The sequence below is a fragment of the Pseudomonas aegrilactucae genome (assembly GCF_019168305.1).
GTDB lineage: Bacteria > Pseudomonadota > Gammaproteobacteria > Pseudomonadales > Pseudomonadaceae > Aquipseudomonas > Aquipseudomonas aegrilactucae.
In genome coordinates this window covers 1-45,795 of record NZ_JAHTBI010000086.1, presented here as the reverse complement: position 1 = coordinate 45,795, position 45,795 = coordinate 1, and the positions used below count along the sequence as shown (strand labels likewise).

General features: G+C 63.8%; 46 protein-coding genes and 1 pseudogene. 21 read left to right on the top strand and 26 right to left on the bottom strand.

Features of this window, described 5'->3' with window-relative positions:
• From ccmA to KUO17_RS21765, 14 genes are all read left to right on the top strand, one after another.
• A partial coding sequence (ccmA, locus tag KUO17_RS21830; protein ID WP_217977625.1) for a cytochrome c biogenesis heme-transporting ATPase CcmA occupies nucleotides 1-509 on the top strand: 509 nt, incomplete at its 5' end.
• A complete protein-coding gene (ccmB, locus tag KUO17_RS21825) occupies nucleotides 506-1,174 on the top strand; it encodes a heme exporter protein CcmB (RefSeq protein WP_217977624.1) in 669 nt (222 codons plus the stop codon). The genes ccmA and ccmB, both read left to right, overlap by 4 nt.
• A 44-nt stretch (nucleotides 1,175-1,218) precedes the next feature.
• Complete coding sequence (locus KUO17_RS21820; RefSeq protein WP_217977623.1) at nucleotides 1,219-1,992, top strand: heme ABC transporter permease; 774 nt, start codon at nucleotides 1,219-1,221, stop codon at nucleotides 1,990-1,992.
• Nucleotides 1,992-2,168: a heme exporter protein CcmD gene (ccmD, locus tag KUO17_RS21815; RefSeq protein ID WP_217977622.1), complete on the top strand. Its 177-nt coding sequence runs from the start codon at nucleotides 1,992-1,994 to the stop codon at nucleotides 2,166-2,168. Before KUO17_RS21820 ends, ccmD begins: the two co-directional genes overlap by 1 nt.
• On the top strand, nucleotides 2,165-2,620 hold the full coding sequence (gene ccmE / locus KUO17_RS21810; protein WP_217977621.1) for a cytochrome c maturation protein CcmE: 456 nt from the start codon (nucleotides 2,165-2,167) through the stop codon (nucleotides 2,618-2,620). Before ccmD ends, ccmE begins: the two co-directional genes overlap by 4 nt.
• A gap of 11 nt (nucleotides 2,621-2,631) precedes the next feature.
• Nucleotides 2,632-4,605, top strand: a complete 1,974-nt coding sequence (locus tag KUO17_RS21805) for a heme lyase CcmF/NrfE family subunit (protein WP_217977626.1) — start codon at nucleotides 2,632-2,634, stop codon at nucleotides 4,603-4,605.
• Entirely contained in the window at nucleotides 4,602-5,138 is a 537-nt protein-coding gene (locus tag KUO17_RS21800) for a DsbE family thiol:disulfide interchange protein (protein ID WP_217977620.1), read from the top strand. The genes KUO17_RS21805 and KUO17_RS21800 overlap by 4 nt, the downstream gene beginning before the upstream one ends.
• Complete coding sequence (locus KUO17_RS21795) at nucleotides 5,135-5,611, top strand: cytochrome c-type biogenesis protein (RefSeq protein WP_217977619.1); 477 nt, start codon at nucleotides 5,135-5,137, stop codon at nucleotides 5,609-5,611. Before KUO17_RS21800 ends, KUO17_RS21795 begins: the two co-directional genes overlap by 4 nt.
• Nucleotides 5,604-6,800, top strand: coding sequence for a c-type cytochrome biogenesis protein CcmI (gene ccmI / locus KUO17_RS21790; RefSeq protein ID WP_217977618.1), 1,197 nt, complete (start codon nucleotides 5,604-5,606; stop codon nucleotides 6,798-6,800). Before KUO17_RS21795 ends, ccmI begins: the two co-directional genes overlap by 8 nt.
• A gap of 11 nt (nucleotides 6,801-6,811) precedes the next feature.
• The gene (locus KUO17_RS21785) at nucleotides 6,812-7,222 is read left to right on the top strand and encodes a hypothetical protein (RefSeq protein ID WP_217977617.1); all 411 of its coding nucleotides are present in this window, start codon (nucleotides 6,812-6,814) and stop codon (nucleotides 7,220-7,222) included.
• Between the two features lie 50 nt (nucleotides 7,223-7,272).
• Nucleotides 7,273-8,211 (top strand): 2-hydroxyacid dehydrogenase, encoded by a 939-nt coding sequence (locus KUO17_RS21780; RefSeq protein ID WP_217977616.1) that lies wholly within the window; start codon nucleotides 7,273-7,275, stop codon nucleotides 8,209-8,211.
• Nucleotides 8,212-8,299: 88 nt separating this feature from the next.
• Entirely contained in the window at nucleotides 8,300-8,707 is a 408-nt protein-coding gene (locus KUO17_RS21775; RefSeq protein ID WP_217977615.1) for a GFA family protein, read from the top strand.
• Between the two features lie 291 nt (nucleotides 8,708-8,998).
• The gene (locus KUO17_RS21770; protein ID WP_217977614.1) at nucleotides 8,999-9,337 is read left to right on the top strand and encodes an FKBP-type peptidyl-prolyl cis-trans isomerase; all 339 of its coding nucleotides are present in this window, start codon (nucleotides 8,999-9,001) and stop codon (nucleotides 9,335-9,337) included.
• A gap of 17 nt (nucleotides 9,338-9,354) precedes the next feature.
• Nucleotides 9,355-9,780, top strand: coding sequence for a hypothetical protein (locus tag KUO17_RS21765; RefSeq protein ID WP_217977613.1), 426 nt, complete (start codon nucleotides 9,355-9,357; stop codon nucleotides 9,778-9,780).
• Here the strand turns inward: KUO17_RS21765 and KUO17_RS21760 are convergent.
• Nucleotides 9,746-11,050, bottom strand: a complete 1,305-nt coding sequence (locus tag KUO17_RS21760) for an MFS transporter (RefSeq protein ID WP_217977612.1) — start codon at nucleotides 11,048-11,050, stop codon at nucleotides 9,746-9,748. The genes KUO17_RS21765 and KUO17_RS21760 overlap by 35 nt on opposite strands.
• A 360-nt stretch (nucleotides 11,051-11,410) precedes the next feature.
• On the opposite strand from KUO17_RS21760, the gene KUO17_RS21755 reads away from it, so the two are divergent.
• Entirely contained in the window at nucleotides 11,411-12,073 is a 663-nt protein-coding gene (locus KUO17_RS21755) for a histidine phosphatase family protein (protein ID WP_217977611.1), read from the top strand.
• A 4-nt stretch (nucleotides 12,074-12,077) separates the two neighbouring features.
• Here the strand turns inward: KUO17_RS21755 and KUO17_RS21750 are convergent, their stop codons facing one another.
• The 3 genes from KUO17_RS21750 to KUO17_RS21740 all read right to left on the bottom strand — a co-directional run bounded on the left by KUO17_RS21750 (nucleotide 12,078) and on the right by KUO17_RS21740 (nucleotide 14,186).
• Complete coding sequence (locus tag KUO17_RS21750; RefSeq protein WP_217977610.1) at nucleotides 12,078-12,755, bottom strand: hypothetical protein; 678 nt, start codon at nucleotides 12,753-12,755, stop codon at nucleotides 12,078-12,080.
• The gene (locus tag KUO17_RS21745; RefSeq protein ID WP_217977609.1) at nucleotides 12,755-13,651 is read right to left on the bottom strand and encodes a hypothetical protein; all 897 of its coding nucleotides are present in this window, start codon (nucleotides 13,649-13,651) and stop codon (nucleotides 12,755-12,757) included. The genes KUO17_RS21750 and KUO17_RS21745 overlap by 1 nt, the downstream gene beginning before the upstream one ends.
• 97 nt (nucleotides 13,652-13,748) lie before the next feature.
• Entirely contained in the window at nucleotides 13,749-14,186 is a 438-nt protein-coding gene (locus KUO17_RS21740) for an Lrp/AsnC family transcriptional regulator (protein ID WP_217977608.1), read from the bottom strand.
• Between the two features lie 131 nt (nucleotides 14,187-14,317).
• Between KUO17_RS21740 and KUO17_RS21735 the strand changes: the two genes are divergently transcribed.
• Together KUO17_RS21735 and KUO17_RS21730 are read left to right on the top strand one after the other, a co-directional pair.
• The gene (locus KUO17_RS21735) at nucleotides 14,318-15,220 is read left to right on the top strand and encodes a DMT family transporter (RefSeq protein WP_217977607.1); all 903 of its coding nucleotides are present in this window, start codon (nucleotides 14,318-14,320) and stop codon (nucleotides 15,218-15,220) included.
• A 31-nt stretch (nucleotides 15,221-15,251) separates the two neighbouring features.
• Entirely contained in the window at nucleotides 15,252-16,178 is a 927-nt protein-coding gene (locus KUO17_RS21730) for a class I SAM-dependent methyltransferase (protein ID WP_217977606.1), read from the top strand.
• A gap of 43 nt (nucleotides 16,179-16,221) precedes the next feature.
• Here the strand turns inward: KUO17_RS21730 and KUO17_RS21725 are convergent, their stop codons facing one another.
• The 11 genes and pseudogenes from KUO17_RS21725 to gcl all read right to left on the bottom strand — a co-directional run bounded on the left by KUO17_RS21725 (nucleotide 16,222) and on the right by gcl (nucleotide 30,575).
• Entirely contained in the window at nucleotides 16,222-16,950 is a 729-nt protein-coding gene (locus KUO17_RS21725) for an aspartate/glutamate racemase family protein (protein ID WP_217977605.1), read from the bottom strand.
• A 20-nt stretch (nucleotides 16,951-16,970) separates the two neighbouring features.
• Nucleotides 16,971-18,422, bottom strand: a pseudogene (locus tag KUO17_RS21720) (NCS1 family nucleobase:cation symporter-1); the annotation flags it as partial.
• Between the two features lie 465 nt (nucleotides 18,423-18,887).
• A complete protein-coding gene (locus KUO17_RS21715) occupies nucleotides 18,888-20,918 on the bottom strand; it encodes a mechanosensitive ion channel family protein (protein WP_217977603.1) in 2,031 nt (676 codons plus the stop codon).
• A 197-nt stretch (nucleotides 20,919-21,115) separates the two neighbouring features.
• Entirely contained in the window at nucleotides 21,116-22,117 is a 1,002-nt protein-coding gene (locus tag KUO17_RS21710) for a sulfate ABC transporter substrate-binding protein (protein ID WP_217977602.1), read from the bottom strand.
• 93 nt (nucleotides 22,118-22,210) lie between these two features.
• Complete coding sequence (locus KUO17_RS21705) at nucleotides 22,211-23,035, bottom strand: ion transporter (RefSeq protein ID WP_217977601.1); 825 nt, start codon at nucleotides 23,033-23,035, stop codon at nucleotides 22,211-22,213.
• 31 nt (nucleotides 23,036-23,066) lie between these two features.
• Nucleotides 23,067-23,945: an urea transporter gene (locus KUO17_RS21700; protein ID WP_217977600.1), complete on the bottom strand. Its 879-nt coding sequence runs from the start codon at nucleotides 23,943-23,945 to the stop codon at nucleotides 23,067-23,069.
• A gap of 186 nt (nucleotides 23,946-24,131) precedes the next feature.
• Nucleotides 24,132-25,547: a pyruvate kinase gene (pyk, locus tag KUO17_RS21695; protein WP_217977599.1), complete on the bottom strand. Its 1,416-nt coding sequence runs from the start codon at nucleotides 25,545-25,547 to the stop codon at nucleotides 24,132-24,134.
• Nucleotides 25,537-26,817, bottom strand: a complete 1,281-nt coding sequence (locus tag KUO17_RS21690) for a glycerate kinase type-2 family protein (protein ID WP_217977598.1) — start codon at nucleotides 26,815-26,817, stop codon at nucleotides 25,537-25,539. The genes pyk and KUO17_RS21690 overlap by 11 nt, the downstream gene beginning before the upstream one ends.
• A 92-nt stretch (nucleotides 26,818-26,909) precedes the next feature.
• A complete protein-coding gene (locus tag KUO17_RS21685) occupies nucleotides 26,910-27,803 on the bottom strand; it encodes a 2-hydroxy-3-oxopropionate reductase (protein ID WP_217977597.1) in 894 nt (297 codons plus the stop codon).
• A gap of 156 nt (nucleotides 27,804-27,959) precedes the next feature.
• Nucleotides 27,960-28,742 (bottom strand): hydroxypyruvate isomerase, encoded by a 783-nt coding sequence (hyi, locus tag KUO17_RS21680; protein WP_217977596.1) that lies wholly within the window; start codon nucleotides 28,740-28,742, stop codon nucleotides 27,960-27,962.
• Nucleotides 28,743-28,799: 57 nt separating this feature from the next.
• On the bottom strand, nucleotides 28,800-30,575 hold the full coding sequence (gene gcl / locus KUO17_RS21675; RefSeq protein WP_217977595.1) for a glyoxylate carboligase: 1,776 nt from the start codon (nucleotides 30,573-30,575) through the stop codon (nucleotides 28,800-28,802).
• A 256-nt stretch (nucleotides 30,576-30,831) separates the two neighbouring features.
• Here gcl and KUO17_RS21670 point away from each other — a divergent pair, with 256 nt between their 5' ends.
• Nucleotides 30,832-31,272 carry a GlcG/HbpS family heme-binding protein gene (locus KUO17_RS21670; protein ID WP_217977594.1) on the top strand — a complete coding sequence of 147 codons (441 nt, stop codon included), beginning with the start codon at nucleotides 30,832-30,834 and terminating at the stop codon, nucleotides 31,270-31,272.
• A 103-nt stretch (nucleotides 31,273-31,375) separates the two neighbouring features.
• Here the strand turns inward: KUO17_RS21670 and KUO17_RS21665 are convergent, their stop codons facing one another.
• Nucleotides 31,376-31,981 (bottom strand): TetR/AcrR family transcriptional regulator, encoded by a 606-nt coding sequence (locus tag KUO17_RS21665; protein WP_217977593.1) that lies wholly within the window; start codon nucleotides 31,979-31,981, stop codon nucleotides 31,376-31,378.
• A 155-nt stretch (nucleotides 31,982-32,136) separates the two neighbouring features.
• Here KUO17_RS21665 and KUO17_RS21660 point away from each other — a divergent pair, with 155 nt between their 5' ends.
• Nucleotides 32,137-33,045 carry a DUF808 domain-containing protein gene (locus tag KUO17_RS21660; RefSeq protein WP_217977592.1) on the top strand — a complete coding sequence of 303 codons (909 nt, stop codon included), beginning with the start codon at nucleotides 32,137-32,139 and terminating at the stop codon, nucleotides 33,043-33,045.
• A 93-nt stretch (nucleotides 33,046-33,138) separates the two neighbouring features.
• On the opposite strand, the gene KUO17_RS21655 is transcribed toward KUO17_RS21660, so the two are convergent.
• The 7 genes from KUO17_RS21655 to puuE all read right to left on the bottom strand — a co-directional run bounded on the left by KUO17_RS21655 (nucleotide 33,139) and on the right by puuE (nucleotide 40,040).
• On the bottom strand, nucleotides 33,139-33,924 hold the full coding sequence (locus tag KUO17_RS21655; RefSeq protein ID WP_217977591.1) for an outer membrane protein OmpK: 786 nt from the start codon (nucleotides 33,922-33,924) through the stop codon (nucleotides 33,139-33,141).
• A gap of 359 nt (nucleotides 33,925-34,283) precedes the next feature.
• Nucleotides 34,284-35,069, bottom strand: a complete 786-nt coding sequence (locus KUO17_RS21650; RefSeq protein WP_217977590.1) for an outer membrane protein OmpK — start codon at nucleotides 35,067-35,069, stop codon at nucleotides 34,284-34,286.
• A 134-nt stretch (nucleotides 35,070-35,203) separates the two neighbouring features.
• Nucleotides 35,204-36,559 (bottom strand): nucleobase:cation symporter-2 family protein, encoded by a 1,356-nt coding sequence (locus tag KUO17_RS21645; RefSeq protein WP_217977587.1) that lies wholly within the window; start codon nucleotides 36,557-36,559, stop codon nucleotides 35,204-35,206.
• A 92-nt stretch (nucleotides 36,560-36,651) separates the two neighbouring features.
• Nucleotides 36,652-37,971 (bottom strand): urate hydroxylase PuuD, encoded by a 1,320-nt coding sequence (locus KUO17_RS21640; protein WP_217977585.1) that lies wholly within the window; start codon nucleotides 37,969-37,971, stop codon nucleotides 36,652-36,654.
• A gap of 47 nt (nucleotides 37,972-38,018) precedes the next feature.
• On the bottom strand, nucleotides 38,019-38,522 hold the full coding sequence (locus KUO17_RS21635; protein ID WP_217977583.1) for an ureidoglycolate lyase: 504 nt from the start codon (nucleotides 38,520-38,522) through the stop codon (nucleotides 38,019-38,021).
• A gap of 76 nt (nucleotides 38,523-38,598) precedes the next feature.
• On the bottom strand, nucleotides 38,599-39,114 hold the full coding sequence (gene uraD, locus KUO17_RS21630) for a 2-oxo-4-hydroxy-4-carboxy-5-ureidoimidazoline decarboxylase (protein ID WP_217977581.1): 516 nt from the start codon (nucleotides 39,112-39,114) through the stop codon (nucleotides 38,599-38,601).
• Nucleotides 39,111-40,040 carry an allantoinase PuuE gene (gene puuE, locus KUO17_RS21625; RefSeq protein ID WP_217977574.1) on the bottom strand — a complete coding sequence of 310 codons (930 nt, stop codon included), beginning with the start codon at nucleotides 40,038-40,040 and terminating at the stop codon, nucleotides 39,111-39,113. The genes uraD and puuE overlap by 4 nt, the downstream gene beginning before the upstream one ends.
• A gap of 384 nt (nucleotides 40,041-40,424) precedes the next feature.
• Here puuE and uraH point away from each other — a divergent pair, with 384 nt between their 5' ends.
• Nucleotides 40,425-40,778 (top strand): hydroxyisourate hydrolase, encoded by a 354-nt coding sequence (gene uraH, locus KUO17_RS21620; RefSeq protein WP_217977573.1) that lies wholly within the window; start codon nucleotides 40,425-40,427, stop codon nucleotides 40,776-40,778.
• A gap of 236 nt (nucleotides 40,779-41,014) precedes the next feature.
• On the opposite strand, the gene KUO17_RS21615 is transcribed toward uraH, so the two are convergent.
• Nucleotides 41,015-42,364, bottom strand: a complete 1,350-nt coding sequence (locus tag KUO17_RS21615; protein WP_217977572.1) for an NCS2 family permease — start codon at nucleotides 42,362-42,364, stop codon at nucleotides 41,015-41,017.
• Nucleotides 42,365-42,723: 359 nt separating this feature from the next.
• Between KUO17_RS21615 and KUO17_RS21610 the strand changes: the two genes are divergently transcribed.
• Nucleotides 42,724-43,491 (top strand): GntR family transcriptional regulator, encoded by a 768-nt coding sequence (locus KUO17_RS21610; protein WP_217977571.1) that lies wholly within the window; start codon nucleotides 42,724-42,726, stop codon nucleotides 43,489-43,491.
• A gap of 98 nt (nucleotides 43,492-43,589) precedes the next feature.
• Here KUO17_RS21610 and guaD read toward each other — a convergent pair whose 3' ends face one another.
• Both guaD and xdhC read right to left on the bottom strand, forming a co-directional pair.
• Nucleotides 43,590-44,894 (bottom strand): guanine deaminase, encoded by a 1,305-nt coding sequence (gene guaD / locus KUO17_RS21605; protein WP_217977570.1) that lies wholly within the window; start codon nucleotides 44,892-44,894, stop codon nucleotides 43,590-43,592.
• Nucleotides 44,895-44,904: 10 nt separating this feature from the next.
• Nucleotides 44,905-45,750: a xanthine dehydrogenase accessory protein XdhC gene (gene xdhC / locus KUO17_RS21600; RefSeq protein WP_217977562.1), complete on the bottom strand. Its 846-nt coding sequence runs from the start codon at nucleotides 45,748-45,750 to the stop codon at nucleotides 44,905-44,907.
• Nucleotides 45,751-45,795: the final 45 nt, after the last annotated feature.

The following is a 45,795-nucleotide window of genomic DNA, read 5'->3' as shown; positions in this document are numbered from 1 at the left end:
GCAAGACCAGCCTGCTGCGCCTGCTGAGCGGGTTGATGCGGCCCACCAGTGGCGAAATCCGCTTGAACGGCACACCGCTGGCCGAGCAAGGCAGCGAGCTGGCCAAGGTGCTGCTGTGGATCGGTCACGCCGCCGGCATCAAGGACGTGCTCACTGCCGAAGAGAACCTGGCCTGGCTGTGCGCCCTGCATGTGCCGGCCAGCCGCGAGGCGATCTGGCAGGCACTGGCGCAGGTCGGCCTGCGCGGCTTCGAGGATGTCGCCTGCCATACCCTGTCGGCCGGCCAGCAGCGCCGCGTGGCGCTGGCGCGCCTGTACCTGGACAGCCCGCCGCTGTGGATTCTCGACGAACCCTTCACCGCCCTCGACAAGCAAGGTGTGGCGCAGTTGGAAGCGCACCTGGCGGCGCATTGCGAACAGGGCGGCATGGTGGTGCTGACTACCCACCACACGCTGACGCACACGCCGTCCGGCTACCGAGAACTGGACCTGGGGCAGTGGGCGGCATGAGCGTATTCATTCATTTGCTGCGCCGTGAAGCGCAACTGCTGTGCCGCCGTCCGGCAGAGCTGGCCAACCCGCTGGTGTTCTTTGCGATCGTGATCGCGCTGTTCCCGCTGGCGGTCGGCCCGGAGACGCAATTGTTGCAAAACTTGTCCCCTGGGTTAGTCTGGGTGGCCGCGCTTTTGTCCGTGCTGCTCTCGCTGGACGGCCTGTTTCGCAGCGATTTCGAGGACGGATCCCTCGAGCAGTGGGTCCTTTCGCCGCACCCCCTGGCGCTGTTGGTGTTGGCCAAGGTGCTGGCACACTGGGCCTTTTCCGGCCTGGCACTGGTATTGTTGTCGCCGCTGCTGGCGCTGATGCTGGGGTTGCCGGTGCAGTGCCTGCCGGTGCTGCTGGCCTCATTGCTGCTCGGCACTCCGGTGTTGAGCCTGCTGGGGGCAGTGGGCGCGGCGCTGACGGTGGGCTTGAAGCGCGGTGGCCTGCTGTTGGCACTGCTGATTTTGCCGTTATATATCCCGGTATTGATCCTGGGCAGTGGCGCCTTGCAGGCGGCACTGCAAGCTATGCCGGCGACCGGTTACCTGCTCTGGCTTGGCAGCCTGACCGCCCTTGCAGTAACCCTGGCACCCTTTGCAATAGCGGCTGGCCTGAAGATCAGCGTCGGCGAATAATGAGGTCTGGGCTTTCGCCCAGCAAAGACCCTGGATGTACCGTGATGAAAAACAGCGCAATAAGCTGGACGTGGTTTCACAAGCTGGGTTCACCCAAATGGTTCTATGCCATCAGCGGGCGCATGCTGCCGTGGCTGAGCATTGCCGCCATCGTGCTGATCGCGGTGGGCGTGGTCTGGGGCCTGGCCTTCGCCCCGCAGGACTACCAGCAGGGCAATAGTTTCCGGATCATCTACATCCATGTGCCGGCCGCCATGCTGGCGCAATCGTGCTATGTGATGCTGGCGGTGGCCGGCGTGGTCGGGCTGGTGTGGAAGATGAAGATCGCCGATGTCGCGCTGCAGTGCGCAGCGCCCATCGGCGCCTGGATGACCGTGGTGGCGCTGAGCACCGGCGCGATCTGGGGCAAGCCGACCTGGGGCAGTTGGTGGGTATGGGATGCACGACTAACGTCGATGCTGATCCTGCTGTTTCTGTACTTCGGTCTGATTGCCCTGGGCCAGGCCATCAGCAATCGTGAGAGCGCGGCCAAGGCCTGCGCGGTACTGGCGATTGTCGGGGTGATCAATATCCCGATCATCAAGTATTCGGTGGAGTGGTGGAACACCCTGCACCAGGGCGCCACCTTCACCCTGACCGAGAAACCCGCGATGCCCGCCGAGATGTGGCTGCCGCTGCTGCTGACCGTGCTGGGCTTCTATTGCTTCTTCGGCGCGGTGCTGTTGCTGCGCATGCGCCTCGAAGTGCTCAAGCGCGAGGCGCGCGCCAGCTGGGTCAAGGAAGAAGTGTTGAGCCACCTGGGTCGGGGGACCGTTTGATGAGCTTTACCTCCTTCAACGACTTTTTCGCCATGGGCCATCACGGCCTCTACGTCTGGTCGGCCTACGGCATCTGCCTGCTGGTGCTGGCCCTCAACGTCGCCGCGCCCGTGATGAGCAAGCGTCGTTACCTGCAAGAAGAGGCGCGCCGCCTGCGCCGGGAGACTTCCAAGTGAATCCGCAACGCAAAAAGCGTCTGTTCATCATTCTCGGCCTGCTGGTGGGCGTCGGCGCCGCGGTGGGCCTGGCCCTGAGCGCGCTGCAACAGAACATCAACCTGTTCTATACCCCGACCCAGATCGCCAATGGCGAAGCACCGCTGGATACCCGTATCCGTGCCGGCGGCATGGTCGAGGCCGGGTCCCTGCAGCGCTCCGGCGATTCGCTGGACGTGCGCTTCGTGGTCACCGATTTCAACAGGTCGGTGCCTATCACCTACCGCGGCATCCTGCCCGACCTGTTCCGCGAAGGGCAGGGCATTGTCGCGCTTGGCAAGCTCAATGCCGACGGCGTGGTGGTGGCCGATGAAGTGCTGGCCAAGCACGATGAAAAATACATGCCGCCTGAAGTCACCAAGGCCTTGAAAGAGAGCGGCCAGGCCGCTGCCGACGGCGGAGCCAAGCCATGAACGCGGCATTGATCATTCCCGAACTCGGCCAGTTGGCGATGATTCTGGCCATCTGCTTTGCCTGCGTGCAGGCCAGCGTGCCGCTGCTCGGCGCCTGGCGCGGCGACAGCCTGTGGATGAGCCTGGCACGCCCCGCCGCCTGGGGCCAGTTCGCCTTCCTGGCGTTCGCCTTCGCCTGCCTGACCCACGCCTTCATGACCGACAACTTCTCGGTGGCGTACGTGGCCGGCAACTCCAACAGCGCCTTGCCCTGGTACTACAAGTTCAGCGCGGTGTGGGGTGCCCACGAAGGATCGCTGCTGCTGTGGGCGCTGATCCTGGGTGGCTGGACCTTCGCCGTGTCGATCTTCTCGCGCCAGTTGCCGCAGGTGATGCTGGCCCGCGTGCTGGCGGTGATGGGCATGATCAGCGTGGGCTTCCTGTCGTTCCTGATCGTCACCTCCAACCCGTTCCAGCGCCTGCTGCCGCAGGTGCCGACCGATGGCCGCGACCTCAACCCGCTGCTGCAGGACATCGGCCTGATCGTGCACCCGCCGATGCTGTACATGGGCTATGTGGGCTTCTCGGTGGCCTTCGCCTTCGCCATCGCCGCGTTGCTCGGCGGGCGCCTTGACGCTGCCTGGGCACGCTGGTCGCGACCATGGACCATCGTTGCCTGGGCGTTCCTGGGCATCGGCATCACGCTGGGCTCGTGGTGGGCCTACTACGAACTGGGCTGGGGCGGCTGGTGGTTCTGGGACCCGGTCGAGAACGCCTCGTTCATGCCGTGGCTGGTGGGTACCGCGCTGATTCACTCGCTGGCGGTGACCGAAAAACGCGGGGTGTTCAAGAGCTGGACCGTCCTGCTGGCGATCGCGGCGTTCTCGCTGAGCCTGCTGGGTACCTTCCTGGTGCGCTCCGGCGTGCTGACCTCGGTGCACGCCTTTGCCTCCGACCCCGAGCGCGGCGTGTTCATCCTGATCTTCCTGCTGTTCGTGGTCGGCGGCTCCCTGACCCTGTTCGCCCTGCGCGCCCCGGTGGTCAAGAGCCAGGTCGGGTTCGCCCTGTGGTCGCGTGAAACGCTGCTGCTGGCCAACAACCTGGTGCTGGTGGTGGCGGCGTCGATGATCCTGCTCGGCACCCTCTACCCGCTGGTGCTCGATGCACTGACCGGGGCCAAGCTGTCGGTGGGCCCGCCGTACTTCGACGCCTTGTTCATCCCGCTGATGGCGCTGTTGATGGCCGTAATGGCGGTGGGCGTGATCGTGCGCTGGAAAGACACCCCGACAAGATGGCTGGTGAGCATGCTCACCCCGGCGCTGATCGGCAGTGCGATCCTGGCACCGATCGGCGGCCTGCTGGTGGACGACTTCGACTGGCAGGTGCTCACCACCTTCGCGCTGGCGGCGTGGATTTTGCTGGCGGGCGTGCGCGACCTGCTCGACAAGACCCGCCACAAAGGCCTGTTCAAGGGCATGCGCAGCCTCACCCGCAGCTACTGGGGCATGCACCTGGCGCACCTGGGCATTGCGGTGTGCGCCCTGGGCGTGGTGCTGTCGAGCAACAACAGTGCCGAGCGCGACCTGCGCCTGGCGCCGGGCGAATCGATGGAATTGGGCGGCTACCAGTTCGTGTTCGAAGGCGCCAAACACTTCGAAGGGCCCAACTTCACCTCCGACAAGGGCACCGTGCGGGTGCTGCAGGACGGTCGCGAAATCAGCGTGCTGCACCCGGAAAAACGCCTGTACACCGTGCAGCAGTCGGTGATGACCGAGGCTGGCATCGATGCAGGCTTTACCCGCGACCTGTACGTCGCCCTTGGCGAGTCGCTGGACAACGGCGCCTGGGCCGTGCGCGTGCACGTCAAGCCGTTCGTGCGCTGGATCTGGCTGGGCGGGTTGCTGACCGGCCTGGGCGGGCTGCTCGCGGCGATGGATGCGCGGTATCGGGTCAAGGTCAAAAGCCGGGTGCGTGACGTACTGGGCATGTCGGGAGCAACTGCATGAAGCGTTGGATCATGGTGCTGCCGCTGGCGCTGTTTCTGCTGGTGGCGGTGTTTCTGTACCGGGGCCTGTACCTGGACCCCACCGAGCTGCCCTCGGCAATGATCGGCAAGCCGTTCCCGGCGTTCTCGCTGCCCACGGTCGAGGGCGACAGGACACTGACCCGCGCCGACCTGCTGGGCAAGCCGGCGCTGGTCAACGTGTGGGCCACCTGGTGCCCGTCGTGCAAGGTCGAGCACCCGGTGCTGAACACGCTGGCCGAGCAGGGCGTGGTGATCTACGGGGTCAACTACAAGGACGAGAACGCTGCGGCGATCAAATGGCTGACCGAGTTCCACAACCCTTACCAGATCGGCATCCGTGACGAACAGGGCACTCTTGGCCTTGACCTGGGCGTATACGGAGCGCCAGAGACGTTCATCATCGATGCCAAGGGCATCATCCGTCACAAGTTCGTCGGCGTGGTCGACCAGACCGTCTGGCGTGAACAGCTGGCGCCGTTGTACCAGGGCCTGCTCGACGAGGCCGCACAATGAAGCGCTGGCTGGCTGCGGCGTTGCTCGGCCTGAGCATCGCCGGCGTGGCGCACGCCGCGATCGACACCTACCAGTTCGCCGATGACGCCGAGCGTGAACGTTACAAGGTGCTGACCAAGGAACTGCGCTGCCCCAAGTGCCAGAACCAGGATATCGCCGACTCCAACGCACCGATTGCCGCCGACCTGCGCCGGGAGATCTTCCGCATGCTCGGCGAGGGCAAGGACAACCAGCAGATCATCGATTTCATGGTCGATCGCTACGGTGACTTCGTGCGCTACAAGCCGGCTCTCACCGCGCGTACCTGGTTGCTCTGGTTCGGCCCCGGCATCCTGTTGCTGGGCGGTTTTGGCATGCTTGTGCTGATCGTGCGCAAACGTCGCGTGCAAGCCGCTGCCGGTGCTGTCGACCTCTCTCCCGAGGAGCGTGAGCGCCTCGCCACATTGCTGGACAAAGAACGCCCCCATGACTGAATTCTGGCTTCCCGCAGGCCTGCTGTTACTGGTAGCCCTGAGCTTTTTGCTGGTCCCGGTGTTGCGCGGCCGTCGTGCGCAACAGGAAGAAGACCGTACCGCGTTGAACGTGGCCCTGTACCAGGAGCGCGTGGCCGAACTGCAGGTGCAGGGCGACGCCGGTGTACTCGGCGCCGAGCAGTTGCAGCGTGGGCGAGACGAGGCGGCCCGCGAGCTGCTGGCCGATACCGACAATACCGAGCCTGGCCGCAGCGCGCGCCTGGGCAAGACCTTGCCCCTGCTGGCCGCCGTGCTGGTGCCGGTGATGGGGGTGGGGCTGTACCTGCATTTCGGTGCCAGCGACAAGGTCGAGCTGACCCGTGAGTTCGCCCAGGCGCCGCAGTCGGTAGAGCAGATGACCACGCGCCTGGAGCGTGCCGTCCAGGCCCAGCCGGACTCGGCCGAGGGCCTGTACTTCCTGGGCCGTGCCTACATGGCCCAGGAACGTTCGGCAGACGCCGCCAAGGTGTTCGAACGCGCGGCCGCCCTGGCCGGGCGCCAGCCCGAACTGCTCGGGCAGTGGGCGCAGGCGCTGTACTTCTCCAATGGCAAGCAATGGACCGCGCAGTTGCAGGCGCTGACCGACGAGGCGCTCAAGGGCGACCCCAAGGAAGTCACCAGCCTGGGCCTGCTCGGCATTGCCGCGTTCGAGGACGAACGCTACCCGCAGGCGATCGACTACTGGAACCGTCTGCTTGCCCAACTGCCCGAAGGCGATGCGTCGCGCGACGCCTTGCAGGGCGGTATCGAGCGCGCTACCGAGCGGCTCAAGGCCGGTGCCGGCAAACCGGCAGAGGCTGAGCAGGCAGGCGCCAGGCTGACGGTACGGGTGGAATTGGCACCGGCATTGAAAGACAAGGTCAAGCCGGACGACAGCGTGTTCATCTTTGCCCGCGCCAGTTCCGGGCCGCCCATGCCGCTGGCGGCCCGGCGGGTGACCGTGGCCGACCTGCCGATCGAGGTACAGCTGAGCGACAGCGATGCGATGATGCCGAACATGAAACTGTCGAGTTTTCCTGAAGTCCAACTGGTTGCGCGCATTTCCCGCGCTGGCCAGCCGACCAAGGGCGAGTGGATCGGCCGTGGTAACCCGCTGGCCAGCAGCACGGTGGCGCCGCAGCACCTGACCATCGACAGCCCGGACCCGTAGAGAGCCTCACTATGAACAGCATCGCACGCCTCACCCTGATCGCCCTGGCCGTGGGATTGAGCGCGTGTACGGTGCATCGGCCGAGCGAGCCTACCGTGCCGCCGATCGAGACCCTGCCGCCCACCGGCCCGGTGATCAAGCCGGTGCCGGGGCCCAGGCCGAGCACCCCGGCAATCCCCCCGGCGCCCAAGCCGATGCCGCGTACCTCGGCCAGCTTCGCCCCGCCACCCGGTGGCGCCAGCCACTGGGACCCCAGGCTTGGGGTGTACGTGCTTGAGGGCAAGACCAACACCTTCTACCGCCAGCGCACCTACTACCGTTTCAACAACGGCTGGAGCTGGGCCACCAGCCCTGAGGGGCCATGGCAGGACACCGACAGCTCTGGCGTGCCAGGCGGACTGGGCCGGGCTTTCGCGCAGTAGGCGCAAGTCTGCATAATGCCCCTTTCGCGTAACGCCAAAGGGAGCAGGGCATGACACACCGGGTATTGGTGCTGGTAGAAACGGTCGACGATTACCTGCCGCTGCTGGAACACGCCGGCTTTGAGCTGATTCGGGCGCAGACCCCGTCGTTGCGTGCCGAGGCGATTGCCCGTCATGGCGGCACCATCGATGCCGTACTGACCCGGGGGCCATTGGGCCTGAGCGCCGATGAAATCGCTGCCTTGCCTGCCTTGAAGATCATCTGCGTGATTGGTGCCGGCTACGAGGAAGTCGATCTTGCGGCGGCTGCCGCGCGCGGCATCACTGTGACCAATGGCGCGGGCGCCAATGCGGCGGCAGTGGCCGACCATGCGATGGCCTTGCTGTTTGCCATCGTGCGTGATATTCCCCGTGCCGACGCCACTACTCGCCAGGGGCAATGGAACCGGGTGATCAGCCCGTCCATCAGCGGCAAGCGCCTGGGCATTCTGGGGCTGGGCGCGGCGGGGCTGGCGATTGCCCGGCGGGCTGCACAGGGTTTTGACATGCCGGTGTATTACCACAACCGTCAACCGCGCAACGATGTGCCCTACACCTATTGCGACAGCCCGTTGGCGCTGGCAGCGGCGGTCGATTTTCTGGTGGTGGCGACACCCGGCGGGGCCAGCACGCGGCACCTGGTCGACGCTGCGGTGCTGGACGCGCTGGGCCCGCAGGGTTTTGTGGTGAACATCGGGCGAGCCAGCGTGGTCTCGACGGCCGACCTTGTGCAGGCGCTGCAGGCGCGGCGCATTGCCGGTGCCGGGCTGGATGTGTTCGACGCCGAGCCTGCGGTACCCGAGGCGCTCAGGGCGCTGCCCAACGTGGTGCTGACCCCGCATGTGGCCGGGCAGTCGCCGGAGGCGGCGCGGGACACCGTGCAGTTGGTGGTGCGCAACCTGCAGGCGTTCTTTGCCGGGGAGCCGGTGCTGACGCCGGTTACTGCGTAGGCAGGCCCGGCCCCTTCGCCGGCGAGGGGCCGCAACTGACGGCTGCTAGACTTGCAGGCTACCTTCTCCAGCCAATGAGCCCGCCACCATGTCCCTGGAAAAACACGGCAGTTGCCTTTGTGGTGCCATCCACCTGACCCTCAGCCTGGAAAACGCCAGCGTCAGCGCCTGCCATTGCAGCATGTGCCGCAAATGGTCCGGTGGCCCGCTGATGGTCGTGCACAGCACCCAATCGCTGCGCCTGAGTGGCGATCAACCCAAGGTCTATGATTCGTCCGACTGGGCCCAGCGCGGCTTTTGCGGCACCTGCGGCACCCACCTGTTCTATCGCCTGAAGGCCGGCGGCTTCGACGCGGTGCCGGTCGGTGTGATCGACGGCGACAGCGACTGGACCCTGGACCTGCAGGTCTACATCGACGAAAAGCCGGCCTACTACTGCTTCGCCAACCAGACCCAGACCCTGACTGCTGCCCAGGTCATCGAACAGTTCAACTGAGTGCCAGCAACCAGTCCTTGAACACCTGCCGGCCGGCGAGCACACCCGCTGCGTTGCGCAACGGGCAGTTGATCGTGTTCGAGACCTTGTCTTCCTTGCTCTATGCGTTTATCTGACGGCAACGCGCCATCGCCTGCAGGATCGGCGTTGTCAGCCCTGTGTGATCGGCACCAGGTCGGGATGAGGGCAGCCGATTTTTGCGCCGCAAACACCCCGCCAGCCTTGCAAAAATCCCACATTCCTGCGAAAACGCAGCGGCCAGACACGTCCGCCCCCGCTAGAGGCCCCCACATGAGCAACGAACTTCAAATCATCGACATCCAGCCGGGCGACGGCAAGGCCGTCGTCAAGGGCGCGCTGATCACCACCCAGTACACCGGCTGGCTCGACGACGGCACGACGTTCGACTCCTCCCACGCGCGCGGCAAGCCCTTCCAGTGCGTGATCGGCACCGGCCGTGTGATCAAGGGCTGGGACCAGGGCCTGATGGGCATGCAGGTCGGCGGCAAGCGCAAGCTGATCGTGCCCGCCCACCTGGGCTACGACGCGCGCAGCATGGGCAAGATCCCGCCCAACTCGAACCTGACCTTCGAGATCGAACTGCTCGAAGTCCTGACTCGCGACGATTGAATCAGAAGGTGAAACGCATGGAAGCCGTTGTACAGGAACAGATTTCAGGCTGCGGCATCGCCGCCTGCGCCGCCTTGGCACAAGTCGACTACGCCACGGCGCGCCAAGTGGCCAACACGTTGGGCATTCACGCCGAAGACCCGCAATTGTGGTCGGACACCACCTATGTCCGGCGCCTGCTCGGCGCACTGGGCCTTCAGGCTGCGGCGCGGCAAGCCCCCTTCACCGACTGGCAGGCACTGCCCGACCGCGCGTTGCTGGCGATCAAATGGCGAATCGAAAAGGGCCGGCCCTTCTGGCATTGGGTGGTGTTCGTGCGTGAAGCCGACGGCTGTTACGTGTTGGACTCGAAAAAAGCCCTCAAGCACAACCGTCGGCTGGATTTTGGTCGCATCAAGCCCAAGTGGTCTATCGAGGTTCAAGCGCCGGCGGGTAAGCCTTAGCCACGCTGTCCTGGCGCGCATCGCTCACCAGCTCGCGCGCCACGTACCACACCAGCAGCGCCGCCACGATATCGAATACCGCCAGCACCACGAACAGCGGGCTGTAGCCGATCTGGGTCACCAGCACGCCGAACACCAGGGTGAACGCCGCTGCGCCCAGGTAGCCGCACATACCGCCCATGCCGGTGGCGGTGGCCACCTGGTCCTTGCCGAAGGAGTCGGAGGTGATCGAGTACAACGCACCCGACAGCGTCTGGTGCGCAAAGCCGCCAATGCACAACAGCAGGATCGCGGTGTAGGTGCTCTCGACCAGGCCGATGCAGGCCGGGCCGATCATGCAACTGGCACCGAACACCAGCACCATCTTGCGCGAGGTGAACAGCGAGACCTTGCAGTAACGGTGGAACCAGGGGCTCAGGTAGCCGCCCAGTACACAGCCGATGTCGGCGGCCAGGAACGGCAGCCAGGCGAACATCGCCACTTCCTTGATGTTCATGCCGCGCTCGGTCATCAGGTACAGCGGTATCCACGCGTTGAAGGTCTGCCAGGCCGGCTCCGAGAGGATCCGCGCCGAGGCGATGGCGTAGAAGTTGCGGCTCTTGAAGATCTTCCGCCAGGCCTTGGGGTCCTTGCCTTGCTGCTTGAAGTGCGCCTCCTGCCCGCCAAGGATGTAGTCGCGCTCGGCGTCGCTCATGCGCTTCTGGTCGCGCGGGTGCTTGTACAGCAACATCCAGATCACGGTCCAGACGATGCCCGACGCGCCCACGATCAGAAACGCCAGTTGCCAGCCACTGTGCAGGATGGCCCACACCACCAGCGGCGGTGCCAGCAGGGCGCCGAGTGACGAGCCGATATTGAACCAGCCGATGGCTACCGAGCGCTCCTTGGCCGGAAACCATTCGGTGGTGGCCTTGACCCCGGCCGGCAGGCCGGCCGCTTCGGTCATGCCCAGCAGCCCGCGCATGAACGCCAGGCTTTGCCAACCGGTGGCCAGTGCCGCCGCCGCGCAGGCCGCCGACCAGGCCAGGGCGAACACCGCAAAGCCCAGCTTGGTGCCGATGAAGTCGATGATCCACCCGGCCACCGGTTGCATCAACGCGTAGCACACCTGCCAGGCGGCCACGATCATTGCGTATTGCTCGGTGGTGATCGACAGGTCGGTCATCAGCGTCGGCGCTGCCACCGACAGGGTATTGCGGGCCAGATAGTTGATCACCAATCCCGCAGTGACCAGGCTGACCATCCACCAGCGTATGCCGCGTATTTTCATTCCATTGACCTTCTTTTTGTTATGGGCGTGCGTGTGTGCCGTGGCGGCAGGAAGGCTGCTGACACGAATTGTTACGAAGCCAGTCTGTCACGTTGTCAGTCGTCGTACAACAGCGTGCGACGTCCGAGACCGGAGTGTCCTGGGCCTGGGCCAGCGACTTATTCCTGCAATACCCAGGCGCTAGAGTGCTTGCGGGGCTCAGGAAGAACCCGCCAGGGATGAACCAAATGAACGTCTGGCACTCTGACGTTCGCCCGTTTCCACGGATGGAACGACAGACAGGGATCACCCCACGGCTTCGGCCGTGGGGTGGCACAGGCGGGTCAGCCTCAACCCTTTTTGCCGTGAAGAGCCCGTGCCATGAAGTTGCCTTCTGTTTTTCGGCGTTATCGCCCTGTGCTGTTTTCCATCCCGCTGATCGCCGGCGCTGCCCTGCTGACCTTCGAGGCGCTGGAAAGCCGTGCACAGCCGGTAGACGGCATCCAGACCCTGGTGTTTCTGCGTCACGCCGAGAAGCCTGGGGAGGGTCTGGGCCAACTCAACTGCCAGGGCCTGAACCGCGCCATCGACCTGGCCACCTTGCTGCCACAGAAATTCGGTGCCGCCGACTATGTGTTTGCCGCCAACCCCAGCCGCGAGGTCGAGGAGGGCAGCAATGACGACGCCTACAGCTACATTCGACCGCTGATGACCATCAGCCCCAGCGCGATCAAGCTCGGCCTGCCGGTGAACATCGACTTCGGGGCCAACGACACCGGTGACCTTGCCGAGGAGCTGCTACAGGACAAGTACCGCAACGCCACGGTCTACACCGCGTGGTCGCACGGTTACCTGCCCGAGCTGATCAACGCCGTGGCGGGCAAGGCGCTGGGCGAGAAACGCACCATCACCGATGACTGGAGCGGTGACGATTTCGACTCGATGTATGTGCTGACCCTGACCTGGCACGACGGCAAGGCCAGCCTGCTCAGCCGCAACTACAAGCAGGGCCTGAACAACGGCGATCACGCCTGCCCGAGCTGATCGCTCAGTTGAGCACTTCGAAGCGGCCGCTGGCTTCGTGCCATTCGAATGTCCTGCCCAGGCAGTACGGGCTGGCGGGCACCAGCACCTGTGTTGCACCGCCCTGCAGGCGGACCTGAAGCGTATCGATGCCCTTGCTGCGGCAGCCGGGTACGTTGACCTGCAGCGTCTGCAACAGTTTGCCGGTGGCCTTGTTCAACACCTGGATCGTCTCGATGGGCGCGTAGGCCTTGTCCATCGGCAGCTGGAAATAGAAACGCTCGGTGGACGCCGCCTGTGGCAGCGCTGCGCCGGGCCAGGGCGTCTGCAGGCCGAGGTCGGCCACCAGTTTGAGGGTGAACGCCAATTGCTTGCCGCTGGCGTACTCGGTCCAGGTGCCTTGCAGCGGTTGTGCATGGCTGCCGAATTCGGCTTTCTGAAAGTGCAGGCGCGCGGTGGGCAGGCCCCCGCTGTCGAGTTCGTCGATGGCGAAATCATAGTAATTGGTGTGGCGGGCGGGCTTGAGCCGGATCGGCGTGTGGTAGCGCTCGTAGTAGTAGATGCCGGTCACATAATCGTTGGTGCGCTCGATCACCAGGGTGATCGGCTGCCCACCCAGCTTGCCCTCATACACGGATTGGTAGGCCAGCGCATTGGCGCTGAGGCTCAGCAGCAGGCAGGCGAACAAGGTACGAAAGGGCATCAGAAGGGCTCCGCGCTGTGGCGTTGCCACACCAGTTGCTGGGGGTCGGCGAAATGGTAGTACTGCCAGTCGCTGGTCTGGGTGTCGTAGTTGCTGCCCTGGCGCTGGGCCACCCAACCGGGGGTGGGGAATTTCAGCGCGCCCTTGTCCCCCAGCGCTTCCAGGTCGGCGTGGCGCTCGTAGGTGTTGCTGGTGGGCTGGTACAGGTAGAACTGGTCCGGCTCCTTGTTGGCGCCGCCGCTGGCGCGTTGGCCGATGGGCGAAGCCCTGAAGTCGATGACGCCGTCACCGTTGTAGTCGGCGAAGGTCAGGGTGGTGGTGCCGTTGAACGCCAGCGCCAGGTCGCTCAGCACCTGCAGGGGCTTGCCGGTGCCCAGGTCGATGATGGTGATGCGGTCGACCTTGCCGACGTATTCGCCCTCGGCCTTGCTGGCGTGCACATAGAAACTCATGTCGCGGTTCTGCGGCTGTTGCAGCAATTGGCCTTGCCAGCTGGCGCGTTGCTGGTCACTGAAGCGGGACGTGCGCGTGAGGCTGAAGGGCACGCGTTCGCGGCTGCGCAGGTCGATCCATTCACCGCTGAAGTCGCGGTCATGGGTGAACACGAAGGGCCGCGCGCGCAGCGCCGCCCCCGGCATGCGCGGGTTGTCCATGATGTTGATCAGCAGCGGCACGTCCTTGCTGTAGGGCGTTATCTCCAGCGGCAGGCTGGTGTGGCTTTCGGTATCCAGCAGGTAGCCCTGCACGAATTCGTATTGCGAGGTGTATTGCAGGGCGACTTCCACCTTGCGCTCGCCGAGTGTGCCTTGATAGATGTTGATGGGGTCGGTGGCGTGGGCCGTGAGGGTGACCAGCGCCAGGCCCAGCGTGCAGAGGGACCGTGGGAAAGCGAACATGGTGCAGATGCGTCCTTGCGGGAGAGGGTGGCAAGGCTAGCATAGAGTGCTGGTTTTTCTGATGCTTGCTGCCTCATGGCGATCGGCTGGCGAACCCTCACGCCATCGGTGGCAGCCGCCGCTTCACCGGGCTCTTCTTGATGATCGCTGTATTGGTTTCAGCATGGCCGTTGAGTTTGTCGAGCAGCGTGTCGAGCTGTTCCATCGAGCGCACGTGCAGGCGTGCAATGAAGCAGTCGTCGCCGGTGACCTTGTCGCACTCGGTGAACTCGGGGATGGCCACGATCTGGCGCTCCACTTCCTGCAACTGCCCCGGCAACGGGCGAATGCGCACGATGGCCTGCAACTGGTAGCCAAAGCAGCGTGGGTCGATTTCCACGGTGTAGGCCTTGAGCACCCCGCGCTCCTCCAGGCGGCGCAAACGCTCGCTCACGCTGGGCGCCGACAACCCGCTCAGGTGCGCCAGCGCCTTGAGCGAACGCCGCGAGTCGTCCATCAATGCCTTGATCAACAGTTGGTCGATATCGTCAGTCATGCATGCCTCGCCAGGCGGATCGGCTGATCGGCCTTGATAAAAAAGGTAAGCCTGAATTCTAGCCTTGTTTTTCCTCTGGAGCGTACGGGCCCGACGCTCGCATACTTTGTCCATCGTCTGGGAGGTGTGAGATGGACAGTTCAATCCGTCGTGGGTCGCTGGAGATGGTCGCCGCAATGCTGATTTCGGGCACCATCGGCTGGTTCGTGCTGGTGTCCGGGCAGCCGGTGCTGGACGTGGTGTTCTGGCGCTGCGTGTTCGGTGCCGGCACGCTGCTGCTGGTGTGCGCGCTGCTGGGCGTTTTCAAGCCGGGCATCCTCAGCCGCGCCACCTTCGCGCTGGCGGTGCTCAGCGGGGTGGCCATCGTCGGCAACTGGGTGTTGCTGTTCGCGTCCTACTCGCGCGCCTCGATTGCCATCGGCACGGCGGTGTACAACGTGCAGCCTTTCATGCTGGTGGGGCTGGCGGCGTTGTTCCTGGGTGAAAAACTCAGTGTGCCCAAGCTGTTCTGGCTGGGCGTGTCGTTTGCCGGGATGCTGGCCATCGTCAGTGCCCATGGCAGCGGTCAGGGCAGCGGCGGCGAGTACCTGCTGGGCATCGCGCTGGCACTGGGCGCGGCGTTTCTGTACGCAGTGGCGGCGCTGATCATCAAGCGCCTGAGCGGCACGCCGCCGCACCTGATCGCACTGATCCAGGTGAGCGCCGGCATCCTGTTGCTGGCGCCGTTTGCCAACACTGGCGGGCTGCCTGGCACGGCCAGCGAGCTGGCCAGCCTGGTAACGCTGGGCGTGGTGCATACCGGGCTGATGTACGTGCTGCTGTATGGCGCGATCCAGAAACTGCCGACCGCGCTGACCGGCGCACTGTCGTTCATCTACCCGATCGCGGCGATCTTCGTCGACTGGTTCGCCTTCGGCCATCGACTGAGTGCGCTGCAGTGGGTGGGCGTCGCAGCGATCCTGCTGGCGGCAGCCGGCATGCAGCAGGGCTGGTGGTTCAAACCGAACAAGCGGGCGGTAGCCGAGCAAGGGTAGAATAGGCGCCTTTGCCCTCAGCGATATTGCCATGATGCCTGCGATTGCCACCCTCCACGCGCACCTGCTCGGTGCCCTGAACCCTGCGCCCGCCGAGACCCGCCGGTTGTTCCACGGGCGCGGGCGCTGCTGGCCGGGGCTCGAGCAGATCACCGTGGACTGGTTGCAGGGCGTGCTGCTGGTGTCGCTGTTTCGCGAGCCGCCCGAAGGGCAACTGGCGGAGCTTGAACAGATGTTGCGCACCCTGGCCGCGAGCCCGGGCTGGCCGGGGCAGGCGATACTGCTCCAGCACCGCTACCTGCCGGAAAGCCCTGGCCAGTGGTTGCTGGGCGAGCCACAGCAACAGCGCGTGATCGACGAAGACGGCCTGCGCTATCAGCTGGACCTGGGCCTGAAGCAGAACACCGGCCTGTTCCTGGACATGCGCTATGGCCGGCGCTGGGTGCGCGAGCAGGCGGCGGGCAAGCGGGTGCTCAACCTGTTTGCCTACACCTGCGGTTTTTCGGTGGCGGCGATTGCCGGCGGGGCCGAGCAGGTGGTCAACCTCGACATGGCGCGCTCGGCCCTGAGCCGTGGGCGCGACAATCATCGGCTCAATGGGCATGAACTGGGGCGCGTGGGGTTTCTCGGGCACGAGCTGTTCAAGTCGTGGGGCAAGGTACGCAAGGGCGGGCCGTATGACCTGATCATCATCGACCCGCCGACCTTCCAGAAGGGCAGCTTCGTGCTGACCCAGGATTACAGCAGGATCCTGCGGCGCCTGCCGGAGTTGCTCAGTGACGGCGGCACGGTGCTGGCGTGTGTGAACGACCCGGCGATCGGGCCGGATTTTCTGATCGAGGGGATGGCGGCTCAAGCGCCGCGGCTGGTGTTCGTGGAGCGCCTGGCCAACCCGCCGGAGTTTCCTGACAGTGATCCGGTGGGGGGGCTCAAGGCGCTGGTGTTCCGGCACGGGTAGCCGCGTGCAGCCTTCGCCGGCAACGCCGGCGAAGGGGCGCGTATCAACGCCCCAATTGCATCGGCCAACCCACGATCTTCTTGGTTCTGGGCGTGGCGTAGGTCCTCACTTTGGACGTTGAAAGCCCCAGCTGCACCAGCGACTCGGCTACCTTCACGGCCGCTGTCACGCCATCCACTACCGGCACCCCGGTGCGCTGGCGGATCTGATCGTCCAGCCCGGCCATGCCGCCACAGCCCAGGCAGATGACTTCGGCCTTGTCTTCGCGCACCGCCTGTTCAGCCTGCTGCACGATGGCCTCTACCGCCCGCAGGGGCTGCGACTCCAGCTCCAGCACGCCCAACCCGCTGGCGCGTACCGACGCGCAGCGCGCGAACAGCCCCGACAGCTTCAGCCGGTCTTCGATCAACGGCACCGTGCGGTCCAGGGAGGTCACTACCGAATACGCATGGCCCAGGAACATCGCCGCGCTGGCGCCAGCATCGGTGATGTCCACCACCGGTACATCGAGCAGCTCCTGCAAGCCTTCGCGGCCGTGCTCGCCGTAACCGGCCTGGATCACCGCATCATACGGCTGGTCATAGGCCAGTACGCGGTCCATCACCGCAATGGCGGCCAGGTAGCTTTCGAAGTTGCCCTCTACCGAATCGGTGCCGAAATAGGGCGTGAGGCCGACGATCTCGGTGCCCGGTGCGGCCACGGCCTGAGCCTGACGGGCAATGGCCTGGGTGATGGCTTCGGTGGTGTTGACGTTGACGATCAGAATACGCATGGGAACTCCTGGTTCGGGCATCAGTGGCTGGCGTTGTCAACGGCGATGGATTCACCACTGATGTCGGGGTAGTGCGCAGCGCGCTTGGCAATGATCAGGTACAGCAGGCCGGCGATGCCGGCACCGATCAGCCAGGAGAAGGGCGCGATGCTGTGGAAATTGGGCACCAGCGCCAGCACGATGGCCAGCAGCGCCGCCGGTACGAACGCCAGCACCGCCCGCAGGTTGATGCCGCGGCTGTAGTAGTAGGTGCCGTTGGGGTCTTCGCTGTACAGCTCGGGTACATTGATGCAGCCTTTGCGCAGCAGCCAGTAGTCGACCATGATCACGCCGTACAGCGGCCCGAGCAGGGCGCCCAGCCCGGACAGGAAATACACGATCACCAGGGGGCTGTTGTAGAGGTTCCAGGGCAGGATCAACACGGCCACGGTGGCGCTGATCAGGCCGGCGCGGCGGAACGTCAGGTAGCGCGGTGCCAGGTTGCTCAACACGAACGCCGGGGCGACGAAGTTGGCCATGATGTTGACCGCAACGGTCACGATCAGGAACGCCAGGCAGCCCAGGACCAGGAAGAAGGTGTTGGGGATCGAGGCGATGATCTGGGTCGGGCTTTCGATAATCTGACCATTGATCTGGAACTGTGCACCGCACAGCAGCACGGTGATGCTGGCAAACGCCAGGATGTTGACCGGCAGGCCCCAGAAGTTGCCCACGCGAATGGTCTTGCGGCACGGTGACGAGCGGGCGAAGTCGCAGAAGTTGAGCACCAGGGTGCCGTAGATCGCCAGCCACAGTGCTCCGCCGGCAAAAATGTTGCGCCACATCTCGCCGCCGCTGAGCGGGTTGCTCACCGACCAGGCGATGCTGAAGTCGGCCTGGGTCACCATCCAGCCGGCCAGGGCGGCGACGGTGAGCAGGATCACCGGGCCGGCAAAGCCTTCATAGCGGCGCACCATTTCCATGCCGTAGGCCAGGATCACCAGTTGCACCAGCCAGATCGCCACGAAACACAGCCAGCCCAGGCTCGACAGGCCCAGGATGGCGTTGTGGTCATAGGCGGCCAGGCTCGGTGCGATGGCGCTCAGCAGCACGCGCAGCACCACCGAAGCCAGGTAGGTCTGAATGCCGAACCAGGCGATCGCAATCACCGCGCGAATCAACGCCGGCAGTTGCGCGCCATGAATGCCGAAGCTGATGCGGCTCATGACCGGGAACGGCACGCCGGTCTTCTGGCCCATGTAACCGGACAGGTTCATGAACACATACACCAGTGCCGCGCCGATCCCCAGTGACAGCAGGATTTGCCAGCCTCCCAGGCCCAATGCGTACAAGCCCATCGCGAAAGAATAGTTGGCGATGTTGTGCACATCGTTGGTCCACAGCGCAAAGATGCTGTAGCACCCCCAGCGACGACCTTCGGCCTTGGTCGGGGCCAGGTCGTGGTTGTGCAGGCGAGGGCTGAGCACCACGGGGGTGGCGTCGGGGAGGCTGGCGTCGGCTACTGACGAATGCAGTCCGATCTTGTGGGTAAGGCTCATGCTCATTGCGGCAAGCTCCTGAGGTGTACACGCCGAATGCGTGTGCGTCTTTAGTGTGTGTACGTTTTTGTAAAATTGTATACAAAGCGTAAGCACACTTAGGCCAGTTTTATGCCAGCAGCAGTTGAAGCGTAATGCATTGATTGAACTGTAATTTTTATTTTTATTATTAAATTTATGAAATTAAAAGATAATTAGTTGACCCATTAAACAGGATTTAATTTGTTTTATGGTTATAAGCTGATCAAGCGGTCAATTAAGTGCTGGGTATCTGGTGTAACCTTGTGGGGCGCTGAATAATAAAGTGCACACAAAAATGGCACTTTAGGTGACATTATTGTGTACATGTCCTCGTGTGCCAGCGTTGCGCTCAGGGCGCTGGTGGTTTCGCCACCGGGTTTACACCGCGCCGTCGCGTACCGCTGCCGGTTGTGGAGCGTACTGGGCGAAGCTCACGTCGTCGGTCTGGTCCACGCGCTTCTTGAGGCGCTCGTTGAAGGCCCGGTTCACCGCGTACTGGCCGCCGGAACTGGTGCGGAACTGCGCGGTGAGGGTGATGCCATTGAGGTTCATGCTGTCGACCCCGAACACCTGCAACGGCCCTTGCAGGCTGTGGCGCAGGATCGGGTCTTCGCTGATCGACTGGCCCACTTCGCGGATCAGGTGCAGGGCGCTGTCGACGTCGGTCTCGTAGCTGAACTGCACCGAGAAGAACGCATAGGCGAACTGGCGCGACTGGTTGGTGACGGCCTTGATCTGGCCGAACGGCACCGAATGCACGAAACCCTTGCCGTCGCGCAGGCGCAGGGTACGGATGGTCAGGCTCTCGACGGTGCCGGCATGGCCGGAATCGAGCACGACCCAGTCGCCGATGGCGATGGTGTCCTCGATCAGGATGAACAGGCCGGTGATCACGTCCTGCACCAGTTGCTGCGAGCCGAAGCCGATGGCCAGGCCGACCACCCCGGCACCGGCCAGCAACGGCGCGACGTTGATGCCCAGGTTGGCCATGGTGGTGATGGTGCAGATCACCACCAGCACGATCTTCACGGCGTTGCGCAGCATCGGCAGGATGGTGCGCACCCGTGTGCTGGGCTGGCGCGACTGGCGCCGCCCCACGGTCGGCTTGAGGGCTTCCTGGATCGCGGTGTCGATCACCACCCACAGCAGCCAGGTCACCAGCAGGATCAAACCGATGCTGCTGAGCGAGTCACTGATCGCGCGGCCCAGACGGTTTTGCAGGGCGAATTCGAGTACCGAGATGCCCCAGATGCGCCCCAGCAGCTCGATGAAGGTGATCGCCATGGCAATGCGTAGCAGCGCATGGGCCAGGTTGCGCACCAGCTCCTTGTAGGGGCGCAGGCGTTGGCCGGGGTCGATGTCGTGGGTCTTGAACAGGTGTTGCAGCACCGTGCTCAGGAATACCGTGCCGATCAGCAGGATGGTGGTCAGCAGGGCTTTCTGCAGGGCTTTCTGGCTCTCCTCGCCGGCGCCGATCAGGTTGATCGCCGACACCAGGATCATCATCAAAATGGGCAGGTACCACAGCCACGAGAAGATCCGCAGGGTTTCCTGCAAGGCACGGTGGTGCAGGCGGTCGGGCAGGGCGCGGTTGCGGATCAGGTGGGCCACCGGGCGGCGCAGGCGGACCACCAGCACGGCGAAGGACAAGGTGGCCAGCAGGCCGGTGATCACGGCCACGCTGCTGGTGAGGTTGCCGCCGATCTGGCGGGTGATCTGCGGGCTGGTGAGGGCATCGGCCCAGGCCGCCAGAAAGCCGATCATGAACAGCGGGCGCGGGGCGATCTGGCGAATGATGCGCACCGCGGTGCGCTTGTGGCCGGTGTCGAACACGGTGATCAGGCACAGGATGATCGAGGTGGAGAACAGGCCGCTGCTGGTGGCGTAGGCCAGGCTCAGGCCCAGCGCGCGGCCTATCGAGGGGTCGAGCAGGCGTGTACTGGCGTAGAGCGTGGCGGGCAGGCTGACCAGCGCCGGCAAGGTGTAGGGCAGCAGGTAGCCGAGCAGCTTCTGCAGCCGGGGACGTTCGCGCAGCGGGCGGCTGCGATTGAAACGGTGGGCCACCACGCGGCCCAGGCTGGTGAGTACGGCGAACACCACCAGCCATGTCAGGCTCAGGAGGGCGAAGTCCACGAGCAGGCCGAACGAGTCATCGGCGTGGCGGTCGACCAGTTGGTTGGCCTCTTTGCTGGCGCGGTTGGCGCGCAGGCGCCAGGAATCGACCAGGTGGCCGTCGACGTCGATTTCCTGGGAGACACTGTCGAGGCCGTTGGCCAGGGCACCGAGCAGGCCGCCCTGGACCACAGGTTCGGGTTCTTTCTCGGCGGTGTCGGTGCTGGGGATCAGGCTGGCGGCGAGCAGGTGCGTGCTGAGCAGGCAACCGAGCAGCAGGGTGAGCAATCGAGTCACTGGGCACTCCTTGAGCCGTGAATGACAGGAAGGGTAGTCCAAGGAACTGATCGGCAATTGGCGTGCAAGTTCGAAACGGTGTCGCATTCTTCGCTGGCAAGCCAGCTCCCACAGGGTTTTGTGTGCACCGCCAGACCTTGAATGCCGGGCACAAAAAATCCGGGGCCCATCACAGGCCCCGGATTCTTTACCCAACCTTATTGCCCGGTATAGATCTGGTCGAAGATCCCGCCGTCATTGAAGTGGGTCTTCTGCACAGTGCGCCAGTCACCGAAGGTCTTCTCCACCGACAGGAAATCCACTTTCGGGAAGCGGTCGGTGTACTTGGCCAGCACGGTCGCATCGCGCGGGCGCAGGTAGTTGTTGGCGGCAATCTCCTGAGCCTCAGGCGACCACAGGTACTTCAGATACTCCTCGGCGGCAGCCTTGGTGCCTTTCTTGTCCACCACCTTGTCGACCACGCTCACCGGTGGCTCGGCCTCGGCCGACACGCTCGGGTAGATCACTTCGAACTGATCACGGCCAAACTCGCGGGCAATCATCTCGGCTTCGTTCTCGAAGGTCACCAGCACGTCGCCGATCTGGTTGGTCATGAACGTGGTGGTCGCCGCACGGCCACCGGTATCGAGCACCGGCGCCTGCTTGAACAGCTTGCCGACGAAGTCCTTGGCCTTGTTCTCGTCGCCACCGTTCTTGAGCACATAGCCCCACGCCGACAGGTAGGTGTAGCGCCCGTTACCCGAGGTCTTGGGGTTGGGCACGATCACCTGTACGCCGTCCTTGAGCAGGTCGGGCCAGTCTTTCAATGCCTTGGGGTTGCCCTTGCGCACGATGAACACGGTGGCGGAGGTGAACGGCGCGCTGTTGTTGGGCAGGCGCGTGACCCAGTTGTCCGGCACCAGCTTGCCGTTGTCGGCCAGCGCATTGATGTCGGTGGCCATGTTCATGGTGATGACGTCGGCCGGCAGGCCGTCGATCACCGAGCGCGCCTGCTTGCTTGAGCCGCCGAAGGACATCTGCACGGTGATCTTGTCTTTGTGCTCGGCTTCCCAGTGCTTCTGGAACGCGGCGTTGTAGTCCTTGTAGAAGTCGCGCATCACGTCGTACGAGACGTTGAGCAGGGTGGTCGGGGCGGCCTGGGCGAGGTTGCCCAGGGCCAGGCCCGCCGCCAGAAGCGAGGCACCAAAGAGTTTTTTCACTGCGCGTTCCTTGTTCGAGTGGGGGTGAAAGGCATTATGCCAGCGACTATAGCGGCTCGGCCTTAGGCGCTTAAAGATTAAAAAGTGCTGTGGTTATTCCATCTTCTTGAACAGCGCATTGCCGCAGCGTGAACAGAAGGCGGCGCCGTGTTCGTGGTGGTGCTTGCGGCACACCGGGCAGTCGTGCTGCAACTGTTCGCCACGCATGGCATTGGCCAGTTCGGCCGTGAAGATGCCGGTGGGCACGGCAATGATCGAGTAACCGGTGATCATCACCATCGAGGAGATCACCTGGCCCAGCGGGGTCTTGGGCACGATGTCGCCAAAGCCCACGGTGGTCAGGGTGACGATGGCCCAGTAGATGCCCTTGGGGATGCTGGTGAAGCCATGCTGCGGGCCTTCGACCACGTACATCAGGGTGCCGAACACGGTCACCAGGGTCGACACGCTGACCAGGAACACGATGATCTTCTGCTTGCTGCCGCGCAGCGCCGCCAGCAGGTAGTGGGCCTGCTTGAGGTAGGGGCTGAGCTTGAGTACGCGAAAGATGCGCAGCATGCGGATCACGCGGATGATCAGCAGGTACTGCGCGTCGCTGTAATAGAGGGCGATGATGCCGGGCACGATCGCCAGCAGGTCGACCAGCCCGTAGAAGCTGAAGGCGTAGCGCAGTGGTCTGGGCGAGCAGTACAGGCGGGTGATGTACTCGGCCAGGAAGATGGCGGTAAAGCCCCATTCGATCCAGGCCAGCAGGCCGGCGTAGCCCTGGTGGACGTCGTCGATGCTGTCCAGGATCACGGTGATCAGGCTGGCCAGGATGATCAGCAACAGGATGCTGTCAAAGCGCCGGCCGGCCACGGTGTCGGTTTGAAAGACGATGACGTAGAGCCGCTCGCGCCAGCTCGAAGGGGTGTTCATGGGCGCTTTCCATTACAAGATGGAGCAGAGCCTAGGGGCTGGCCCGCAGCTGCGCAAGCGGCCGACGCCGGGCCTGGCTGCCCAGTTGCAGCAGCCAGCAAGCGAGGATGAACGGCGCGGTCAGCCCCGGCACCGGCAACAGGCTCAGCAGTGGTTGCAGCACGATCGCCAGCACGATCGCCAGCAGTGGCGGCCAGGGCTGTGCGCGGGTCTGGCTGAAGGCCAGTGCCGCCAGCGCAGCGTTGAAGCCGTACAGCCCGTAGTAACCGGCATTCGCTTCACCGCCGATCAGCGCCACGCTGCCGCCCAGGGCGGCGCCGAGCAAGGCCCAGGCCGCGGCGTAACGGTTGGCGACGAGCAGGCCGAGGGCGATGAGCAGGCCGGCCAGCGGGTGGTCGAGCAGGAAGATCTGGCCCAGGCCACGGCCCAGGGCGTACAGCGGGTTGGCTTCGACCGGGGTGTAGACCGCGCTGGTGGGCTCGCCCAAGGCCAGGACCGCCCAGCCGATCAGCACGAACGGTGCGGTGTAGGCTGGCAGCAGGCCGGGGCGCGCACGTTTGAGCCACTGGTGCACGAGCATGCTGCTCAGGCCCGCGGCGGCGATGATCAGCGGGGGCAGCAGGGCCGACCAGGGCAGCGCGTGGCTGAGCAGCAGGCCCAGCAGTACGCCGTTGTAGCTGTACAGGCCGGCCTGGCGGTCGGCGCGGTCGTAGCCGCGGCGTTGCGCGGTGAGCAGCCCGGCGAGGGCGCCCAGCAGCGCGCCGCCGATCAGTTCGGGGGCGGTGAGCATGATGGCCAGCAGGCAGAACAGGCCGCACAGCGGGTTGCGCTGCAGCAGCACCTGACTGAAACCGTTGAGCAAGGCGGTGGCCCAGTCGGGGCATGGGTTGACGAAATTTTTGGTGTACATGGCAGTAGGTCAGGGGTGGGTGGAGTGGGGCGCCTCTTTGGGCGGTGTTTTCCCACGGTGTGGTGTGTGTCAGTGCCGGCCTCTTCGCTGGCAAGCCAGCTCCCACAGGTACAGCACTGTTCTCAAGGTCAGTGCGGTTCCTGTGGGAGCTGGCTTGCCAGCGAAAGGCCTTACCTCATTTCTGGATCAGAGCAAGGTTTCGATCCGCAGCGTATTGGTCGACCCCGGCTTGCCAAAAGGCACACCGGCCGTGATCAGCAGGATATCGCCGCGGCTGGCCATGCCCTGCGCCTGGGCAATCTCCAGTGCAGTGGAGACCACTTCATCCACCTGGCGCAGGCGATCATTGACCACCGAGTGCACGCCCCAGGCCACCGTCAGGCGCCGTGCGGTATTCAGGTTTGGGGTCAGGTTGAGGATCGGTGCGCGCGGCCGCTCACGCGCCGCACGCAAGGTCGAATTGCCCGACTCGCTGTAGTTCACCAGCACCGCCACCGGCAGGATGCCGCTGATGCGCCGGATCGCGCAGCTGATCGCATCCGACACCGTGGCCTCGGCTTGCGGGCGGCCCACGTCGAGCTGTGCCTGGTAATCCGGGCCGGCTTCGACCTGGCGGATGATCTTGCTCATCATCTGTACCGCTTCGAGCGGGTAATCGCCCGAGGCCGTCTCGGCCGAGAGCATCACCGCATCGGCACCTTCGGCCACGGCGTTGGCCACGTCGGTGACCTCGGCGCGGGTCGGCGCCGGGGAGAAGCGCATCGATTCGAGCATCTGCGTGGCCACCACCACCGGGCGGCCCAGCTGGCGGCAGGTGGTGATGATGCTTTGCTGGATCTGCGGCACGCTTTCGGCCGGCACTTCCACCCCCAGGTCGCCCCGCGCGACCATGATCGCGTCGCTCAGCTCGGCGATCTCGCGCAGTTGCGTGACCGCCGACGGCTTCTCGATCTTGGCCATCAGGTAGGCGCGGTCGCCGATCAGCTGGCGCGCCTCGAGGATGTCTTCGGGGCGCTGCACGAACGACAACGCCACCCAATCCACGCCCAGCGCCAGGCCGAAGGTCAGGTCGCGGCGGTCTTTTTCGGTCAGCGGGCTGAGGTCGAGCACCGCCTGCGGCACGTTGACGCCCTTGCGGTCGGACAGCTCGCCGCCGTTGAGCACTTCGGTGTCGATGGCATCGGCGTGCGTGGCGATCACGCGCAGGCGCAGCTTGCCGTCGTCCAGCAGCAGGTGCATGCCCGGCTCAAGCGCGGCAATGATTTCCGGGTGCGGCAGGTTGACCCGCTGCGTATCACCCGGCGTGGCATCCAGGTCCAGGCGCAGGGCCTGGCCGCGTTGCAGTTGCACCTTGCCCTCGGCGAAGCGGCCGACGCGCAGCTTGGGGCCTTGCAGGTCCATGAGGATGCCCAGCGGGCAGTTCAGCTGACGCTCCACTTCGCGGATCCATTCGAAGCGCATGGCGTGGTCGGCGTGCTCGCCGTGGCTGAAGTTCAGGCGAAAGATGTTCACCCCGGCTTCGACCAGTTGGCGAATGTCGTCGATGCCTTGGGTCGCTGGGCCGAGTGTGGCGAGGATTTTGACTTTTTTGTCAGGCGTCATGTTGGGCAGTCTCGAGGATCAGGATGGCGCGAAAATCGTTGACGTTGGTGCGCGTCGGTTCGGTAACGATCAGCGCGTCGAGCGCGGCGAAGTAGCCGTAGCCATTGTTGTTGTCCAGCTCGTCGGCTGCCGACAGGCCCAGGGCCTGGGCACGCGCGTAGCTGTCGGGGGCCATGAAGGCGCCGGCATTGTCTTCGGAGCCGTCGATGCCATCGGTGTCACCGGCCAGTGCATACACGCCGGGCAGGCCTTTCAGGCTTTCGGTGAGGCTGAGCAGGAACTCGGCGTTGCGCCCGCCACGGCCGTTGCCGCGCACGGTCACGGTGGTTTCACCGCCGGACAGGATCACGCAGGGCGCCGCCAGTGGCTGGCCGTGCAGCACGATCTGGCGGGCGATACCGGCATGCACCTTGGCCACTTCGCGCGACTCGCCCTCCAGGTCGCCCAGGATCAGCGGGCTGAAACCGGCCTGGCGGGCTTTTACGGCAGCCGCTTCCAGCGACTGCTGCGGGCGCGCGATCAACTGGAAGTGGCTGCGTGCCAGGGCCGGGTCGTCGGCCTTGACCGTCTCGGAGGCCGGGTTGTTGAGCCAGGCGGTGACGGCGGCAGGCGCCTCGATGTTGTAGCGCTTGAGAATCGCCAGCGCCTCGGCCGAGGTGCTCGGGTCGGCCACGGTAGGGCCCGAGGCGATCACCGTGGCGAGGTCGCCGGGTACATCGGAAATCGCGTAGGTGTACACGGTGGCCGGCCAGCAGGCCTTGGCCAGGCGTCCGCCCTTGATCGCCGAGAGGTGCTTGCGCACGCAGTTCATCTCGCCGATGGTGGCGCCGGACTTGAGCAGGGCCTTGTTGATCTGTTGCTTGTCAGCCAGGGTCAGGCCCTCGGCCGGCAGTGCCAGCAGGGCAGAGCCACCGCCGGACAAGAGGAAGATCACGCGGTCCTCAGCGGTCAGGTTGCTGACCATCGCCAGCACGCGCTTGGCGACCGCCAGGCCTGCGGCATCCGGCACCGGGTGGGCGGCTTCGACCACTTCGATCTTGTTGCAGCGGGCGCCGTGGCCATAGCGGGTCACCACCAGGCCCGAGACCTCACCCTGCCAGCTGCGCTCGACCACTTCGGCCATGGCTGCAGCGGCCTTGCCGGCGCCGATGACGATGACGCGGCCACTGCGATCGCTGGGCAGGTGGGCTTGAAGTACCTGGTGTGGGTGCGCGGCATCGATGGCCGTGGCGAACAGCTCGCGCAGAAAGTGTTGCGGATCGACCGACATGGCAGGCTCCAATCTTATTGTTCTTCAGAATCAAGAACGCCCCTGGGCCTGCCTCCGTGCAGACAGACCCAAGGGCGTGTGTTGCTCGGGTCTTACTGGTCGTCGCGGATCGAGAAGTTGGCCATGTGCTCAAGGCCTTTGATCAGCGCAGAGTGGTCCCAGTTGGCGCCACCGATGGCCGCGCAGGTGCTGAACACTTGCTGGGCGTTGGCGGTGTTGGGCAGGTTGATGTTCAGCTCTTTCGCACCTTGCAGGGCCAGGTTCAGGTCCTTCTGGTGCAGGCTGATGCGAAAACCCGGGTCGAAGGTGCCCTTGATCATGCGCTCGCCGTGTACTTCGAGGATCTTGGAGGAGGCGAAGCCGCCCATCAGCGCTTCACGTACCTTGGCCGGGTCTGCGCCGTTCTTGGCGGCGAACAGCAGGGCTTCGGCGACGGCCTGGATGTTCAGGGCGACGATGATCTGGTTGGCGACCTTGGCGGTCTGGCCGTCACCACTGCCGCCGACGCGGGTGATGTTCTTGCCCATGGCCTGGAACAGCGGCAGGGCACGTTCAAAGGCATTCGGGCAGCCACCGACCATGATGCTCAGGGTCGCGGCCTTGGCGCCGACTTCACCGCCGGACACGGGCGCGTCGAGGTAGGTGGCGCCGGTTTCCTTGATTTTGGCGGCGAAGGCCTTGGTGGCGGTTGGCGAGATCGAACTCATGTCGATCACTACCTTGTTCGGGCCAACGCCGTAGGCCACGCCGTTTTCACCGAACAGCACGGCGTCGACCTGCGGGGTGTCGGGCACCATCACGATGATGAACTCGGCTTCCTGGGCCACTTCCTTCGGGTTGGCCAGGGCCACGCCGCCGGCGGCGATCAGGTCGGCCGGTGGGGCGTCGTGGTGGGAGGAGAGGAACAGGCTGTGACCTGCCTTTTGCAGGTTCTGAGCCATTGGGTGGCCCATGATGCCGGTGCCGATGAATCCGATTTTAGCCATGAGAGCTGCCTCTATCTTGTAATTGTCGATTCTCATATGGCTGGCGCTGCCCCCTGTGGGAGCTGGCTTGCCAGCGAATGGAGCGTGCGGTGTGTCTGGATGGCCCCCTTCGCTGGCAAGCCAGCTCCCACAGGAGTCGAGGAGGCCGTTGGTGCGTCAGATCGCGTTGTGGGTCTTGAGCCAGCCAAGGCCCGCTTCGGTGCTGGTCAGCGGCTTGTACTCACAGCCCACCCAGCCCTGGTAACCGATACGGTCCAGGTGCGCGAACAGGAAGCGGTAGTTGATCTCGCCCGTGCCCGGCTCGTTGCGGCCCGGGTTGTCGGCCAGCTGGATGTGGTTGATCTTGGCCAGGTTGCTTTCAACCGTGCGCGCCAGGTCACCTTCCATGATCTGCATGTGGTAGATGTCGTACTGCAGGAACAGGTTGGCGCTGCCCACCTCGGCCTGGATCTCCAGGGCCTGCTGCGTGGTGTTCAGGTAGAAGCCGGGGATGTCGCGGGTGTTGATCATCTCCATCACCAGCTTGATGCCCGCCGCCTGCAGCCGGTCGGCGGCGAACTTCAGGTTGTCGACGAAGGTCTTGCGCACCGTGGCGCAGTCCGGGCCTTGCGGGCGAATGCCGGCCAGGCAGTTGACCTGGGTGTTGCCCAGTACCTGGGCGTAGGCGATGGCCAGGTCCACGCCTGCGCGAAATTCCTCGACCCGCGCCGGGTCGCAGGCGATACCGCGATCACCCTTGGCCCAGTCGCCGGCCGGCAGGTTGAACAGCACCTGGGTCAGGCCATGGGCATCGAGGTGCTGCTTGATCTCAGCCGAGCTGAAATCGTACGGGAAGAGGTACTCGACCCCGCTGAAGCCGGCATCGGCAGCAGCCTTGAAACGGGCGAGAAAGTCCTGCTCGGTGAACAGCATGGACAGGTTGGCGGCAAAACGTGGCATGGTTGTCTCCTTGCAAAAGTGGGCCCCGTGCGCAAGGCAGCAGGGCCGCTACAGCAGTCAGTCGAGCAGCGAGATCGCGGTTGGCGCGTCGTTGCCGACCAGCGCCAGGTCTTCGAATTCGTTGACCGCGTTGATTTCGGTACCCATCGAAATGTTGGTCACGCGCTCGAGGATCACCTCGACCACGACCGGCACCTGGAACTCTTCGGCCATTTGCTGGGCCTTGCGCAGCGCCGGCTGGATCTCGGCCGGGTCGAACACGCGCAGTGCCTTGCAACCCAGGCCCTCGACGACCGCGACGTGGTCCACGCCATAGCCGTTGAGTTCCGGAGCGTTGAGGTTCTCGAACGCCAGTTGTACACAGTAATCCATCTCGAAGCCGCGTTGGGCCTGGCGGATCAGCCCCAGGTAGGAGTTGTTCACCACCACGTGGATGTACGGCAGCTTGAACTGCGCACCCACCGCCAGTTCTTCGATCATGAACTGGAAGTCATAGTCGCCCGACAGTGCCACGACCTTGCGCGACGGGTCGGCCTTGACCACGCCCAGTGCGGCCGGAATGGTCCAGCCCAGCGGGCCGGCCTGGCCGCAGTTGATCCAGTGGCGCGGCTTGTACACGTGCAGGAACTGTGCGCCGGCGATCTGCGACAGGCCGATGGTGCTGACGTAGCAGGTGTCCTTGCCGAACACCTGGTTCATTTCCTGGTACACGCGCTGCGGCTTGACCGGGATGTTGTCGAAGTGGGTCTTGCGGTGCAGGCTGCCTTTGCGCTGCTGGCAGTCCTTGAGCCACTCGCCGCGGTCCTTGAGCTTGCCGGCGGCCTTCCACTCGCGGGCCACTTCCAGGAACACGTCCAGGGCGGCACCGGCGTCGGACACGATGCCCAGGTCCGGGGTGAACACGCGGCCGATCTGGGTCGGTTCGATGTCGACGTGAATGAAGCGACGGCCTTCGGTGTAGACGTCGACCGAGCCGGTGTGACGGTTGGCCCAGCGGTTGCCGATACCCAGCACCACGTCGGACTTGAGCATCGTCGCGTTGCCGTAGCGGTGCGAGGTCTGCAGGCCGACCATGCCCACCATCAGCGGGTGATCGTCAGGGATGGTGCCCCAGCCCATCAGGGTCGGGATGACCGGGATGCCGGTCAGTTCGGCGAACTCGACCAGCTTGTCGCTGGCATCGGCGTTGATGATGCCACCACCGGCCACCAGCAGCGGGCGCTCGGCGCTGTCGAGCATGGCCAGGGCTTTTTCGACCTGGACACGGTTGGCCGATGGCTTGTTCACCGGCAGCGGCTGGTAGGCGTCGATGTCGAATTCGATCTCGGCCATCTGCACGTCGAACGGCAGGTCGATCAGCACCGGGCCCGGACGGCCGGAGCGCATTTCATAGAAGGCTTTCTGGAACGCATACGGCACCTGGCCGGGTTCGAGCACGGTGGTCGCCCACTTGGTCACCGGCTTGACGATGCTGGTGATATCGACGGCCTGGAAGTCTTCCTTGTGCAGGCGCGAACGGGGCGCCTGGCCGGTGATGCACAGGATCGGGATGGAGTCGGCCGAGGCGCTGTACAGGCCGGTGACCATGTCGGTGCCGGCAGGGCCGGAAGTGCCGATGCACACGCCGATGTTGCCGGCCTTGGTGCGGGTGTAGCCCTCGGCCATGTGCGAGGCACCTTCCACGTGACGAGCAAGGACGTGATCGATGCCGCCGACTTTCTTCAGGGCCGAATACAGCGGGTTGATCGCGGCGCCCGGGATGCCGAATGCAGTGTCTACGCCTTCGCGGCGCATCACCAGAACGGCTGCATCGATTGCTCTCATTTTGCTCATGGTTTTGTGCCTCTTTGATTTTGTAATTGTATACAAATTGCTTTTCACCAGAGTGTATTCACGGCAGGCAGCTCTGGTCAATCCATTTTCATCGGCGGCCTGTGCTTTCGTCGTCATCCCGTAAAAACGGCATTCGGTCTGATTTAGGTCAGGCTGCGTGAATTATTGTATACAAAAATATTCTTCATTGTGTTCTATTTGTTGTGACAGATTTTCACCTGCCCGTGTGGGCTTCTAATAACAAGAGGACCTTTGGATGAACGCTTTGAGCTTGAACGTTGCCGTGAGCCTGGTGAATGGTGCGCTGGCCGCCGGCCGCAAGATTTCGGCCGCGCCCCTGACGGTGGTGGTGCTCGATGCCGGTGGGCATGTGCTGGCGTTGCAGCGTGAGGACGGCGCCAGCCTGTTGCGCCCGCAGGTGGCGATGGGCAAGGCATGGGGGGCGATTGCGCTGGGCAAGGGCTCGCGCCTGCTGGCGCTGGACGCGCAGCAGCGGCCGGCGTTTTTCGCCGCGCTCAACGGGTTGGGGCAGAGCCCGGTGGTACCGGCACCGGGTGGGGTGCTGATTCGCGATCAGAAGGGGGGGGTGCTGGGGGCGATCGGTATCAGCGGGGACACTTCGGATATCGACGAGCAGTGCGCGATCAGTGCGATCGAAGCGGCGGGGCTGACGGCGGATGCAGGTGTAGCGGCGTAGGCCGCTTTCGCTGGCAAGCCAGCTCCCACAGGAGCAGCGCTGTTCTCAAGAGCAGTGGTCTACCTGTGGGAGCTGGCTTGCCAGCGAAGAAGGCGACGCGGTATCAGTCCGGCGCACACCCCTTCAACACCAGCCGGATGATGGTCTGCGTCGCCGCTTCGTAATCGCTGTCTTCCAGCTTGGCCTTGCCGGTCACCACCGAGATCTGCCAGTCGAAGTCGGCATAGGTCTGGGTCGCCGCCCAGATGCTGAACATCAGGTGGTGCGGGTCGACCGGCGCGATCAGCCCGCGATCAATCCAGCCCTGGATGCACGCGATATTGTGACGCGCCTGGCCATTCAACTGCTCGACCTGGTTGGCGCTCAAGTGTGGCGCGCCGTGCATGATCTCGCTGGCAAATACCTTGGAAGCGAAGGGCAAGTCCCGCGAAATGCGCACCTTCGAACGAATATAGGCACTGAGCACCTCCTGCGGTTCACCCTCGGCATTGAACGGGGTGGACGCCTGCATGATCGGCTCGATGATGCTCTCGAGCACCTCGCGGTAGAGGTTTTCCTTGGACTTGAAGTAGTAGTAGACGTTGGGCTTGGGCAGGCCGGCCTTGGCCGCGATGTCGCTGGTCTTGGTGGCGGCGAAGCCCTTGTCGGCGAACTCCTCGCTGGCCGCGCGCAGGATCAGTTCTTTGTTGCGCTCGCGAATGCTGCTCATGGTGGCGCTGTTCCTTGTATCTGGCCGCGTGCGGCAACAGGCCTGGGCAGGCGGTTGCGCATGGTAGCACCGGGTTTGCGCGGCGCTCAAGGTCGCCCCTTTTGCCCGCCAACAGGCTAAGCTTGGCACCTTTACCCCTCAGCGGAATATGAAGCATGGCAGCAAGCAGTTTGCTGGTACTGATCGACGACATCGCCACGGTACTCGACGATGTCTCGGTAATGACCAAGGTTGCGGCAAAGAAGACTGCCGGTGTACTCGGTGACGACCTGGCGCTCAATGCCCAGCAGGTCACCGGCGTGCGCGCCGAGCGAGAGATCCCGGTGGTGTGGGCGGTGGCCAAGGGCTCGTTCCTGAACAAGCTGATCCTGGTGCCGGCCGCGTTGCTGATCAGTGCGTTCATCCCCTGGGCGGTGACCCCGCTGCTGATGATCGGCGGCGCGTACCTGTGCTTCGAGGGTTTCGAGAAGCTGGCGCACAAGTTCCTGCACAGCGCCGAAGAGGACAAGGCCGGGCATGCGGCATTGACCGAGGCCGTAGCCAACCCGGCGGTCGACCTGGTGGCGTTCGAGAAAGACAAGATCAAGGGCGCGGTGCGCACCGACTTCATCCTGTCGGCCGAGATCATCGCCATCACCCTGGGCACGGTGGCGGATGCACCGCTGACCCAGCAGATCATCGTGCTGTCGGGCATCGCGATCGTGATGACCATCGGCGTGTACGGGCTGGTGGCGGGTATCGTCAAGCTCGACGACCTGGGGCTGTGGCTGACGCAGAAGGCTTCCAGTGCGGCCAAGGCCATCGGCAACGGTATCCTGCACGCTGCGCCATACATGATGAAGGCGCTGTCGGTGATCGGTACGGCGGCGATGTTTCTGGTGGGTGGCGGGATTCTGGTGCACGGCATCGCGCCGCTGCATCACGCCATCGAGGCCTTCGGTGAAGGGCGCGGCGGGGCGCTGACGACGAACCTGCTCAATGCGGGTGTGGGGATCGTGGCAGGGGCGGCGGTGCTGGCGGTGGTCGCCGCCGTGGGCAAGCTGTGGAAGGCCATCAAAGGCTGATCAAGCGCTTCGCTGGCAAGCCAGCTCCCACAAGATTTTGCAACGTTCACAAAACCCTGTGGCGGCTGGCTTGCCAGCGAAGAGGCCATCAGGTCAGAAGTGCACTTTGACCAGCAGGCTCGCGGTGTTCTGGTCGGTGTCGAACGCATCGGTGTCCTTGATGCCGTACTTGTCCTTCCAATAGTCGTATTCGATACCCACGTACAGCTGCTTCTCGCCCAGGCTCAACGCCTTGCCCAGGTCATACTTGATCTGCGGGTTGAAGTGCAGGTTGGAATGGTAGGTGCCGCGACGCTTGGTCTCGTCGTTGTCCACCACCCAGTCCATGAAACCGTCGATCAGGATGTCGGATTTGCCCACCGGGATGGTGTAGGACCACACCGGGGTGATCTGCCATACATTGTCGCCCGCACGGCTGCCTTCGGTGTTGCGCTGGTAGAAGTTCAGCTGGAAGTAGTCGAAGCCGGGGATCGCCAGGTCAAAGCCCGGGCCGATCAGGTACGACTCGTTGTCCCCCTCGCCAAATTCGTAGGTCATGGCCAGCAGCACGTCCTTGATCGGGCCGAACTCCAGCTTCTGGTCGAAGATCTTGCCGAACGACAGGCGCGGGCTGAACTCGCCGTAGTAGGTGTTCGGGCCGGCGTTGCTGTCTTTCTTGCCGTTGTAGAAGATCTTGTCGACGAACAGGAAGTTGTCGCCGTACTTCCAGCCATCGGCGTGCTCGAAGGTGAAGGTCTGCTGAATCTCGGGGTTGACCGTGAAGTCCTTGCCATACAGGTAGGTCAGGCTGTTGTTCTGCCATTGCAGCAGGTCACCGGCCATGGCGGTACTGGCCGCCAGCAGGCCGCCGGCAAGAATCAGGCTGTTGGTAATACGCATCGCGTGGTTGCTCCCTTGATTGATGTCGGCACTCGGCAGTGGTGCCGTTGAGTTCAATTTATTGTCTTTCGAGTCAGTTTTTTTTCGATTGGCCACAGCTAGTTGGCAAGAGCTGAGCCAACCTTGGCGGCTTGGCGCAACAATCCTGCTCGACGTCTTTCTGAACAGCTGAACAAGGGTGAGTCAGGTTGGCAATACACTTACCAATCGCCCGAATTCATTGACTGAGCGGTCAGTAAACGCGGGCAGGAAAATTCCTGCCCTGAGCGAGGGGGCGCGCAGATTACTGGCTTGCGCGCTGTCCCTCAAGTGCTCCGTTATGGAGCGGGTACGGCAAAAACTGTGCGTTTGATCAGGTTTTAGAAGTGAACCTTGATCAGCGCACTGGCCACACTCTGGTTGGTCTTGAAGCTGTCGCTGTCCTCAATCCCGTATTTGTCCTTCCAATAGCTGTACTCGAAACCCACGTACAACTGCTTGGCACCGAGGTTCAGTGCCTTGCCCAGGTCATACTTGACCTGCGGGTTGAAGTGCAGGTTGGCGTGGTAGGTACCGCGCCTGCTCTCGTCGTTGTCCACCACCCAGTCCATGTAGCCATCGATGAGCAGGTCGGACTTGCCCAGGGGAATGGTGTAGGAAAAGGCCGGGGTGATCTGCCACACGCGGTCGCCGGGGCGGCTGCCTTCGGTGTTGCGCTGGTAGAAGTTCAAGGTGAAGTAGTTGAAGCCGGGCACCGCCAGGTCGAAGCCAGGGCCGATCAGGTAGGCCTCGTTGTCGCCTTCGCCGGTCTCGTAGGTCATGGCCAGCAGCACGTCCTTGATCGGCCCGAACGCAAGCTTCTGGTCGAAGATCTTGCCGAACGACAGGCGTGGGCTGATCTCGCTGTAGTAGGTGTTGTTGCCTTTGTTGCGGTCGGTTGCGCCGTTGTAGAAGATCTTGTCGACGAACAGGAAATTGTCGCCGTACTTCCATTTGTCGGCGTGCTCGAAGGTCACCGTCTGCTGGATCCGCGGGTTGACCTGGAAGTCTTTGCCGTACAGATAGGTCAGGCTGTTGGTCTGCCAGAGCAGCAGGTCCCCCGCTACCGCTGGAAGCGTGGCCAGCAGGCTGCTGCCCAGCAGGAGGGAAGAGGTGATGCGTTTCATGTTGTGATTCCCGACTGTTGTTATTGTTGGATTGCGGTTTTTTCGGCGCAAGCGCGCCCCGGCCGGCCCACTCCCAGGGGCCGACGGTCGTGCGTGATGCTCGGGGTGTCAGGGCGGCAGGCGCCGCCCGTGAATCAATGCTGGTGCACGGTGTCGTTGTGTGCCGCGCGCTCTGCGCCACCCAGTACGTTGAACAGCACGTTCAGTACCAGCGCGCTGACCGTGGCCATGGCAATCCCGCTGTGGGTGATCGGTTCCATCCATTGCGGCATCTGTGCGAAGAACTCCGGGCGTACCACCGGGATCAGCCCCATGCCGACGCTCACCGCCACCAGCAGCTGGTTGCGCCGGTCGCCGATATCGGCCTCCTGCAGGATCTTGATGCCGGTGGCCGCGACCATGCCGAACATCGCGATCGAGGCGCCGCCCAGTACTGCCGGTGGAATCGAGGCGATCAGGAAGGCCGCCTTGGGCAGCAGGCTGAGCAGGATCAGGAACAGGCCCGCGACCACCGTGACATACCGGCAGCGCACGCCGGTCATCTGCACCAGGCCGATGTTCTGCGCGAACGAGGAGTGGGTGAAGGTGTTGAAGAAGCCCGCCACGAACGAAGCGCCGGCATCCCAGAACAGGCCACGACGCAGCATGCCTGGGGTGACTTCACGTTCGGTGACCTTGCCCAGCGCCAGGAGCATGCCGGTGGACTCGACGAAGATGATCACCACCACCAGGCACATCGACAGGATCGGTGCGAGGCTGAAGGTGGGCATGCCGAAGTGCAGCGGGGTGACTACTTGCACCCACGGCGCTTCGGCCAGGCCGCTGAGGTCGACCATGCCGATGGCGCCGGCAATGATGTAGCCCAGGCCCATGCCGATCAGCACCGAGACATTCACCCAGAAGCCACGCATGAAGCGGTTGATCAGCAGGATGGTGGCCAGTACCAGGCCAGCGACCACCAGGTAGATCGGTGAGCCGAACGGCGCGGCTGCAGCGCCGCCGCCGGCCCAGTTGACCGCTACCGGGAACAGCGAGAGGCCGATCGAGGTAATCACCGTGCCGGTGACCAGGGGTGGAAAGAAGCGCACCACCTTGGACATGAACGGCGCGATCAGCATGCCGAAGAAGCCGGCGGCGATGGTTGCGCCGAAGATCCCCTGCAGGCCCACGCCGGGCATGCCGGCCATGGCCACCATGCTGCCGACGGCAGCGAAGCTGGCGCCCATCATCACCGGCATACGGATGCCGAGTGCGCCAATGCCGAGCGACTGGACCACGGTGGCGACACCGGCAACCAGCAGATCGGCATTGATCAGGAATGCGATTTCTTCACGAGAGAGCCCGGCGGCCTGTCCGATGATCAGCGGCACCGCAATGGCGCCTCCGTACATCAGCAGTACATGTTGCAAACCCACCAGGATCAGTTGCAGCAGGGGCAGTGGCTGTCGTGGCGGCGCAACGGGGATGTACGCCTTGCGTGACTCGGACATGCAGCACCTCGAGTTTTGTTTTTATTGTTCGTCTTATGTGCGCGGCGACAGGCAGGCGCCGTTGGGTGGCCCTTGCGGGCCACCCGGGTGCATCAGTGGGTTGGAGCGCCTTTGGCGATCCATGCGCCAATCAGTTCACGTTCCTGCTGGGTCATCTGGGTGATGTTGCCCAGGGGCATGATCTGGCTGGCAACGGCCTGCGCCTGAATGCGCGGGGCCAGTTGCTGGATCTGTTGCGGGGTATCGAGCATCACGCCGGCCGGGGCTGCGCTGAACAGCGGGCTGGTCGGCTTGGCCGAATGGCACACGGTGCAGCGTTCCTGGATGACGCTGTGGATCTTGTCGAAGTTGCCTTCGCTGACCGAGGCGGTCGCCGGGGCGGCTTCGGCGGCCGGGGCAGGTGCCGGGTTGGCGGCCTGTTCGGCGGCTTTCTCGGCGGCGGTCTTGCCACCCAGTGCGGTTTCCGGCAGCGGCTGGTACTGGACCTTGGCAGCGGCCTGCTCAGGCGCGGTCGGCATCGGCTTGGGGCCGGTGACGTAGGCCAGGCAGATCATCGCCAGGGCGCCGACGGGCAGGGTCCAGGCGTACTTGGCGCTGTCGTGGCGGGTGTTGAAGTAGTGACGCACCAACACGGCGGCGACCGCGATCCCGGCCAGGATCAACCAGTTGTACTGGCTGCCATAGGTGCTCGGGAAGTGGTTGCTGATCATGATGAACAGCACCGGCAGGGTGAAGTAGTTGTTGTGGCGCGAACGCAGCAGGCCCTTGGCCGGCAGGGTCGGGTCGGGCGTCTTGTTCTGCTCGATGGCCGCTACCAGCGCACGCTGGGCCGGCATGATGATGCGGAACACGTTGCCGACCATGATGGTGCCGATGATGGCGCCGGTGTGCAGGTACGCACCACGGCCGCTGAACACCTGGCTGAAGCCGTAGCACGCGGCGATGACCAGCACGAACAGCACCAGGCCCAGCAGGCCGGGGCGCTTGCCCAGGGGCGAATCGCAGAGGAAGTCGTAGATGAACCAGCCGGCGATCAGCGAACCGACGCCGATGGCGATCCCTTCACCGCCGCTCAGGGTGCTGCCGGGGGCCAGCAGGTAGAGGGTCGGGTTCCAGTAGAACACCAGGCACAGCAGGGCAATACCCGACATCCAGGTGAAGTAGGCTTCCCATTTGAACCAGTGCAGGTTGTCGGGCATTTTCGGTGGCGCGAGCTTGTACTTCTCCAGGTGGTAGATACCGCCACCGTGAATCGCCCACAGATCACCCGACAGCCCGTCGCGCGGGTTGGCGCGGTTGAGGTTGTTCTCCAGCCAGACGAAGTAGAACGACGCGCCGATCCAGGCCACGCCAGTGATCATGTGAACCCAGCGCACGCTCAGGTTCAGCCATTCCATCAAATGTGCTTCCACAGTCTTTACCTCTTGCCGGTCACCGCAGGCCAGTGACCCGCCTTCTCTTATTGGTGGGGTGCGAGGATCAGCAGCTCATCCTCATTGAAGAAATGTTCGTCGCAGTTGTTGCCGGAACCACTGCGATCAACCACCAGGAAGTCATCCCGCTTTTCGATCGTCAGCACCGGGTGGTGCCAGACGCCGCGATGGTAATTGATGCCCTGCCTGCCATTACTGACAAAGGCACGGACAAGACCCGATACAGGTGCATCGCCAACGGGCGCGACCACGATCAGAAAGGGGTTGCCGAGCAGCGGGATGAAGGCCTGGCTGCCCAGCGGATGGCGCTCCAGCATGCGCACGGTCAGCGGCATGTCCTGCGCGTCGGCGCGGAAGATGCTGATGATGGCGTGGTCCTCGGGCTGGGCGGTTTGTACCGTGGCCAGCTTGTGGAAGCGCATGGTCGAACCGTTGTTGATCATGAAGTGGTCGCTGCCGTCGGTTTCGATCACGTCACCGAAAGGGGCGAAGGCTTCTTTGGTCAGGGGCTCAATCACTAGTGTGCGCATGCGGGTGTTCTCTAATTATGTGTTGTCGGGGCTAGGGCGTTGGCTGTCAGGCGGATGCCTGCAAGGGGCGCGCCGGTTACAGCTGCAGCAGGCGGAACAGGGCAATCAGGTTGATCTGCGCCAGGGCTTCCTTGAACTCGGCGTCGACCGAGTTGTGGATGCGCTTCTCGAACGAGGCGAGGATCTGGTGCCGGTTGCTGCCCTTGACCGCCATGATGAACGGGAACTGGAACCTGGCCTTGTAGGCATCGTTGAGTTCGGTGAAGCGGGCGAACTCGTCGGCGGTGCACTGGTGGATGCCGGCGCCGGCCTGTTCGTTGGTGCTCGATTCGGTGAGTTCGCCCTGGACCGCAGCCTTGCCGGCGAGGTCCGGGTGAGCGTTGACCAGGGCCAGCTGGCTGGCGTGGTCGGCGCTGAGCAGGATGTCGCTCATGCGCTGGTGCAGGGCTTCGACCTGGTCGAGCTCGTGCAACTGGCCCAGGTCGTAGGCTTTTTCGGCAACCCACGGTGAGTGCTCGTAGATGTCGGCGAAGGCGGCGACGAAGGCGGCGCGGTCCAGGGTCGACGGCTTGAGGGTGTTGAAATCGGTCATTGGGCGCTCTCGGCTTGGAAAGGGTGGGTGGCATGCCAGTGGCGGGCGATGTCCACGCGCCGGGCAAACCAGACCTGCTCATGGCTCTGGGCGTATTCGACAAAGCGCTTGAGCGCGGCGATGCGCGCCGGGCGCCCGATCAGGCGGCAGTGCAGGCCGATGGAAAGCATCTTCGGCGCCTCGGCACCTTCGGCGTAGAGCACGTCGAAAGCGTCCTTGAGGTACTGGAAGAACTGCTCGCCGCAGTTGAAACCCTGCACCTGGGTGAAGCGCATGTCGTTGGTGTCCAGGGTGTAGGGGATCACCAGGTGCGGCTTGCCGGTGGGGGTGTTGGGCTCCCAGTAGGGCAGGTCGTCGTCGTAGGTGTCGCTGTCGTAGAGGAAGCCGCCTTCCTCCATCACCAGGCGGCGGGTGTTCGGGCCGGTGCGGCCGGTGTACCAGCCCAGCGGGCGCTCGCCGGTGAGGTCGGTGAGAATGCGGATGGCCTCGAGCATGTGCTCGCGCTCCTGGGCCTCGTCCATGTACTGGTAGTCGATCCAGCGGTAGCCGTGGCTGCAGATCTCGTGGCCGGCGGCGACCATGGCGCGGATCACGTCAGGGTGGCGCTGCGCGGCCATGGCCACGGCAAACACCGTCAGGGGCACGCCGGTGTCTTCGAACAGCTTGAGCAGGCGCCATACGCCGGCGCGGCTGCCATACTCGTAGAGCGATTCCATGCTCATGTTGCGGGCGCCCTGCAACGGTTGGGCCGAGACCATCTCCGAGAGAAAGGCTTCGGACTCCTTGTCCCCGTGAAGGATGTTGCGTTCGCCACCCTCTTCATAATTGAGCACGAAAGACAAGGCGATGCGGGCATTCCCCGGCCAGCGCGGATGGGGTGGGGTATTGCCGTAACCGATCAGGTCGCGAGGATAATCAGCGCTCACTGCAGTCTTCCTTCTTGTACGTGAAAACGGGAGGTGTGGTGTCTGATCGAGGTCTTCGGCCACAGCGATGGAGTGATTGTATACAACTTTGTTGACGATTTGTAAGCCTGTATTTTCGCCTTTCTTCCACTTTTCGCCAATGAAAAGGGTTGCAAGAAACTTGCCTGATCGGTCAGTAAATGAGGATCGTGTCGGCCAGTCGCGTGGCTTTGCGACTGATGGCGCATTTACACGGCAGCGTAAGCGTGCTGACAAAATGGTCAGATTTATTGTGTACAATTTTAATGTAAAGTGTCTTAATAATCCGACAGCCGCACGCTGCCCTGCTTCATTCTGGTGCCGTGCGGGTAATTTTTGCCCACCGATTGAAACGAGGCACGCGCAATGGGACGTTTGACCACGCATGTACTGGATGCCGCACACGGCTGCCCTGGCAGCTCGATCAAGGTCGAGTTGTACCGGGTCGAAGGCCAGCAGCTGGAGCTGGTGAACACTGTGCTGACCAACAGCGATGGCCGTTGCGATGCGCCGCTGTTGCAGGGTGACGATTACCGCAGTGGGGTGTACCAGCTGCAGTTCAGTGCAGGTGATTACTACCGTGCGCGTGGTGTGCAGTTGCCGGAGCCGGCGTTTCTCGACGTGGTGGTGCTGCGGTTCGGCATCAGCGCCGAGCAGGATCACTACCACGTACCGCTGTTGATCTCGCCGTACAGTTACTCGACCTATCGCGGAAGCTAGTTGGTCGCTAGATGAATCTTCGTAGGTCCTTGCCCGCTCTCACTGGCGGGCTTTTTTTTGCCTCGAATTCGAGGGTGTGCCTGCAGGCCTCTTCGCTGGCAAGCCAGCTCCCACAGGGTATGCGCAGAACCTGGAATCACCGCTGTACTTGTGGGAGCTGGCTTGCCAGCGAAAGGGCCGGTACAGGCAACAAAAAGCCCCGCCCGGGGGCGAGGCTTTATCAACCACCGCAGCGCTTACAGGAACACGAACTTGGCCACGAAGATCGCACACAGCACCCACAGGCTCGCCGAGATTTCCTTGTAGCGCCCGGTGCCCGCCTTGAGCACCACATAGGTGATGAAGCCCAGCGCGATCCCGTCCGCCACCGAGAACGTCAGCGGCATCATGATCGCCGTGACAATCGCAGGAATGCTGTCGGTTGCCTCATCCCAGTTGATATGCGCCATGCTGCCCATCATCAGCATCGCCACATAGATGAGTGCGCCTGCCGTGGCATACGCCGGGATCATCCCCGCCAGCGGCGCAAAGAACATCGCCGCCACGAACAGCAGGCCAACCACCACCGCCGTGAGCCCCGTGCGCCCACCCGCGGCCACACCTGCAGCACTTTCCACATAGCTGGTCACCGGCGGCACACCCACCACCGCACCGAACACGCTCGAGGCGCTGTCGGCCTTGAGCGCCCGTGACAGGTTCTCGATACGCCCGTCGGCATTCACCAGGTTGGCGCGCTGGGCCACGCCCATCAGCGTGCCGGCGGTGTCGAACATGTGCACGAACAGAAACGCCAGCACCACGCTGATCATGCTCACGTTGAACACCCCGGCCACGTCCATGGCCATCCAGGTCGGCGCCAGGCTTGGCGGCAGCGAGAACACCCCGCCGTATTCCACCAGGCCCAGGCCCCAGCCGGCCAGGGTCACGGCGATGATGCTGATCAGGATCGCGCCGAATACCCGGCGATAGCTGAGCACGGCAATCATCAGGAAGCACACTGCCGCCAGCAGCGGGCCGGGCTCATGCAGCGAGCCGAGCTTGATCAGGGTGGCCGGGCTGTCGACGATGATGCCGGCGGTCTTGAGGCCGATCAGCCCGAGGAACAGGCCGACACCCGCGCCCATGGCATGGCGCAGGCTCAGCGGGATGCTGTTGAGCAGCCACTCGCGCACCCGCGACAGGGTCAGCAGCATGAACAGCACGCCCGACACGAACACCGCGCCCAGCGCGGCTTCCCAGGTGTAGCCCATGGTGCCGACCACGGTGTAGGTGAAGAAGGCGTTCAGGCCCATGCCCGGCGCCAGGCCCACCGGCCAGTTCGCATACAGGCCCATCAGCAGGCAGCCCAGGGCAGCGGCGATGCAGGTGGCGACGAATGCCGCGCCGTGATCGATGCCGGCGTCGGCCATGATGTTGGGGTTGACGAAGATGATGTAGGCCATGGTGATGAAGGTGGTCACACCTGCAATCATTTCGGTCTTCACCGAGGTGCCATGGTGCTTGAGTTTGAAAATCCGCTCCAGCCAGCTCGTTTCGAGCGGTGGGGCAAGATCCAGCGTAGGGGCTTCGGATTTGCGGCTTTCCACAGCGTGTACTCCTCAAGTCTTTTCTTGTTGTTCAGAGCTGGTCCTGCACGTTCACTGGGGGCTCTGCGAGGGAAGGGGCGGCAGGGGCGACCGGACCGTTTTGTTGACCTTTGGGTCAGGAAGTTGCGCAGGTGGATTATGCGTTTGTATACAAAGAATGCAAATAATGTTTTTGTGAGTGTGTGCAGCTAAACTGTCGTCACGGCTATAACGGCGAACGTCCCCTGCAGAAATCGCTGCGCCTGTGTACAATGCGCCAATACCTTGAACGTTTAATTTTCTATCCAGGACTTGCCATCGCCCCATTGGCTGGTATTACAGTCAGGGTCCGATAGGTGGATCTCCGTGCTCGAGCGCCCATGAACGAACAGCTGCAACCTCTCAAGAAACCCACGCGCACCGGTAAAGCCGGTCGCAGCGGCACCCAGGACGACATCGTCTACGCGCACATTTTCGAAGCCATTCTCGAACAACGCCTGGCGCCGGGTACCAAGTTGAGTGAGGAAGCCCTGGGCGAGATCTTCGGCGTCAGTCGCACCATCATTCGTCGCGCCTTGTCGCGCCTGGCCCACGAGAGCGTGGTGCTGCTGCGCCCCAATCGTGGCGCGGTGGTGGCCAGCCCGACGGTCGAAGAGGCGCGCCAGGTGTTTTTCTCGCGGCGCATGGTCGAACGTGCGATCACCGAGCTGGCGGTGGAACACGCCACGGCCGAGCAGTTGGACGAGTTGCGCCAGATGGTGCGCGAAGAACGCGACAGCTTCTCGCGCGGTGATCGTGGCGCGGGCATTCGCCTCTCCGGCGAGTTCCACCTCAAGCTGGCCGAGGCGGCGGGCAACGCGCCGTTGATCAGCTTCCAGCGCAGCCTGGTGTCGCAGACCTCGCTGATCATTGCCCAGTATGAGAGTGGCAACCGCTCGCACTGCTCGTACGACGAGCACATGCAACTGATCGACGCCATCGAGGCGCGCGACGCTGTCCAGGCGGTAAGCCTGATGATGCATCACATGGACCATATCGACAGCAAGCTCAACCTCGATGAGGAGAGCGCGTCGGATGACCTGCATGCAGTGTTCTCGCACCTGCTGCAAACCAAGAAGCGCGGCAGTTCGGTGCCGGCCAAGGGCTGATACCGCGTCGCCAGCAATCGCGGGTCAAGCCCGCTCCCGCAAGGTCAGTAACGGCCCTGTGGGAGCGGGCTTGACCCGCGATTTTTGTGCCTGTAACGCTAGCGCTGGTGCACGCTGCGCCCGGCGGCGAAGGTCTCGCGAATGGTGCGGTCGTCGCCCAGGGTGGTCAGCACGAACAGCGTCTCCTCGATGCTGTTGGACTGTTGGATGCGGTAATCCAGCAGCGGCGTGGCCTTGTAGTCGAGCACGATGAAGTCGGCGTCGGTACCCGGTTGCAGGGTGCCGATGCGGTCCTCCAGGTTCAGTGCCCGTGCCCCGCCCAGGGTCGCCAGGTACAACGACTTGAACGGGCTCAGGCGCGCGCCCTGCAACTGCATGACCTTGTAGGCTTCGTTCAGGGTGTACAGCAGCGAGAAGCTGGTGCCGGCGCCCACGTCGGTGCCCAGGCCGACCTTGAGCTTGTGCTGCTCGGCCTGCGGCAGGTTGAACAGGCCACTGCCCAGGAACAGGTTGGACGTAGGGCAGAACGCCACGGCCGAACCGGTCTCGGCCAGGCGCTGGCACTCGGCGTCGCACAGGTGCACGCCGTGGGCGAACACCGAGCGCTCGCCCAGCAGTTCGAAGTGGTCATACACATCCAGGTAGCCGCTGCGCTCGGGGAACAGTTCCTTGACCCACTCGATCTCCTTGAGGTTCTCGCTCAGGTGCGTGTGCAGGTACAGGTCCGGGAACTCCTTGAGCAACTGGCCGGCGAGGGCGAGCTGTTCAGGCGTGCTGGTCGGCGCAAAGCGCGGGGTCACTGCGTAGTGCAGGCGGCCCTTGCCGTGCCAGCGCTGGATCAGCGCCTTGCTGTCCTCGTAGCTGGATTCGGCCGTGTCAGTCAGGTAGTCCGGCGCATTGCGGTCCATCATCACCTTGCCGGCGATCAGGCGCAGGTCCAGGCGCTCGGCTTCCTCGAACAGGGCGTTCACCGAGGCGGGGTGCACGCTGGCGAACACCAGTGCGCTGGTGGTGCCGTTGCGCAGCAATTCCTTGAGGAACAGCCTGGCCACCTTGTCGGCGTGGGCCTTGTCTTCGAACTGGCGTTCGCACGGGAAGGTGTAGGTGTTGAGCCAGTCCAGCAACTGCTCGCCATAGGAGCCGATCATGCCGGTCTGCGGGAAGTGGATGTGGGTGTCGATGAACCCGGGGGTGATCAATGCATCCTGGTACTGCACCACCTCGATGTCGGGGTCCAGGCCGGGCAGCAGCTCGCTGGCGTGGCCGATGGCGCTGATCTTGCCCTGGTCGACGACCAGCAGGCCGTCTTCGAAATACTCATGGGAGGCTTGGGTGCCGACATCGGCAGGGTCGGCGAGGCTGTGCAGCAGGGCGGCACGGTAGGCTTTGCGGGTTGCGCTCATAAGGCTCTCGTCAAATGGCTTGGCTGCGCCGGGAGGGCGGCAGCAGTTGGGCAATGGGTTCGGCGTTGGCCGAGGCGCTGTGCTGGCCGAAATTCGCGTTGTAGGTGGCGATGATCTCGGCGGCGATGGACACGGCAATTTCGATCGGCAGCTTGCCCTTGACCTCGGCCAGGCCCATCGGGCAGCGCATGCGTGCCAGGCGTTCCGGGGTGAAGCCGCGGTCGCGCAGGCGATGCTCGAACTTGACCCGCTTGGTTTTGGAGCCGATCAGGCCGAACCAGGTGAAATCGTTGCGCTTGAGAATCGCGGCGCTCAGTTCCAGGTCCAGTTGATGGTTGTGGGTCATGACGATGCAGTAGCTGCCGGCGGGCAGGTCGTCGACCTCATCGACCGGTTCTTCGCTGACGATCCTGCGTACCCCGGTGGGGATCACCGCGGGGAATTCCTGCTCGCGCGAATCGATCCAGCGCACCCGGCAGGGCAGCGCGGCGAGCAAGGGTACCAGAGCGCGGCCGACATGGCCTGCGCCGAATACCGCGATCTGCGCCTGCACGCCGCCCATGGGCTCGAACAGCAGCACGGTGGCGCCGCCACAGCACTGGCCCAGGCTGGCGCCAAGGCTGAAGCGCTCCAGATGAGTGGTTTCGCGGCCTTCGGCGAGCATTTGCCGGGCGATGTGCAGGGCCTTGTATTCCAGGTGGCCGCCGCCGATGGTGTCGAACAGCTGGCTGGCGCTGACGACCATCTTGGAGCCGGCGTTGCGCGGGGTGGAGCCGCGCTCTTCGATGATGGTCACCAGCACGCAGGGCTCGCCGCGGGAGTGCAGGTCGGACAGGGCGTTGATCCAGGTGTGCATAGTCAGTTGCCTCTCTAGTGCCTGTTCTGGCCTCTTCGCTGGCAA

What these genes read in the sequence shown, in the direction of transcription:
- KUO17_RS21670 (WP_217977594.1), top strand. Translation starts at nt 30,832, where the DNA reads ATGAACGCTTTGAGCTTGAACGTTGCCGTGAGCCTGGTGAATGGTGCG.
- KUO17_RS21645 (WP_217977587.1), bottom strand. Translation starts at nt 36,559, where the DNA reads ATGTCCGAGTCACGCAAGGCGTACATCCCCGTTGCGCCGCCACGACAG.
- KUO17_RS21690 (WP_217977598.1), bottom strand. Translation starts at nt 26,817, where the DNA reads ATGTCGGTCGATCCGCAACACTTTCTGCGCGAGCTGTTCGCCACGGCC.
- KUO17_RS21775 (WP_217977615.1), top strand. Translation starts at nt 8,300, where the DNA reads ATGTCCCTGGAAAAACACGGCAGTTGCCTTTGTGGTGCCATCCACCTG.
- uraD (WP_217977581.1), bottom strand. Translation starts at nt 39,114, where the DNA reads ATGACCGATTTCAACACCCTCAAGCCGTCGACCCTGGACCGCGCCGCC.
- KUO17_RS21665 (WP_217977593.1), bottom strand. Translation starts at nt 31,981, where the DNA reads ATGAGCAGCATTCGCGAGCGCAACAAAGAACTGATCCTGCGCGCGGCC.
- KUO17_RS21820 (WP_217977623.1), top strand. Translation starts at nt 1,219, where the DNA reads ATGAAAAACAGCGCAATAAGCTGGACGTGGTTTCACAAGCTGGGTTCA.
- KUO17_RS21740 (WP_217977608.1), bottom strand. Translation starts at nt 14,186, where the DNA reads ATGACTGACGATATCGACCAACTGTTGATCAAGGCATTGATGGACGAC.
- KUO17_RS21655 (WP_217977591.1), bottom strand. Translation starts at nt 33,924, where the DNA reads ATGCGTATTACCAACAGCCTGATTCTTGCCGGCGGCCTGCTGGCGGCC.
- KUO17_RS21685 (WP_217977597.1), bottom strand. Translation starts at nt 27,803, where the DNA reads ATGGCTAAAATCGGATTCATCGGCACCGGCATCATGGGCCACCCAATG.
- KUO17_RS21745 (WP_217977609.1), bottom strand. Translation starts at nt 13,651, where the DNA reads ATGTTCGCTTTCCCACGGTCCCTCTGCACGCTGGGCCTGGCGCTGGTC.
- KUO17_RS21750 (WP_217977610.1), bottom strand. Translation starts at nt 12,755, where the DNA reads ATGCCCTTTCGTACCTTGTTCGCCTGCCTGCTGCTGAGCCTCAGCGCC.
- KUO17_RS21610 (WP_217977571.1), top strand. Translation starts at nt 42,724, where the DNA reads ATGAACGAACAGCTGCAACCTCTCAAGAAACCCACGCGCACCGGTAAA.
- KUO17_RS21735 (WP_217977607.1), top strand. Translation starts at nt 14,318, where the DNA reads ATGGACAGTTCAATCCGTCGTGGGTCGCTGGAGATGGTCGCCGCAATG.
- hyi (WP_217977596.1), bottom strand. Translation starts at nt 28,742, where the DNA reads ATGCCACGTTTTGCCGCCAACCTGTCCATGCTGTTCACCGAGCAGGAC.
- KUO17_RS21785 (WP_217977617.1), top strand. Translation starts at nt 6,812, where the DNA reads ATGAACAGCATCGCACGCCTCACCCTGATCGCCCTGGCCGTGGGATTG.
- pyk (WP_217977599.1), bottom strand. Translation starts at nt 25,547, where the DNA reads ATGACGCCTGACAAAAAAGTCAAAATCCTCGCCACACTCGGCCCAGCG.
- KUO17_RS21700 (WP_217977600.1), bottom strand. Translation starts at nt 23,945, where the DNA reads ATGTACACCAAAAATTTCGTCAACCCATGCCCCGACTGGGCCACCGCC.
- uraH (WP_217977573.1), top strand. Translation starts at nt 40,425, where the DNA reads ATGGGACGTTTGACCACGCATGTACTGGATGCCGCACACGGCTGCCCT.
- KUO17_RS21760 (WP_217977612.1), bottom strand. Translation starts at nt 11,050, where the DNA reads ATGAAAATACGCGGCATACGCTGGTGGATGGTCAGCCTGGTCACTGCG.
- KUO17_RS21635 (WP_217977583.1), bottom strand. Translation starts at nt 38,522, where the DNA reads ATGCGCACACTAGTGATTGAGCCCCTGACCAAAGAAGCCTTCGCCCCT.
- KUO17_RS21765 (WP_217977613.1), top strand. Translation starts at nt 9,355, where the DNA reads ATGGAAGCCGTTGTACAGGAACAGATTTCAGGCTGCGGCATCGCCGCC.
- KUO17_RS21780 (WP_217977616.1), top strand. Translation starts at nt 7,273, where the DNA reads ATGACACACCGGGTATTGGTGCTGGTAGAAACGGTCGACGATTACCTG.
- KUO17_RS21755 (WP_217977611.1), top strand. Translation starts at nt 11,411, where the DNA reads ATGAAGTTGCCTTCTGTTTTTCGGCGTTATCGCCCTGTGCTGTTTTCC.
- KUO17_RS21705 (WP_217977601.1), bottom strand. Translation starts at nt 23,035, where the DNA reads ATGAACACCCCTTCGAGCTGGCGCGAGCGGCTCTACGTCATCGTCTTT.
- KUO17_RS21770 (WP_217977614.1), top strand. Translation starts at nt 8,999, where the DNA reads ATGAGCAACGAACTTCAAATCATCGACATCCAGCCGGGCGACGGCAAG.
- ccmB (WP_217977624.1), top strand. Translation starts at nt 506, where the DNA reads ATGAGCGTATTCATTCATTTGCTGCGCCGTGAAGCGCAACTGCTGTGC.
- KUO17_RS21660 (WP_217977592.1), top strand. Translation starts at nt 32,137, where the DNA reads ATGGCAGCAAGCAGTTTGCTGGTACTGATCGACGACATCGCCACGGTA.
- KUO17_RS21730 (WP_217977606.1), top strand. Translation starts at nt 15,252, where the DNA reads ATGATGCCTGCGATTGCCACCCTCCACGCGCACCTGCTCGGTGCCCTG.
- KUO17_RS21650 (WP_217977590.1), bottom strand. Translation starts at nt 35,069, where the DNA reads ATGAAACGCATCACCTCTTCCCTCCTGCTGGGCAGCAGCCTGCTGGCC.
- KUO17_RS21795 (WP_217977619.1), top strand. Translation starts at nt 5,135, where the DNA reads ATGAAGCGCTGGCTGGCTGCGGCGTTGCTCGGCCTGAGCATCGCCGGC.
- gcl (WP_217977595.1), bottom strand. Translation starts at nt 30,575, where the DNA reads ATGAGCAAAATGAGAGCAATCGATGCAGCCGTTCTGGTGATGCGCCGC.
- ccmI (WP_217977618.1), top strand. Translation starts at nt 5,604, where the DNA reads ATGACTGAATTCTGGCTTCCCGCAGGCCTGCTGTTACTGGTAGCCCTG.
- guaD (WP_217977570.1), bottom strand. Translation starts at nt 44,894, where the DNA reads ATGAGCGCAACCCGCAAAGCCTACCGTGCCGCCCTGCTGCACAGCCTC.
- KUO17_RS21725 (WP_217977605.1), bottom strand. Translation starts at nt 16,950, where the DNA reads ATGCGTATTCTGATCGTCAACGTCAACACCACCGAAGCCATCACCCAG.
- KUO17_RS21800 (WP_217977620.1), top strand. Translation starts at nt 4,602, where the DNA reads ATGAAGCGTTGGATCATGGTGCTGCCGCTGGCGCTGTTTCTGCTGGTG.
- ccmD (WP_217977622.1), top strand. Translation starts at nt 1,992, where the DNA reads ATGAGCTTTACCTCCTTCAACGACTTTTTCGCCATGGGCCATCACGGC.
- xdhC (WP_217977562.1), bottom strand. Translation starts at nt 45,750, where the DNA reads ATGCACACCTGGATCAACGCCCTGTCCGACCTGCACTCCCGCGGCGAG.